The 55,499-nt window shown below is 69.6% G+C and carries 53 protein-coding genes (1 of these 53 running past the window's edge); 28 read left to right on the plus strand and 25 right to left on the minus strand.

The annotated features are described in order from the left end of the window. The first annotated feature begins 30 nt into the window (after positions 1-30). Positions 31-606, plus strand: coding sequence for an NUDIX domain-containing protein (locus AC1RAD_RS30355; RefSeq protein WP_056572274.1), 576 nt, complete (start codon positions 31-33; stop codon positions 604-606). Beyond that, complete coding sequence (locus AC1RAD_RS30360) at positions 596-823, plus strand: sulfurtransferase TusA family protein (protein ID WP_056572272.1); 228 nt, start codon at positions 596-598, stop codon at positions 821-823. The genes AC1RAD_RS30355 and AC1RAD_RS30360 overlap by 11 nt, the downstream gene beginning before the upstream one ends. A 67-nt stretch (positions 824-890) precedes the next feature. On the opposite strand, the gene galU is transcribed toward AC1RAD_RS30360, so the two are convergent. Both galU and AC1RAD_RS30370 read right to left on the minus strand, forming a co-directional pair. Then, complete coding sequence (gene galU, locus AC1RAD_RS30365; RefSeq protein WP_070062154.1) at positions 891-1,784, minus strand: UTP--glucose-1-phosphate uridylyltransferase GalU; 894 nt, start codon at positions 1,782-1,784, stop codon at positions 891-893. A 103-nt stretch (positions 1,785-1,887) separates the two neighbouring features. Continuing rightward, positions 1,888-4,758, minus strand: a complete 2,871-nt coding sequence (locus tag AC1RAD_RS30370; protein WP_095948708.1) for a valine--tRNA ligase — start codon at positions 4,756-4,758, stop codon at positions 1,888-1,890. A 105-nt stretch (positions 4,759-4,863) separates the two neighbouring features. Here AC1RAD_RS30370 and yaaA point away from each other — a divergent pair, with 105 nt between their 5' ends. From yaaA to AC1RAD_RS30420, 10 genes are all read left to right on the plus strand, one after another. After that, positions 4,864-5,649, plus strand: coding sequence for a peroxide stress protein YaaA (yaaA, locus tag AC1RAD_RS30375; RefSeq protein WP_492738834.1), 786 nt, complete (start codon positions 4,864-4,866; stop codon positions 5,647-5,649). A gap of 153 nt (positions 5,650-5,802) precedes the next feature. Further along, positions 5,803-6,645, plus strand: a complete 843-nt coding sequence (locus tag AC1RAD_RS30380; RefSeq protein ID WP_492738836.1) for a 2OG-Fe(II) oxygenase — start codon at positions 5,803-5,805, stop codon at positions 6,643-6,645. A 19-nt stretch (positions 6,646-6,664) separates the two neighbouring features. Next, entirely contained in the window at positions 6,665-7,564 is a 900-nt protein-coding gene (locus tag AC1RAD_RS30385; RefSeq protein ID WP_492738837.1) for an alpha/beta fold hydrolase, read from the plus strand. Then, positions 7,561-8,442 carry an NADPH-dependent 7-cyano-7-deazaguanine reductase QueF gene (queF, locus tag AC1RAD_RS30390; protein WP_492738839.1) on the plus strand — a complete coding sequence of 294 codons (882 nt, stop codon included), beginning with the start codon at positions 7,561-7,563 and terminating at the stop codon, positions 8,440-8,442. The genes AC1RAD_RS30385 and queF overlap by 4 nt, the downstream gene beginning before the upstream one ends. Positions 8,443-8,584: 142 nt before the next feature. Further along, on the plus strand, positions 8,585-9,490 hold the full coding sequence (locus tag AC1RAD_RS30395) for an SDR family NAD(P)-dependent oxidoreductase (protein ID WP_062479791.1): 906 nt from the start codon (positions 8,585-8,587) through the stop codon (positions 9,488-9,490). Between the two features lie 95 nt (positions 9,491-9,585). Continuing rightward, on the plus strand, positions 9,586-10,476 hold the full coding sequence (locus AC1RAD_RS30400) for a LysR family transcriptional regulator (protein WP_307586510.1): 891 nt from the start codon (positions 9,586-9,588) through the stop codon (positions 10,474-10,476). 13 nt (positions 10,477-10,489) lie between these two features. After that, positions 10,490-11,377: a LysR family transcriptional regulator gene (locus tag AC1RAD_RS30405; protein WP_056572254.1), complete on the plus strand. Its 888-nt coding sequence runs from the start codon at positions 10,490-10,492 to the stop codon at positions 11,375-11,377. 115 nt (positions 11,378-11,492) lie between these two features. Beyond that, complete coding sequence (locus tag AC1RAD_RS30410) at positions 11,493-12,647, plus strand: mandelate racemase/muconate lactonizing enzyme family protein (RefSeq protein WP_159275556.1); 1,155 nt, start codon at positions 11,493-11,495, stop codon at positions 12,645-12,647. Positions 12,648-12,747: 100 nt separating this feature from the next. Continuing rightward, on the plus strand, positions 12,748-13,731 hold the full coding sequence (locus AC1RAD_RS30415; protein WP_492738842.1) for a Bug family tripartite tricarboxylate transporter substrate binding protein: 984 nt from the start codon (positions 12,748-12,750) through the stop codon (positions 13,729-13,731). 1 nt (position 13,732) lies between these two features. After that, positions 13,733-14,440 (plus strand): arylmalonate decarboxylase, encoded by a 708-nt coding sequence (locus AC1RAD_RS30420; protein ID WP_492738843.1) that lies wholly within the window; start codon positions 13,733-13,735, stop codon positions 14,438-14,440. A 6-nt stretch (positions 14,441-14,446) separates the two neighbouring features. On the opposite strand, the gene AC1RAD_RS30425 is transcribed toward AC1RAD_RS30420, so the two are convergent. From AC1RAD_RS30425 to AC1RAD_RS30435, 3 genes are read right to left on the minus strand one after another with little or no spacing between them, the layout of a single operon-like run. After that, positions 14,447-15,808 (minus strand): MmgE/PrpD family protein, encoded by a 1,362-nt coding sequence (locus AC1RAD_RS30425; RefSeq protein WP_492738845.1) that lies wholly within the window; start codon positions 15,806-15,808, stop codon positions 14,447-14,449. Between the two features lie 10 nt (positions 15,809-15,818). Continuing rightward, positions 15,819-16,979: an acyl-CoA dehydrogenase family protein gene (locus AC1RAD_RS30430; RefSeq protein ID WP_492738847.1), complete on the minus strand. Its 1,161-nt coding sequence runs from the start codon at positions 16,977-16,979 to the stop codon at positions 15,819-15,821. A gap of 5 nt (positions 16,980-16,984) precedes the next feature. Continuing rightward, the gene (locus AC1RAD_RS30435; protein WP_159275562.1) at positions 16,985-17,767 is read right to left on the minus strand and encodes a citryl-CoA lyase; all 783 of its coding nucleotides are present in this window, start codon (positions 17,765-17,767) and stop codon (positions 16,985-16,987) included. Between the two features lie 144 nt (positions 17,768-17,911). On the opposite strand from AC1RAD_RS30435, the gene AC1RAD_RS30440 reads away from it, so the two are divergent. The 3 genes from AC1RAD_RS30440 to AC1RAD_RS30450 are packed head-to-tail and all read left to right on the plus strand — an operon-like array spanning position 17,912 to position 22,785. After that, a complete protein-coding gene (locus AC1RAD_RS30440; protein ID WP_492738848.1) occupies positions 17,912-20,248 on the plus strand; it encodes an acyl-CoA dehydrogenase family protein in 2,337 nt (778 codons plus the stop codon). A 44-nt stretch (positions 20,249-20,292) separates the two neighbouring features. Continuing rightward, positions 20,293-21,282 carry a Bug family tripartite tricarboxylate transporter substrate binding protein gene (locus AC1RAD_RS30445; RefSeq protein ID WP_062477974.1) on the plus strand — a complete coding sequence of 330 codons (990 nt, stop codon included), beginning with the start codon at positions 20,293-20,295 and terminating at the stop codon, positions 21,280-21,282. Between the two features lie 3 nt (positions 21,283-21,285). Continuing rightward, complete coding sequence (locus AC1RAD_RS30450) at positions 21,286-22,785, plus strand: class I adenylate-forming enzyme family protein (RefSeq protein WP_492738850.1); 1,500 nt, start codon at positions 21,286-21,288, stop codon at positions 22,783-22,785. Here the strand turns inward: AC1RAD_RS30450 and AC1RAD_RS30455 are convergent. Continuing rightward, positions 22,748-23,215, minus strand: a complete 468-nt coding sequence (locus tag AC1RAD_RS30455; protein ID WP_492738851.1) for a nuclear transport factor 2 family protein — start codon at positions 23,213-23,215, stop codon at positions 22,748-22,750. The two genes, AC1RAD_RS30450 and AC1RAD_RS30455, sit on opposite strands and share 38 nt — an antisense overlap. A 182-nt stretch (positions 23,216-23,397) precedes the next feature. Between AC1RAD_RS30455 and AC1RAD_RS30460 the strand changes: the two genes are divergently transcribed. Then, positions 23,398-23,577 (plus strand): DUF3606 domain-containing protein, encoded by a 180-nt coding sequence (locus AC1RAD_RS30460; RefSeq protein WP_062477985.1) that lies wholly within the window; start codon positions 23,398-23,400, stop codon positions 23,575-23,577. Between the two features lie 180 nt (positions 23,578-23,757). Next, complete coding sequence (locus tag AC1RAD_RS30465; protein ID WP_492738853.1) at positions 23,758-24,438, plus strand: hypothetical protein; 681 nt, start codon at positions 23,758-23,760, stop codon at positions 24,436-24,438. On the opposite strand, the gene AC1RAD_RS30470 is transcribed toward AC1RAD_RS30465, so the two are convergent. After that, the gene (locus AC1RAD_RS30470) at positions 24,384-25,532 is read right to left on the minus strand and encodes a DNA topoisomerase IB (protein ID WP_492738854.1); all 1,149 of its coding nucleotides are present in this window, start codon (positions 25,530-25,532) and stop codon (positions 24,384-24,386) included. The two genes, AC1RAD_RS30465 and AC1RAD_RS30470, sit on opposite strands and share 55 nt — an antisense overlap. A gap of 111 nt (positions 25,533-25,643) precedes the next feature. On the opposite strand from AC1RAD_RS30470, the gene AC1RAD_RS30475 reads away from it, so the two are divergent. Next, on the plus strand, positions 25,644-26,711 hold the full coding sequence (locus tag AC1RAD_RS30475) for a purine-nucleoside phosphorylase (protein WP_369646029.1): 1,068 nt from the start codon (positions 25,644-25,646) through the stop codon (positions 26,709-26,711). A gap of 6 nt (positions 26,712-26,717) precedes the next feature. Here AC1RAD_RS30475 and AC1RAD_RS30480 read toward each other — a convergent pair whose 3' ends face one another. Together AC1RAD_RS30480 and dinB are read right to left on the minus strand one after the other, a co-directional pair. Further along, positions 26,718-27,401, minus strand: coding sequence for a TIGR02117 family protein (locus AC1RAD_RS30480; protein ID WP_492738856.1), 684 nt, complete (start codon positions 27,399-27,401; stop codon positions 26,718-26,720). A 7-nt stretch (positions 27,402-27,408) separates the two neighbouring features. After that, complete coding sequence (gene dinB / locus AC1RAD_RS30485; protein ID WP_159273409.1) at positions 27,409-28,593, minus strand: DNA polymerase IV; 1,185 nt, start codon at positions 28,591-28,593, stop codon at positions 27,409-27,411. Between the two features lie 169 nt (positions 28,594-28,762). Between dinB and AC1RAD_RS30490 the strand changes: the two genes are divergently transcribed. Both AC1RAD_RS30490 and AC1RAD_RS30495 read left to right on the plus strand, forming a co-directional pair. After that, positions 28,763-29,614 carry an RNase A-like domain-containing protein gene (locus tag AC1RAD_RS30490; protein WP_307694881.1) on the plus strand — a complete coding sequence of 284 codons (852 nt, stop codon included), beginning with the start codon at positions 28,763-28,765 and terminating at the stop codon, positions 29,612-29,614. A 20-nt stretch (positions 29,615-29,634) separates the two neighbouring features. Then, positions 29,635-29,913 carry a contact-dependent growth inhibition system immunity protein gene (locus AC1RAD_RS30495; protein WP_492731921.1) on the plus strand — a complete coding sequence of 93 codons (279 nt, stop codon included), beginning with the start codon at positions 29,635-29,637 and terminating at the stop codon, positions 29,911-29,913. Positions 29,914-29,919: 6 nt separating this feature from the next. Here AC1RAD_RS30495 and AC1RAD_RS30500 read toward each other — a convergent pair whose 3' ends face one another. Continuing rightward, positions 29,920-30,513 carry a YiiX family permuted papain-like enzyme gene (locus AC1RAD_RS30500; RefSeq protein ID WP_492738857.1) on the minus strand — a complete coding sequence of 198 codons (594 nt, stop codon included), beginning with the start codon at positions 30,511-30,513 and terminating at the stop codon, positions 29,920-29,922. Between the two features lie 87 nt (positions 30,514-30,600). Here AC1RAD_RS30500 and AC1RAD_RS30505 point away from each other — a divergent pair, with 87 nt between their 5' ends. Beyond that, a complete protein-coding gene (locus AC1RAD_RS30505; RefSeq protein ID WP_492738858.1) occupies positions 30,601-31,161 on the plus strand; it encodes a putative glycolipid-binding domain-containing protein in 561 nt (186 codons plus the stop codon). 3 nt (positions 31,162-31,164) lie between these two features. On the opposite strand, the gene AC1RAD_RS30510 is transcribed toward AC1RAD_RS30505, so the two are convergent. Both AC1RAD_RS30510 and AC1RAD_RS30515 read right to left on the minus strand, forming a co-directional pair. Continuing rightward, positions 31,165-32,154 carry a Bug family tripartite tricarboxylate transporter substrate binding protein gene (locus tag AC1RAD_RS30510; protein ID WP_492738859.1) on the minus strand — a complete coding sequence of 330 codons (990 nt, stop codon included), beginning with the start codon at positions 32,152-32,154 and terminating at the stop codon, positions 31,165-31,167. Further along, positions 32,151-33,077, minus strand: a complete 927-nt coding sequence (locus AC1RAD_RS30515) for a LysR family transcriptional regulator (RefSeq protein ID WP_492731928.1) — start codon at positions 33,075-33,077, stop codon at positions 32,151-32,153. Before AC1RAD_RS30515 ends, AC1RAD_RS30510 begins: the two co-directional genes overlap by 4 nt. 119 nt (positions 33,078-33,196) lie before the next feature. Here AC1RAD_RS30515 and AC1RAD_RS30520 point away from each other — a divergent pair, with 119 nt between their 5' ends. The 3 genes from AC1RAD_RS30520 to AC1RAD_RS30530 are packed head-to-tail and all read left to right on the plus strand — an operon-like array spanning position 33,197 to position 38,328. Next, the gene (locus AC1RAD_RS30520; protein WP_492738860.1) at positions 33,197-35,974 is read left to right on the plus strand and encodes a tannase/feruloyl esterase family alpha/beta hydrolase; all 2,778 of its coding nucleotides are present in this window, start codon (positions 33,197-33,199) and stop codon (positions 35,972-35,974) included. Then, positions 35,971-37,323: an alpha/beta hydrolase family protein gene (locus AC1RAD_RS30525; protein ID WP_492738862.1), complete on the plus strand. Its 1,353-nt coding sequence runs from the start codon at positions 35,971-35,973 to the stop codon at positions 37,321-37,323. Before AC1RAD_RS30520 ends, AC1RAD_RS30525 begins: the two co-directional genes overlap by 4 nt. A 30-nt stretch (positions 37,324-37,353) precedes the next feature. Further along, positions 37,354-38,328, plus strand: a complete 975-nt coding sequence (locus AC1RAD_RS30530) for a tripartite tricarboxylate transporter substrate-binding protein (protein ID WP_139702377.1) — start codon at positions 37,354-37,356, stop codon at positions 38,326-38,328. Positions 38,329-38,352: 24 nt separating this feature from the next. Here the strand turns inward: AC1RAD_RS30530 and AC1RAD_RS30535 are convergent, their stop codons facing one another. Beyond that, positions 38,353-38,700, minus strand: coding sequence for a hypothetical protein (locus AC1RAD_RS30535; protein WP_492738863.1), 348 nt, complete (start codon positions 38,698-38,700; stop codon positions 38,353-38,355). A gap of 229 nt (positions 38,701-38,929) precedes the next feature. Here AC1RAD_RS30535 and AC1RAD_RS30540 point away from each other — a divergent pair, with 229 nt between their 5' ends. Further along, positions 38,930-39,370 (plus strand): hypothetical protein, encoded by a 441-nt coding sequence (locus AC1RAD_RS30540; protein ID WP_070062185.1) that lies wholly within the window; start codon positions 38,930-38,932, stop codon positions 39,368-39,370. 36 nt (positions 39,371-39,406) lie between these two features. On the opposite strand, the gene AC1RAD_RS30545 is transcribed toward AC1RAD_RS30540, so the two are convergent. The 3 genes from AC1RAD_RS30545 to AC1RAD_RS30555 form a co-directional block, all read right to left on the minus strand. Further along, positions 39,407-40,564, minus strand: coding sequence for an alpha-hydroxy acid oxidase (locus tag AC1RAD_RS30545; RefSeq protein ID WP_307694872.1), 1,158 nt, complete (start codon positions 40,562-40,564; stop codon positions 39,407-39,409). A gap of 135 nt (positions 40,565-40,699) precedes the next feature. Next, complete coding sequence (locus AC1RAD_RS30550) at positions 40,700-41,593, minus strand: LysR substrate-binding domain-containing protein (RefSeq protein WP_307694871.1); 894 nt, start codon at positions 41,591-41,593, stop codon at positions 40,700-40,702. Between the two features lie 30 nt (positions 41,594-41,623). Next, entirely contained in the window at positions 41,624-42,205 is a 582-nt protein-coding gene (locus AC1RAD_RS30555) for a TetR/AcrR family transcriptional regulator (protein ID WP_390341813.1), read from the minus strand. 87 nt (positions 42,206-42,292) lie between these two features. Between AC1RAD_RS30555 and AC1RAD_RS30560 the strand changes: the two genes are divergently transcribed. Then, entirely contained in the window at positions 42,293-42,715 is a 423-nt protein-coding gene (locus tag AC1RAD_RS30560; RefSeq protein WP_492738864.1) for a nuclear transport factor 2 family protein, read from the plus strand. A gap of 73 nt (positions 42,716-42,788) precedes the next feature. Then, positions 42,789-43,232, plus strand: coding sequence for a cyanase (gene cynS, locus AC1RAD_RS30565; protein ID WP_095949618.1), 444 nt, complete (start codon positions 42,789-42,791; stop codon positions 43,230-43,232). A 14-nt stretch (positions 43,233-43,246) separates the two neighbouring features. Here cynS and AC1RAD_RS30570 read toward each other — a convergent pair whose 3' ends face one another. The 4 genes from AC1RAD_RS30570 to AC1RAD_RS30585 form a co-directional block, all read right to left on the minus strand. After that, a complete protein-coding gene (locus AC1RAD_RS30570; protein WP_062478031.1) occupies positions 43,247-44,011 on the minus strand; it encodes an SDR family oxidoreductase in 765 nt (254 codons plus the stop codon). 161 nt (positions 44,012-44,172) lie between these two features. Then, positions 44,173-44,775, minus strand: coding sequence for a Pr6Pr family membrane protein (locus tag AC1RAD_RS30575; RefSeq protein WP_492738866.1), 603 nt, complete (start codon positions 44,773-44,775; stop codon positions 44,173-44,175). Positions 44,776-44,793: 18 nt separating this feature from the next. Next, positions 44,794-45,156, minus strand: a complete 363-nt coding sequence (locus AC1RAD_RS30580; protein WP_492738867.1) for a DUF1161 domain-containing protein — start codon at positions 45,154-45,156, stop codon at positions 44,794-44,796. A 153-nt stretch (positions 45,157-45,309) separates the two neighbouring features. After that, positions 45,310-47,544: an NADP-dependent isocitrate dehydrogenase gene (locus AC1RAD_RS30585; protein ID WP_095949616.1), complete on the minus strand. Its 2,235-nt coding sequence runs from the start codon at positions 47,542-47,544 to the stop codon at positions 45,310-45,312. Positions 47,545-47,711: 167 nt separating this feature from the next. Here AC1RAD_RS30585 and AC1RAD_RS30590 point away from each other — a divergent pair, with 167 nt between their 5' ends. Then, positions 47,712-48,518: a hypothetical protein gene (locus AC1RAD_RS30590; RefSeq protein WP_492738868.1), complete on the plus strand. Its 807-nt coding sequence runs from the start codon at positions 47,712-47,714 to the stop codon at positions 48,516-48,518. Positions 48,519-48,531: 13 nt separating this feature from the next. On the opposite strand, the gene AC1RAD_RS30595 is transcribed toward AC1RAD_RS30590, so the two are convergent. From AC1RAD_RS30595 to AC1RAD_RS30615, 5 genes are all read right to left on the minus strand, one after another. Continuing rightward, complete coding sequence (locus AC1RAD_RS30595) at positions 48,532-49,848, minus strand: CynX/NimT family MFS transporter (RefSeq protein WP_095746504.1); 1,317 nt, start codon at positions 49,846-49,848, stop codon at positions 48,532-48,534. Further along, positions 49,845-50,525: a FadR/GntR family transcriptional regulator gene (locus tag AC1RAD_RS30600; protein ID WP_095949614.1), complete on the minus strand. Its 681-nt coding sequence runs from the start codon at positions 50,523-50,525 to the stop codon at positions 49,845-49,847. The genes AC1RAD_RS30595 and AC1RAD_RS30600 overlap by 4 nt, the downstream gene beginning before the upstream one ends. 113 nt (positions 50,526-50,638) lie before the next feature. Further along, positions 50,639-52,114 (minus strand): TPM domain-containing protein, encoded by a 1,476-nt coding sequence (locus tag AC1RAD_RS30605; protein WP_492738870.1) that lies wholly within the window; start codon positions 52,112-52,114, stop codon positions 50,639-50,641. Next, positions 52,111-54,339 carry a penicillin-binding protein 1C gene (gene pbpC / locus AC1RAD_RS30610; protein ID WP_492738871.1) on the minus strand — a complete coding sequence of 743 codons (2,229 nt, stop codon included), beginning with the start codon at positions 54,337-54,339 and terminating at the stop codon, positions 52,111-52,113. Before pbpC ends, AC1RAD_RS30605 begins: the two co-directional genes overlap by 4 nt. A gap of 85 nt (positions 54,340-54,424) precedes the next feature. Further along, a protein-coding gene (locus AC1RAD_RS30615; RefSeq protein ID WP_492738872.1) for an ATP-binding cassette domain-containing protein crosses the window boundary here: on the minus strand, positions 54,425-55,499 show its final stretch. 1,337 nt of this gene lie beyond the right edge of the window; the window shows 1,075 of its 2,412 coding nt (coding positions 1,338-2,412); the start codon falls outside the window, past its right edge — the gene reads right to left on this strand; its stop codon occupies positions 54,425-54,427.

Below are 55,499 nucleotides of genomic sequence, written 5' to 3' on the forward strand. Positions count from 1 at the left end.
CACGCCCGAGAAAAAGAACAGAGACTTCCCATGCCCCACCCCAAGTTCTGCCAGGCCTGCGCCACCCCGCTCGAATGGATCGCGTTGATGGAAGACGGCGGTCCCAAGGAGCGCCTGCGCTGCCCCAACTGCGGCCACACGCACTGGAACAACCCCACGCCCGTGCTGGCGGCCATCGTCGAGTACCGCGGCCAGGTGCTGCTGGCGCGCAATGCGGCCTGGCCGGGCAAGATGTTCGCGCTCATCACCGGCTTCATGGAGGCCGGCGAGACGCCCGAGGAGGGCATCGCGCGCGAGGTCAAGGAAGAAACCAACCTGGACGTCAGCGCCGCCAAGCTCGTCGGGGCCTACGACTTCCAGCGCATGAACCAGATCATCATCGCGTACCACGTGGTGGCCGACGGCGAGGTGAAGCTCTCGCCCGAGCTGGTGGACTACCGCCTCTACGACCTGCCCGACCTGCGTTGCTGGCCCGCCGGCACCGGCTATGCGCTGGCCGACTGGCTGCGCACGCGCGGCCACGAGCCGGTGTTCTTCACTGCGGCCGAGAACGAAGAGCGTCGCCGCGGCCTGAACCTGCCGCCGGAGCCTGGCAATGCAAGTTGACCGCGAAATCGACACGCGCGGCCTCAACTGCCCGCTGCCGATCCTGAAGGCGAAAAAATCGCTCAACGACATGGCGAGCGGCCAGCTGCTGAAGGTGGTGTCGACCGACCCGGGCTCGGTGCGCGACTTTCAGGCCTTTGCGCGCCAGACCGGCAACGAACTGGTGGCGCAGGAGACCGTGGGCAGCGACTTCATCCACGTGCTGAAGCGGCGCTAGCGTCGGCAACCGGCAAAAGAAAAAGGGGCCTCGCGGCCCCTTTTGTTTTCAGCGCTTTGCAGCGCCCTCAGAGCTTCAGGCTCTTGAGGTACTCGCGGAACTGCGCGCCCACTTCAGGGTGCGCCAGCGCCAGCTCCACCGAGGCCTGCAGGAAGCCTTCCTTGCTGCCGCAGTCGTAGCGGATGCCCTTGTACGAGTAGGCGTAGACCGATTCCTTCTTCATCAGCGCGGCGATGCCGTCGGTCAGCTGGATCTCGCCGCCCGCGCCCTTGGGCTGGTTGCGGATCTCGTCGAACACGCCGGGCGTGAGGATGTAGCGGCCGGCCACGCCCAGGCGCGAGGGCGCGTCTTCGGGCTTGGGCTTCTCGACCATGCGGTTGACTTTCACGAGGCCGTCTTCCACGTTCTCGCCGGCCACGATGCCGTAGCGCTTGACGTGCTCCAGAGGCACCTCTTGCACGGCCAGCACCGAGGCGCCCAGGCGCGCGAAGACTTCGGTCATCTGCGCCAGCACCGGCTGGCCACCGACAGGGCCGACCATCAGGTCGTCCGCCAGCAGCACGGCGAAGGGCTCGTTGCCCACGAGGTGCTCGGCACACAGCACGGCGTGGCCCAGGCCCAGCATGCGCGGCTGGCGCACGTACGAGCAGGTCATGTCGTCGGGCGACACCGAACGGGCGATTTCAAGCAGCGCGTCCTTGCCGCTGGCTTCGAGCTGGCTTTCGAGCTCGTAGGCGGTGTCGTAGTGGTCTTCGATCGCGCGCTTGTTGCGCCCGGTCACAAAAATCATGTCGCGGATGCCCGCGGCATAGGCTTCTTCGACGGCGTACTGGATCAGCGGCTTGTCGACGACTGGCAGCATTTCCTTCGGCTGGGCCTTGGTGGCCGGCAGAAAGCGGGTGCCGAAGCCTGCAACAGGGAATACGGCCTTGCGGATGCGCGTCGGGGAAGAAGTGGACATGGGCAGTTCAGTGTCGTTGGATGCAGGAAAAAGGAGAGGGATGAGGATGGTGACAGCGCGAAGCCGATGACCAAATCCTAGTCCCCCACCCGGGCCGCGTCTGTCAGCCGAGGCGCACAAGCTGGTCGCGCAGGCGCTCCAGCGTGGCGGTGAAATCGACCAGGCGCGTGCGCTCCTGTTCGATCACGGCGGGCGGCGCCTTGGCCACGAAGGCCTCGTTGCCGAGCTTGCCGTGCACCTTGGCGATCTCGCCCTCGATGCGTGCAATTTCCTTGCCGATGCGCAGCTTCTCGGCCGCCTTGTCGATCTCCATGTGCAGGCACAGGCGCGCCGCGCCCACCACCGCCACGGGCGCCGCTTCGGCGGCAGCCTGCCACGAGGCCTCGTCGTCGAACACCTTCACTTCCTTGAGCTTGGCCAGCGCCTGCAGCACCGGGGCCGCGTCGCGCAGGAAGGCCGCGCCCTCGGCGTCGTCGGCCACCGCGTACAGCGGCAGGCGCGTGGCGGGCGACACGTTCATCTCGCCGCGCAGCGTGCGGCAGGCGTCGACCAGCGCCTTCAGGCGCGCCACATGCGCCTCGGCGGCTTCGTCGATCTTCTCCGGCTGGCTCTGCGGGTAGGCCGCGATCATGATCGACGCGCCTTCGCGGCCCGCGACCTTCGACACCTTCTGCCACAGCTCTTCGGTGATGAACGGAATGATCGGGTGCGCCAGGCGCAGCAGCGCCTCGAGCACGCGGATCAGCGTGCGGCGCGTGGCGCGCTTTTGCGCGTCGTCGCCGGTCTGGATCTGCACCTTGGCGATCTCGAGGTACCAGTCGCAGAACTCGTCCCAGGCGAACTGGTAGATCGCGTTGGCCACGTTGTCCAGGCGGTATTCCTCGAAGCCCTTGGCCACTTCGGCCTCGACGCGCTGCAGCTGCGAGACGATCCAGAAGTCGGCGCGGCTGAACTTCAGGTAGCCGTGCGCCTTGCCGCCGACCTGGCAGTCTTCCTTGGTGTGCTCCAGCAGGCCGCAGTCCTGGCCTTCGCAGTTCATCAGCACGAAGCGCGTGGCGTTCCACAGCTTGTTGCAGAAGTTGCGATAGCCCTCGCAGCGCTTCGAGTCGAAGTTGATGCTGCGGCCGAGCGAAGCCAGCGAAGCGAAGGTGAAGCGCAGCGCATCGGCGCCGAAGGCCGGAATGCCCTCCGGGAATTCCTTCTGCGTGTTCTTGCGCACCGCCGGTGCGGTCTCGGGCTTGCGCAGGCCTTGGGTGCGCTTGTCGAGCAGCGCGGGCAGCTCGATGCCGTCGATCAGGTCGACCGGGTCGAGCACGTTGCCTTCCGACTTGCTCATCTTCTTGCCCTGGGCGTCGCGCACCAGGCCGTGGATGTACACGTCCTTGAACGGCACAGTGCCCATGAAGTGCTTGGTCATCATGATCATCCGGGCGACCCAGAAGAAGATGATGTCGTAGCCCGTCACGAGCACGGTCGAAGGCAGGTACAGCGCCAGGTCCTGCGTCTTCTCGGGCCAGCCCAGCGACGAGAAGGGCACCAGCGCCGACGAGTACCAGGTGTCGAGCACGTCTTCGTCGCGCGTGAGCGTCTTGCCCGGTGCCTTGGCCTGCGCCTCGGCTTCGGTCTCGGCCACGTACACCTTGCCGTCTTCGTCGTACCAGGCGGGAATCTGGTGGCCCCACCAGAGCTGGCGCGAAATCGTCCAGTCCTGGATGTTCTCCATCCAGTGGTTGTAGGTGTTGACCCAGTTCTCGGGCACGAAGCGCACTTCGCCCGACTTCACGACGTCGATGGCCTTCTGCGCGATCGACTGGCCGTCGGCACCGGGGCGCGTCATGGCCACGTACCACTGGTCGGTGAGCATGGGCTCGACGACGGCGCCCGAGCGCGCGCAGCGCGGCACCATGAGGCGGTGCTTCTTCACCTCGACCAGCAGGCCGAGCGCCTCCAGGTCGGCCACGATGGCCTTGCGCGCCACGAAGCGGTCCATGCCGCGGTATTTTTCAGGCGCGTTGTCGTTGATGGTCGCGTCCAGCGTCAGGATGCCGATCACCTCGAGCTTGTGACGCTGGCCCACGGCATAGTCGTTGTAGTCGTGCGCGGGCGTCACCTTGACCACGCCGGTGCCGAATTCCTTGTCGACGTAGTCGTCGGCAATGATGGGAATCAGCCGGTCCACCAGCGGCAGCTTCACGCGCTGGCCGATCAGGTGCTTGTAGCGCTCGTCTTCGGGGTGGACCATCACGGCCGTGTCGCCGAGCATGGTCTCGGGGCGCGTGGTGGCCACCGTGAGCGTGCCGCTGCCGTCTTCCAGCGGGTAGGCGATGTGCCAGAGCGAGCCGTCTTCTTCCTCGCTCTCGACTTCCAGGTCGCTCACCGAGGTCTTGAGCACCGGGTCCCAGTTGCCCAGGCGCTTGCCGCGGTAGATCAGGCCCTCCTCATACAGCTTCACGAAGGTGTGCGTGACCACCTTCGAGAGGTCGTCGTCCATCGTGAAGTACTCGCGGCTCCAGTCGACCGTGTCGCCCATGCGGCGCATCTGCTCGGTGATGGTGCTGCCCGACTTTTCCTTCCACTCCCACACGCGCGCCACGAAATTCTTGCGGCCCAGGTCGTGGCGGCTGACCTTCTGTTCCTGCAGCTGGCGCTCCACCACGATCTGGGTGGCGATGCCCGCGTGGTCGGTGCCCGGCACCCACAGCGTGTTGGCGCCCTTCATGCGGTGGTAGCGCGTGAGGCTGTCCATGATCGTCTGGTTGAACGCATGGCCCATGTGCAGCGTGCCCGTGACGTTGGGCGGCGGCAGCTGGATCGCGAACGACTCGGCGCCTTCCTTGGGCTGCTGCGTGCCGCGGAAGCCCGCCTTGGCGTAGCCGCGCTGCTCCCATTCCGGGCCCCAGTGCGCCTCGATGGCGGCGGGTTCGAACGATTTGGACAGGCTCTCGAGGCCGGGCTGGGAGGTAGGTTCGCTCATGGGGAATGCAAAACGGCACCCTCGGGTGCCGTTGGTGACAGGGTGGGATTGCCCGGGATTTTACCGGGGCGGCCCGGGGAAACCCCAGCCCCACATAATCGACTGATGCTGTTCCTGCTTTCCCCCGCGAAGTCGCTCGACTACGACACCCCCGTCCCCTCCGAAACCCCCGCCACCCAACCCCATTTCGAAGCCCCGCGCGGCCCCTCGGTCGAACTCATCAAGCTCTTGCGCGAGAAGTCGCCCCAGGACATCGCCGAGCTGATGCACCTGTCGGACAAGCTCTCGGCCCTCAACGTGGCCCGCTACGCCGCCTGGTCGTCCAAGAGCACCGACAAGAACGCCCGCCAGGCCGCCTTCGCCTTCGACGGCGACGTCTACGGCGGTTTCGACGCCCGCAGCCTCACGCCCGCCCAGCTTGCCTGGGCCCAGGACCATGTGGGCATCCTGAGCGGCCTGTACGGCCTGCTGCGCCCGCTGGACCGCCTGCAGCCCTACCGGCTCGAAATGGGCACCGCGCTGGCCAACCGCCACGGCAAGGACCTGTACGCCTTCTGGGGCTCGCGCATCGCCGAGCACCTGAACGAGCGCCTGGCGGCCGACCGCACGCCGGTCGTCATCAACGTCGCCTCGCAGGAGTACTTCAAGTCGGTCGACCAGAAGGTGCTCAAGGCGCGCGTGGTCGAATGCGTGTTCCAGGAGTGGAAGGGCGACAAGTACAAGATCGTGAGCTTCTTCGCCAAGCGCGCCCGCGGCCTGCTGGCGCGCTGGGCCGTGCTGCACCAGGCGGCCACGCCCAAGGCGCTGGAAAAATTCGACCTCGAGGGTTATGGTTTCGACGCCGATGTGTCGACAGCCGAAAGGCTGGTGTTCAGAAGAAAGCTAGCATGACCCCCAGGCTGCGCGCACTTCGTGTCGCTTCGCCAACCCCCTTCCAGGGGGCAACACCAGCGGCCCGGCAAAGCCGGTTCCGCGGTGTTTCTGGCGAAGAACTGCGTGGAGTCATGTGTTGCGGGTCTCATTGCAGAGTGGAGGAGCACTGACATGTCCCAAGCGATCAGTCCGGAACTGCGCGAATGGCTGGTGGCCCAGCTCGCGGCCGGCCATTCGGTGCCCGCGTTGCGCATGTCGATGCGGGCGGCCGGCTGGCAGGATGCCGCCACCGACCTCGCGTTGGCCCAGCTGGAGGCCGGTTTCCCCGATGTCGAGGCGGCCCTGGCGCCGACCCGCACCGAGATGCCCGGCCCCGACCTGGACGGCGCGCCGCTGTACCTCGACGCCGGCGACCGCCGCGTGCAGGTGCTGCAGACCGTGCGGCATCCGCGCGTCGTGGTGTTCGGCAACCTGCTGTCGGTCGAGGAATGCGAAGGCCTGATCGCCGCCGCGCGCGTGCGGCTGGCGCGATCGCTCACCGTCGAGACCCGCACCGGCGGCGAGGTGCTCAACGTCGACCGCACCAGCGACGGCATGTTCTTCGAGCGCGGCGAGAACGAGATCGTCGCGCGCCTCGAACAGCGCCTGGCCATGCTGCTGCGCTGGCCGCTCGAGTACGGCGAGGGCCTGCAGATCCTGCGCTACGCGCCCGGCGCGCAGTACCGCCCGCACTACGACTACTTCGACCCGCACGAGCCCGGCACGCCCACCATCCTCAAGCGCGGCGGCCAGCGCGTGGCCACGCTCGTGATGTACCTGCAGGAGCCCGAGCAGGGCGGCGCCACCACCTTCCCCGACATCGGGCTCGAAGTGGCCCCGGTGCGTGGCACCGGCGTCTTCTTCAGCTACGACCGGCCCGACCCCGCCACCCGCACGCTGCACGGCGGCGCGCCGGTGCTCGCGGGCGAGAAATGGGTCGCCACCAAGTGGCTGCGCGAGCGCGAGTTCAAGTAAAAAGAAAAACAAGGACCCGATGAAAGTCACCGCCAACGGCCTGCAGATCGAAGTCGACGACACCGGCGGCGAAGGGCGCCCCGTCATCCTGCTGATCATGGGGCTGGGCATGCAGCTGGTCGCGTGGCCCGACGGCTTCGTGCAGCAGCTGGTCGATGCGGGCTTTCGCGTGGTGCGCCACGACAACCGCGACATCGGCCTGAGCCAGGGCTTTGACCACCTCGGCATCGGCAACCTCGTGTGGGAAACCATCCGCCACCGCATCGGACTGAAGGTGCGCAGCGCCTACACGCTGCAGGACATGGCGCTCGATTCGCTCGGCGTGCTCGACGCGCTGGGCATTGCCCGCGCCCACATCGTCGGCGCCTCGATGGGCGGCATGATCGCCCAGCGCATCGCCGCCACCGCGCCCGAGCGCACTGCCAGCCTCGTGAGCATCATGAGCTCCAGCGGCGCGCGCGGCCTGCCGGGCCCGCGCCGCGAGGTCGGGGCCATGCTCATGCGGCGCCCGCGCAGCCACGACGAGGCCGCGCTGGTCGCGCACAGCATCAAGCTGCTGCGGCTCATCCAGAGCCCGGCCTACCCGCAGACCGACGAGCAACTGGCCACGCGCCTCACCTTCAGCATGCGCCGCGCCTACCACCCGGCCGGCCTGATGCGCCAGATGCTCGCCATCGGCGCCGACGACGACCGCCCGCAGGTGCTGGCGCGCATCCAGCGCCCGACGCTGGTGCTGCACGGCGACGCCGACGCGCTCGTGCCCATCGCCTGCGGCCGCGATTCGGCGCAGCGCATTCCTGGGGCGACCTTCATCGCCGTGCCCGGCATGGGCCACGACCTGCCGCCCGAGGTCTGCACGATCCTCGCCCACCACATCGCTCCGTTCGCACACGCGGCGGATGCCGGAACCGCCCCATGAGCCACGACCCGACCAACCCCAACACGAACCCCAACACCCCCGAACAGTCGCAGCTCGGCCGCGCCTCGGCCTACGCCGACACCTACGACCCGTCGCTGCTGTTCCCCATCGCACGCACCACGCAGCGCGAAGCCATGGGCATCCAGGCCGGCGCCTTGCCTTTCTTCGGCGCCGACCTCTGGACCGCGTTCGAGCTGAGCTGGCTGAACCCGCGCGGCAAGCCGCAGGTGGCCATCGCGCACTTCACCATTCCCTGCGAAACGCCCAACATCATCGAGAGCAAGTCGTTCAAGCTGTACCTCAACAGCTTCAACAACAGCACCTTCGCCAGCATCGATGCCGTGCGCGAGCACCTGCGCACCGACCTCTCCGAAGCCGCATGGCGCGGCAGCGACCAGTCGGCCGGCATCGGCGTGAAGCTGCTCACGCCCGACCTGTTCGACCGCGAGCCCGTGCACGAGATCGACGGCCTGGACCTCGACCGCCTCGACATCGAATGCACCCACTACCAGCCCGCGCCCGAGCTGCTGAGCAGCGACACGACGCAGGTGCACGTGAACGAGACCCTCACCAGCCGGCTTCTGAAGAGCAACTGCCTCGTCACCGGCCAGCCCGACTGGGGCAGCGTGCAGATCCGCTACAGCGGCCCGCCCATCGACCAGGCCGGCCTGCTGGCGTACATCGTGAGCTTTCGCAACCACAACGAATTCCACGAGCCCTGCGCCGAACGCATGTTCACGGACATCTGGCGCCAGTGCCAGCCGACCAAGCTCGCGGTGTATGCGCGCTACACGCGGCGCGGCGGGCTGGACATCAACCCGTTCCGCACGAGCTGGCCGCAGGCGCTGCCGGCGAACATCCGTACGGCGCGGCAGTAACGGCCACCCGCGGGCGGTCGCGCGCTGCCGCCGCTTAAGCCCCTCTTCGGAATTCCTGAACTCGCAGGCGGCCCCCTGTGGCATTCTGAAATTCCCCCGCGAACTCGCGGGCGAACGAACATCCGAAGCAGAGGCAAGACACATGGTTGAAGGCAAAGTGATCGTCGTCACCGGCGCGGGCGGCGGCATCGGGCGCGACATTGCGCTCGCGATGGCGCGGCATGGCGCGAAGGTGGTGGTCAACGACATCGGCGCGGGGCTCGATGGGGCGGGCGGCAGTGCCGGGCCGGCGCAGCAGGTGGTCGAGGAAATCCGCGCGGCAGGTGGCGAGGCGGTGCCCAACACCGACAGCGTGGCCGATGCCGCGAGCGCCGGGCGCATCGTGGAATGTGCGGTCGACAGCTTCGGGCGCATCGATGCGGTGGTGAACAACGCGGGCATCCTGCGCGACCGGTTCTTCCACAAGATGTCGGTCGACGAGTGGGACGCGGTGATCAAGGTGCACCTGTACGGCGCCTACTTCGTGAGCCGCGCGGCCGCGACGCACTTCAAGGAACAGAATTCGGGCGCGCTGGTGCACATGACCTCCACCTCGGGCCTGATCGGCAACTTCGGCCAGGCCAACTACGCGGCGGCCAAGCTCGGCATCGCGGCGCTGTCGAAGTCCATCGCGCTGGACATGCTCAAGTTCAACGTGCGCTCCAACTGCATCGCGCCCTTCGCCTGGAGCCGCATGATCGGCGCCATTCCCACCGACACCGACGAGCAGCGCGCCCGCGTCGACAAGATCAAGCAGATGACGCCCGCCAAGGTGGCGCCGCTCGCGGTGTACCTGGCGAGCGATGCGGCGGCGGCCGTGAACGGGCAGATCTTCTCGGTGCGCAACAACGAGATCTCGCTCATCAGCCAGCCGCGCCCGGTGCGCTCCATACACCGCTCCGAAGGCTGGACGCCCGAGAGCATCGCCGAGCACGCCATGCCCGCGATGCGCGCCAGTTTCTTCCCGCTGGACCGCTCGGCCGACGTGTTCAGCTGGGACCCGGTCTGAAGACATGAGGGCATGAGGACAAACCCGCAAGCGGCTGCAGGCGACGCCGTTCGCCGGACAATGCGCGTTCCTCCCGCTTCCTTCGTGCCTGCCCGGTGAACCTGCACTTCGACCTGTTCGACCTGAAACTGTTCGTCTACGTGGCGGACGCGCGCAGCCTCACGCGCGGCGCCGAGAAGGCCTGCATCTCGCTGGCCGCCGCGTCCACGCGCATCAAGCAGATGGAAGAGGCGGTGGGCGGCAAGCTGCTGCACCGCAGTGCGCAGGGTGTGAGCCTCACAGCGGCAGGGCAGGCGGTGCTGTACCACGCCAAGCGCGTGATGCAGCAGATGGAGCACCTGCGCTGCGACATGCAGGACTTCGGCAAGGGCATCAAGGGCCATGTGCGCGTGTTCGCCAACACCACCTCGATCACCGAGTACCTGCCGCAGAAGCTCGCGGGTTTTCTCACGCAGCATCCAGCCGTGCAGGTCGACCTGCGCGAATACCTGAGCGAAGAAATCGTGCGCGCCGTGGCCGACGGCGAGGCCGACATCGGCATCCTCGCGGGCGACGTGCACACCGGCGAGTTCGATGCGCGCCCGTTCGGGCGCAACCAACTCGTGCTGGTGGTGCCGCCCACGCACCCGCTGGCGGGCGCGTCGTCGGTGGCCTTTGCCGACACGCTCGATGAGCAGCACGTGGGCCTGCACCACGGCAGCGCGATCCACCGCTTTCTGCAGCGCCGCGCCGAACTCGCGGGGCGTGGCTTCAACCCGCGCATCCAGGTGAGCAGCTTCGAGGCCATCTGCCTGATGATCGAAGCGGGCGTGGGCGTCGGCGTGCTGCCGTCGTCGTCGGCGCACCGGCTGTCGATGGCCATGCGCATCTCGACCGTGGCGCTCAGCGACGCATGGGCCGAACGCGAGCTCAAGCTCATCGCGCGCAACCGCGAGCAGTTGCCGGCCTCCGCGCGCGAGCTGTTCGACCACCTCACCCTGGTCTGAGGCACGACGGGCCATGTCCGCCGACCTGAAATCGCTGCGCCTGTTCGTGGCCGTGTCCGACCACGGCAGCATCAGCGAAGGCGCCAAGCGCTGCCACATCGCGCTGGCCGCCGCCAGCAAGCGCATCTCCGACCTCGAAGCCCGCGCCCGGCTGCCGCTGCTGGTGCGCCATGCGCGCGGCGTCACGCTCACCTCGGCCGGCCATGGGCTTCTCCTGCATGCGCGCGCCGTGCTCTCGGCCATGGACCGGCTCGGCGCCGAGCTCGACGATTTCCAGAACGGCGTGGCGGGCGTGGTCAGCATCACGGCCAATGCCTCGACCATCGCGCAGTTCTTGCCGGCGCAGATCGGTTCGTTCCTGCGCCTGCATCCGGTGCTCAAGATCGACCTGCAGGAGCGCGCCAGCACCGAGGTGGTGAAGGCCGTGCAGGCCGGCCTCGCCGACATCGGCGTGATCGAGGGCCAGACGCCCGCCGACGGCCTCGAATGCCTGCCCTACCGCACCGACGAGCTGGCCGTGGTGGTCGCGCGCGACCACCCGCTGGCGCGCCGCAAGCGCATCGACGTGCAGGAGGTGCTGCGTCACGACCATATCGTGGTGCGCGAAGGCACGGCGCTGCACCGCGTGCTGCTGGCCGCCGCGCTCGAGGCCCAGGTGCCGCTCAAGGTGCGCATGCAGGTGGGCAGCTTCGACATGGTCTGCCGCATGGTGGAGCAGGGCGTGGGCATCGGCGTGCTGCCCTATGCGGCCATCCTGCCGCAGCTGCAGATCCTCAAGCTGCGCTGCCTCAAGCTCGATGCGCCCTGGGCGCTACGCCGCCACCTGCTGTGCGTGCGCCGCCAGCAGGAGCTCACGGCCGCCGCGCGCTCGGTGCTCGAACACCTCGGCCGTCCCGACTGAGCTGAGGCCATCGGGCGGCGAGCCTTCGCGTCGCGCGAAGGCTCGAACTCGCCAAAAACGAATTGTTCTCCTGCGGCCCTCGCGCAAAGATGCGGGCACACCAAAGGAGACACCCTTGAAGATCATCCGCGTCAGCGCCACGCCGCTGAACATTCCCGTGACCATCGACGTGGTCGGCCTGAACAAGCAGACCTCGCTGTCGCTGTGCCTCACCGAGATCGAAACCGACACCGGCCTCGTCGGCCACGGCATGACGGCCATCACTGAAGAAGAGATCATTGCCGCCGCCGTGCGCGAAGTGGCCGGCCCCGCGCTGATCGGCGAAGACCCGATGGCCACCGAGCGCCTGTGGGAGAAGCTCTACTGGCTGCTCTCGCCGCGCGGCCAGACCGGCTACGCGAGCCACGCCATCGCCGCGCTCGACATCGCGCTGTGGGACTTGAAGGGCAAGGCATTGGGCCAGCCGCTGTGGCGCCTGTTCGGCGGCGCGCGCGCCAAGGTGCCGGTGTACGCCACCTTCGGCTTCGGCTTCTTCGAGCGCGACCAGCTCGCCGCCGCCGCCAAGCTGTGGGTGTCGCAGGGCTTCCAGCGCCTGAAGATGACCGTGGGCAACCACGCGCTGGCGCGCCGCGACGAGCCGCGCCCGCTCGACGAGGTCATTGCCGAAGACGTGCGCCGCGTGGCCGCCGTGCGCGAGGCCGTGGGCCCCGACGTCAAGCTGTACGTCGACGCCAACTGCGGCCTCGACCTGTTCCATGCCACCGAACTCGCGCACCGCATCGAGCCCTACGGCATCAGCTTTTTCGAGGAGCCGCTCACGCAGAACGACGTGCGCCAGATGGCCCAGCTGCGCGCACGCACGCGCATTCCGCTGGCCTGCGGGCAGAACGAGGGCCTGGCCTTCCGCTTTCGCGACCTGCTGGTGAACCAGGCGGCCGACGTGCTGCAGCCCAACGTGACCATCTCGGGCGGCTATTCGCAGTGCCTGAAGATCGCGGGCATGGCCGCGGCCTTCAACGTGCCCATCGACAACGGCGGCGCCTGGCCCTTCCACAACATGCACCTGCACGCGGGCGTGTCCAACGGCGGGCTGGTCGAGTACCACTACGTCGCGGTGCAGATGCTCAAGCAGATCTTCGACGGCCTGCCCGTGCCCGACCAGGGCTGGCTCACGCTGCCCGAAGCGCCGGGGCTGGGCTTCACGCCCAATGCCGAGCGCGTGCGCGAGCTCGCGAAGCTGCCGACCTCGCACGGGAAAGGCAAGGCCTGAGCGCCACCCGACGACACTTCCGACCACGCCCAGGCCGCGCAGACGGCCGGCGCATCCCGACCACCACGGAGACAAAATGAACGACAGAAGAACAGACGCCATGCGGCCATCGCGCCGGCATGCCCTGCAGGCCGCCCTGGCCCTGGCCGGCCTGCTGGCCGCCGCACCCGCCGCGTGGGCGCAGAAGTTTCCCGACAAGCCCATCCGCATCGTCGTCGGCTACTCGGCCGGCGGCGGTGTCGACGCGGTGGCGCGCATGCTCAGCGCGCGCCTGCCCGCGGTGCTGGGCCAGCAGGTGCTGGTCGAGAACCGCACCGGCGCCACCGGCCTCATCGCGGCCGACCTCGTCGCCAAGGCACCGCCCGACGGCTACACGCTGATGATGGGCGACAGCGCCTTGCTCATCGCCAAGCTGCTGCAGCCGAAGATCGCGATCGATCCGCTGACCAGCTTCAAGCCCGTGGCCGGCGCCTTCGTGTCGCCGCTGATGATCGTCGCGGGTAACGACTTTCCCGCCAAGACGCCCGCCGAGCTCGTCAAGGAACTCAAGGCGCATCCGGGCCGCTATTCCTACGCGTCGTCGGGCGTGGGCACCGTGCAGCACCTGGGCTTCGAGATGCTCAAGCAATCCACCAGCGCGTTCGTGGTGCATGTGCCGTACCGGGGTGCGGCGCAGATCGTGCCCGACGTGGTCGGCGGCCAGGTGCCACTGGGCGTGGTGAGCGCCACCGCCGCGATGGCGCAGTCGAAGGCCGGCAAGCTGCGCGCGCTCGCGCTGTTGAACAACGCCAAGCTCGAAGGCGCCGAAGGCGTGGCGCCGCTGGCCGAGGCGCTGCCCGGCTTCGACGTCGCGCCGCGCATCTTCCTGCTCGCACCGGCGGGCACGCCCAACGACGTGGTCGACAAGCTCTCGGCCGCCGTGAAGACCGTGCTCGATATGCCCGAGACGGGCACGGCCGCCGCCGCCCAAGGCACGCTGCGCGCCTACGCCACGCCGGCCCAGCTGGGCAAGGACATGGCGGAGGAAACGACGCGATGGAAACGCATCATCACGGACCAGCGCATCGTGGCGGAGGGGAACTGAGGTGACACAGCCCCATCTCGGCCTCATCGTTCCGCCCGCAGCCGGCGCCGTGCCGGTCGACGGCCCGCTGCTCTACGGCGACCGCATCCGCTTCAGTGCCAAGGGCCTGGGCCTCGGCGAAATCTCCACGCGCGGCTACACCGAGGTGATCGACTCGGTCATCGGCAAGGCGCTGGCGCTGAAGGAAGAGGGCGCGAGCGCCGTCTCCCTCATGGGCACCTCGCTGAGCTTCTTTCGCGGCGTTGCCTTCACCCGCCAATTGAAGCGCGAGATGGCGCAGGCCACGGGCCTGCCCTGCACGACGATGAGCGACGCCATCCTCGCGGGCCTGCGCCACCTGAAGGTGCGGCGCGTGGCCGTCGCCACCGCCTACATCGACGAGGTCAACACGCAGCTGCGCACCTACCTCGAACAGAGCGACTTCGAACCGCTCGCGCTCGAAGGCCTGGCCATCTCCGACGTGCAGGCCGTGGGCCAGGTGTCGACCGAGGTGCTGGTCGACCTGTGCCTGAAGGTGTTCGAAGACCAGCCCGGCGCCGACGGCCTCCTGATCTCGTGCGGCGGCCTCGTCACGCTCGATGCCGTGCGCGAGGTCGAGGCGCGCCTGCGGGTGCCCGTGGTGTCCAGTTCGCCCGCGGGCTTCTGGGACCTCGTGCGCACCGCCGGGCTCGATGCGCGCTCGCCGGGGCAGGGCCGGCTGTTCGCCTGAACGGCCTCAGCCGAGCCAGCGCCCCACGCGGGCCGTGCCGGCCAGCTGCCAGACGCGCTCGCACAGCGCCTTCGCTTCGTCGGCCGTCGCGCCTTCGCCGTAGTGCGCCAGGCGCTGCATCTTGTCCTCGATCTCGGCGCGGCTCAGGCTGTTGCCGGGGTCGCCCTTGGGCTCGTCGACGCGGCCGGCCAGCGTGCGGCCGTCGGCCGTGTGCACACTGACCTTGCCGATCCAGCGCGCGGGGTAGGCGGTGTCGACTTCGTCGTCCAGCGCCATCGTCACCTTCTCGCGGAAGGCCGAGACCTCGGGCGAGAGAAAGTCGCGGTCGAACTCGCCCAGGCCCGCGCGACCGTGCACCGCGATGAGGCCCAGCACCGTGCCCATCGAGAACTTGCCCTGGTGCACCGTGGCGGGCACCGTCACGCGGCCCAGCACGTCGATGGCGCCCTGGTGCACGTGGGTCGTGACCCGGGACACGTCCGCCGGTTGGAGCTTGTTCTGTTCCATCACCTGCAGCAGCGCGTCGGCGGCCGGGTGCGTGTGGCGGCAGGAGGCGTGGTACTTGAACGAGGTCTCGGCCAGCGTCCAGCGCGTGCCCAGGCCGTCGGTGAGCTTGGCCGGATCGGCGTCGCTCGACATGCCCACGCCCAGCCCCTGCGCACCTTCGAGGATCTTCGCCGCGCCCGTGAAGCCGTCCTGCGCGAGGTAGGCCGACATCAACCCGCTGGCCGCCGCGTGCGCGCAGTGCAGCTGCTTCGAGTCGGCCGCGTCGCGCAGGAACTCCCACACACCGGCCGACTGCGTGCCGGCCGAGCCGAAGGCATGCAGCATCTGGTGCGGCGACAGTTCGAGCAGGCGGCCCACCGCCGCGGCCGCCGCGAGCGTGCCCGCCGTCGCCGTGGTGTGGAAGGTGCGGTAGTGCGACCGGCCCAGGAACTCGCCGACGCGGATGCCCACCTCGTAGCCCGCGACCACGGCCGTCAGCAGCTGCGCGCCGCTGGCGCCGAGGCTCTGTGCCACTGCGAGTGCGGGTGCGATGACCACGGCGGCCGGGTGGAACACCGAGCCGTTGTGCACGTCGTCCTGCTCCACGTAGTGCGAGGCCGCCGCGTTGACCAGCGCTGCGAACAGCGGGGAGCTGGTGCGCCGCGAAGTGAGGATTTCGCTCGGGCCGTCGGCGGGGCCCATCATCTGCGCGAAGCGCTCGATGCTGCGTATCGGCCGTGCCGTGCGGGCCGCGAGCACCGAGCCGAGCCAGTCGAGCATCAGGTCTTCGGTGCGGCGCAGCACGGGCGCGGGAATGTCGGCGAACTTCAGCTCGGCCGCGAAGGTCGCGAGCACCTTGCTGGGGTGGTCGATGGCGTTCATGTGAAGTCCTTCAGAACGAACGGGGCAGGCCGAGCATGTGTTCGGCGACGTAGCTCAGGATGAGGTTGGTCGAGATCGGCGCCACCTGGTACAGCCGCGTCTCGCGGAACTTGCGTTCGATGTCGTATTCGCACGCAAAGCCGAAGCCGCCGTGGAACTGCAGGCAGGCGTTGGCCGCCTCCCAGCTCGCCTTGGCCGCGAGGTACTTCGCCATGTTGGCCTGCGCGCCGCAGGGCTGGCGCGCGTCGAACAGGCGGCAGGCCTCGTAGCGCATCAGGTTCGCGGCCTCGGTCTCGATGAAGGCTTCGGCAATCGGGAACTGCACGCCCTGGTTCTGCCCGATGGGGCGGCCGAACACCACGCGGTCCTTCGTGTAGGCCGTGACCTTGTCGATGAACCAGTAGCCGTCGCCGATGCACTCGGCCGCGATCAGCGTGCGCTCGGCGTTCAGGCCGTCGAGGATGTACTTGAAGCCCTGGCCTTCCTCGCCGATGAGGTTCTCCGCCGGGATCTCGAGGTTCTCGAAGAACAGCTCGTTGGTCTCGTGGTTCACCATGTTGAGGATGGGGCGCACCGTCATGCCCTTGCCGATGGCTTCGCGCAGGTCGACGATGAAGATCGACATGCCTTCCGACTTCTTCTTCACGTCCGCCAGCGGCGTGGTGCGCGCCAGCAAAATCATCAGGTCCGAATGCTGGATGCGCGAGATCCACACCTTCTGCCCGTTGACCACATAGCGGTCGCCCTTCTTCACGGCGGTGGTCTTGATCTTCGTGGTGTCGGTGCCGGTGGTCGGCTCGGTCACGCCCATCGATTGCAGGCGCAGTTCGCCGCTGGCGATCTTCGGCAGGTACTGGCGCTTTTGCGCCTCGCTGCCGTGGCGCAGCAGCGTGCCCATGTTGTACATCTGGCCGTGGCAGGCGCCCGAGTTGCCGCCGCAGCGGTTGATCTCTTCCATGATCACCGAGGCTTCGGTCAGGCCCAGGCCCGAGCCGCCGTATTCCTGCGGAATCAGCGCGGCCATCCAGCCGGCTTGGGTGAGTGCGTCGACGAATTCGGCGGGGTAGGCGCGCGCCTCGTCGACCTTGCGGAAGTACTCGTTGGGAAACTGCGCGCACAGGTCGCGCACGGCGTCGCGGATGTCGGGGAAACGGTTGTCGGTAGCGATCATCGTGTTCAGTCCTGGCGGGGGCCGCCCGCTTCCTTTTCGACGCGTTGCCAGATCTCGATGGCCATCGGGTCGTCGATCTCCTCGAGGATGTGGCCCACGAGGCCGATGGCGCGCGCCATCACGCCGAAGCCGCGGATGATCTTCCACGGAAAGCCGAATTCGGCCGCAATCGCGCCGATGGCGCCCGTGGCATTGATCGGCAGCGACTTGCCCGACACGCGCTCGGCCTCTTCCTGCACGGCCTGCATCAGCGCGACGTAGTGACTCGACAGGCCGTTCTCGGCCGCGATCTGGAACAGGCGCGGCGTGCGCGGATCGATCGGCTTGTGCAGCGGATGGCCCAGCCCCGGCACGATGATCTTGCGCGCGCGGTGGTCGGCCACGATGTCCTTCGCCATGTCGGCCAGCGGACGCGTCGGCTTTTCGCCGAAGGGAATGGCCTCGTACAGCATCTTCGCGGCGCCCTCGGTGCTGCCTACGAACACGGTGCCCAGCCCGCACAGGCCGGCGGCCACGGCGGCCTGCAGGGCTTCGGGTGCGCCAGCGTAGGTGAGCCGCGCGGCCAGCGCGCTCGGCGTGACGCCGTGCTCCACCAGCGTGACGACGATGGCGTTGAAGGTCACGGACTCCTGCGGCGTGGGAATGCGGCCCGTCAGCTCCAGGAAGGCCATGTCGCCCAGGTTGAGGTGGCCGAGGATTTCCGAGGGCAGGTCGCGCCCGCGCACGGTGATCTTGTCGGGCGTGCTGTGGCCGAGGTCGGTGTGCAGGGATTTCTTGATCTTTGTCATGGCCGCAAATCTATCCCCGCGCGCGCCCGCAGGCGCTCAGTGATTGCGAAACCCTCCCTTCCGCAATCGCGAATGCCCGCCGGCGAGGTCTTCGGGCACGCTGCGACTCGTCATTGCAACGGAAAAGAAAAGGCAGACAGCGCGATGGATTCCGACTCACTCCTGGCCGTGCGAGAAGCGGCGCTCGACTACTTCACCCGCAGCGGCGCCACCGCGCGACGCCGCGCCCGCACCGAGCAGCCGGAGGCCGACGAGGCCAACGGCTGGGGCGAGATCGCCGCGCTCGGCTGGCCCGGCATGCTGGCGCCCGAAGCGGCCGGCGGCCTCGCACTGGGGCTCGACGGCGCTGCGGAAATCCTGCGCGCGGCCGGCGAGCACGCGACGCCCGAGCCGCTGCTGGCGGTGGCGGGCCTGAGCGCGCTACTGCTGGCGCGGCTCGACACGCCCGCGGCGCGTGCCCTGCTGGCCGAGCTGGTGGCGGGCCGCAGCCTGCCCGCGCTGGCGTGGCAGGAAAGCGCGGGCGACCTCAGCGCCGTGCCGCTGGCCTGCGGCTGCGAGGCGCGGTCCGGTCATGGGGGCGGCGTGCTGCTGCAAGGCGACAAGCTCATGGTGCTGCCCGGCGGCGCCGCCAGCGGCTGGCTGGTGTCGGCGCGCGGCGAGGACGACGCCGTGTTGCTGTGGGTGCCGCGCGGCACAGAGGGCGTGAGCGAGACGATCGTGCCGCTGGTCGACGGCAGCCAGGCCGCCAACCTTCGCTTCGAAGAGGTCGTGCTGCCGGCCGACGCCGTGCTGGCCAGCGGGCCCGCCGCGCAGGAGGCGCTGCGCCAGGCGCTCGCAGCGGGGCAAATCTTGCAGGCGGCCGAACTGCTGGGCGCGGGGCAGGCGATGCTCGCGCAGACGCTGGCCTACCTGCGCACGCGTTCGCAGTTCGGCAAGGCCATCGGCAGCTTCCAGGCGCTGCAACACCGCAGCGTCGACATGTTCATCCACCTCGAGGTGGCGCAGGCCACGCTCAACGAGGTGCTCGCGCTGGCAAGCGACGGCACCTTGCCTTCTGACCGGCTCGAAGCCGAGGCCAGCCGCGTCAACGCGCGTTGCACCGCTGCTGCGCTGCAGGCGTCGCGCGCGGCGGTGCAGCTGCATGGGGCCATCGGCTACACGCAGGAGTGCGACCTGAGCCTGTTCTACAAGCGCGTGCTGTGCCTGTCGGCGTGGCTGGGCAATGCCACGGCGCACCAGCGCCGCCATGCCGCGCTGACCGGCGAGGCCGAGGCTGCTTCAAGCAGTGCTGTAGCCTGGAATGGCGAGTTCCTGGCACGCACCACCGACTGGTCCACGGTGCCCGAGGCCGAGTTCCGCCGCATGGTGCGCGGCTTTTTGCAGCAGCGCTATCCGGCGCACCTGCGCTACCTGTCGCACCGCGCGCGCTGGAGCGAGGTGCGCGAGTGGTACCTCACGCTCTCGGCGCAGGGCTGGATCGCGCCGGCCTGGCCGCAGTCGCACGGCGGCATGGGCCTGCCGGCGGAAAAGCTCATCGCGTGGATCGAGGAGCTGGAGCAGCACGGCGTGGCGCGCGCGCCCGACCAGGGCATCGTGATGATCGGCCCGCTGCTGATCCAGCACGGCACGCCCGAACAGCAGCAGCGCTTCCTGCCGCGCATCCTCAGCGGCGAGCACGTGTGGTGCCAGGGCTACTCGGAGCCCAATGCCGGCTCCGACCTGGCCGGCCTGCGCACGGAGGCGGTGGCGGGGCGCGACGCGCAGGGCGATCACTTCGTCGTCAACGGCCAGAAGATCTGGACCACGCTCGCACAGGACGCCAACCACATCTTCATGCTCGTGCGCACCGACAAGGGCGCGCGCAAGCAGGAGGGCATCAGCTTCCTGCTGTGTGACCTGCGCACGCCGGGCGTCACCGTGCGGCCCATCCACACGCTGGCGGGCGAGCCCGAGTTCTGCGAGGTGTTCTTCGACAACGTGCGCGTGCCGGCCGACAACCTCGTGGGCCGGCTGCACGGCGGCTGGACGATCGCGAAGGCGCTGCTGGGCTTCGAGCGCATCTTCCTGGGCAGCCCCAAGCAGTCGCAGTACGCGCTGGGCCAGCTGGCACGGCTCGGGCAGGCACGGCGGCTGTTCGCCGACCCGGTGTTCGCGCAGCGCTTCGCGGCGCTGCGGCTCGATGTGCTCGACCTGTCGGCCGCCTACACGGGCTTTGCCGACATCGTGCGCGCGGGCAAGCCCTTGCCGGCCTCGGTGTCGCTGCTGAAGATCTGGGCCAGCGAGACCTACCACCGCATCGGTGCGCTGCTGGTCGAGGCCGGCGAAGAGCAGGGCGCGGTCGCGGGCGACCAGGTGCTCGACGGCCAGAGCTTCAACGTGCTCTCGCCGCTCATTGGTTCGACGGCCGCCATGATCTACGGCGGCACGAACGAGATCCAGCGCAACATCCTCGCGCGGCAAGTTTTGGACTTGCCGGCCTGAGCGATGTGAGCCGCCAAAGACATACACAACTGGAGACAACGCTCATGCAATCCCTCGACCTCTTTTCGCGTCGCCAACTCATGGCCGCGCTGGCGGGCGGCGCGGCGCTGGCCGCACTGCCGCACCGCGCCTTCGCGCAGCAGCCGCTGCCGCCGCTCATCAAGCTGGTGGTCGGCTATTCGGCCGGCGGGCCGGTCGACGGCGCCGCGCGCCTGCTCGCGCCCGCGCTGGGCCAGGAGCTGGGCACGCAGGTGATCGTGGACAACCGGCCCGGCGCCGCCGGCTCGCTCGGCGGCAACGCCGTGGCCAAGGCGCCACCCGACGGCGCGATGCTGTTCTTCGGCGCGAGCCCGACCATCACCATCAACCCGAACGTGCAGCGCAGCATGCCCTTCGACCCGATGAAGGACCTCACGCCGCTGGCGCCGCTGGTCGACTACACCAACGTGCTGGTGGTCAACAACGACCTGCCGGTGCGCAACGTGGGCGAGCTGCTGGCCTATGCCAAGGCCAAGCCCGGCAAGCTGTTCTACGGCTCGGCGGGCGTGGGCGCGTCCAATCACCTGAGCGGCGCACTGCTCGAGAAGATGAGCGGCGTGCAGCTCACGCACGTGCCCTACAAGGGCAGCGCCCCGGCACTGGCCGACGTGATGGCCGGCACCGTGCCGATGATGTTCGACATCATCGCCACCTCGCGGCCCTTCATCCAGTCGGGCAAGCTGCGCGCATTGGCCGTCACCTCGCGCCAGCGCAACCGCATGCTGCCCGACGTGCCGACCATGATCGAGTCGGGCGTGCCCGGCTACGACGTGGGCGGCTGGTTCGGTCTGTACGGCCCGGCGCGCATGGACCCGGCGCTGGTGGCGCGCGTGAACGCCGCGGCGCAGAAGATGCTGGCGCGCGAAGACATCGCGCACCGCCTGCGCGAGCAGGGCTACGAGGTCTGGGCGGGCGCGCCAGAGGTGCTGGCGACCAAGGGCGTGTCGGACCGCAAGCTGTGGGCCAGCGCCTCCAAGGGCATCGAGGCGGAATAGCCGATGCCCCCCCGCATTCATCACCTGCTCGAAGACCGCGCCGCCCGCACGCCGGACGCGGTGTTCCTCCACGAACTGGATGGCACCACCACCTATGGCGCACTGCAGGCCATGGTCGAGACCGCCGCGAACGACCTGCTCGCCGCCGGCGTGCGGCCGACCGACCGCGTGCTGCTGGTGGCCGAGAACTGCGCCGCCCACATCGCGCTGCTGCTGGCCTGCAGCCGCGTGGGCGCGTGGTCGTGCGGCGTCAACGCGCGCATGTCGCCGGGCGAGATCGCGGCCATTGCCGAGCGCGCGGATGCGCGGCTGTGCTGCTTCACCACCGATGCGTCCGACGCGGCGCGCACGCACGCGCAGCGCGCGTCGGCCGTGCCGGCCACGCTGCCCGGCGTGATGTTCACCGCCGCGCGCGCCGAGGCCCGCACCGAGCCCGACCCGGCGCTGGCCGATGCCGCCGCGATCATCTTCACCTCGGGCACCTCGGGCACGCCCAAGGGCGTGATGGTGTCGCACCGCGGGCTGCTGCACTTCGGCCGCGTGTCGGCGGCGGTGCGCGCGCTCGACGCGCGCGACCGCGTCTACGCCTTCCTGCCGATGACCCACATCTTCGGCATCGGCACCGTGCTGATGGCCGCGCTCACGGGCGGGGCCGCGCTGGTGCTGCGCGGCAGCTTCTCGCTGGCCGACATGCTCGAGGCGCTGGCGCACGGGCAGGTGTCGAACCTGCTCGGGCCGCCGACCATGTACGCGCGGCTGCTGGCGCACATCGAGGCGCAGCAGCTGGCGCCGCGCTTTCCAAACCTGCGCTACGTGTACACCGGCTCCGCGCCGCTCGATCCGGCGCTCAAGCAGCGCGTGGAGCGGCTGTTCGGCCAGCCGCTGCACTACGGCTACGGCCTGTCGGAGTACGCGGGCTCGGTGTTCCTCACGCGCACCGAGGCGCCGCGCGCCGACACCTCGGCCGGCTACGTGGTCGAGGGCGGCGAGGGGCGCATCGTGACGCCCGAGGGCACCGAGGCCGCCGTCGGCGACACCGGCGAGATCTGGCTGCGCGGCCCGGGCCTGATGCTGGGCTACTTCCGTGACGCGGCCGCCACCGCGCAGGTGATGCGCCCCGGCGGCTGGTACGCCACCGGCGACCTCGGCCGTTTCGACGTCGACGGCGCGCTGTTCGTGGTGGGGCGGCTGAAGGAAATGATCATCCGCTCGGGCTTCAACGTGTACCCGGCCGAGGTCGAGGCGGTGATCGGCCGCTTCGCCGGCGTGCACCTGTGCGCCGTGGTCGGCGTGCCCGAGGCCGACGGCAACGAGCAGATCGTCGCCTTCGTCGAGCTGAACCCGGGCGCGATGCTCGACGAGGCGGCGCTGCGCGCCCACCTGGCCGAGCACCTGTCGCCCTACAAGCGGCCGGCGCGCATCGAGGTGATCGACGCGATGCCGACCACTGCCAACGGCAAGCTGCTCAAGCGGGAACTGCAAGCGAGGGCCCGGCAGCCCTGAGGTCGGCCGGAAGGTCGCCGATGACGCTGCGGCGCCCCTTTTGCGTGTCCATGTACTCGCGCATGCGGGCGATGCGGCCCTCGCGCAATTCGAGGATGAAGCAGTAGTCGTTGTCGTAGGGCCGGCCGTTGGCGAGCGTGGCCTGCAGGCGCATCTCCAGCACCACGGTGTCGCCGTCGCAGAGCAGGTGGGTGAAGTCCACCGACACGTCGGCCACGAACAGCTTCGGAAACTCTTCGACGAGAAAGCGCACGATCGTCTGCGGCCCGATCATGTGGTCGGTGAAGCCCAGGGCCACGCCGGTGGCGTTGTCCTTGGGCGCCAGCCATTCGGCGTCGTCGGTGAAGGCGGCGCGCACGCGCTGCGGGTCGCGGCTGGCGAAGGCCTTCCAGGCGTCGACGACGGCGCGCTTGTTCTGCTCGGGGGTCATGGGATGTGCGGGGATGAAGTGAAGGAGCGGCGACGATAGGTGCGCCGCGTTGCGCCGGCCCGCTGCTTCCGGACATCTGCAACGCGCTCTCGGACTTATCCTGCAAGGAGCCGCGCTGCTGTCCGCCAGCCGATCCTCCGTGCAGGCCGCATCGTGGGAGCCTTCAACAAGGAATCCACGCCATGGCCGATGACCTGAGCAAGCGCGGACCGCAGGATGCGGCCCGCATCAATGTCAACGAACTCCACGAGGTTCGCTACTGGACCCAGACGCTGGGCGTGACCGAGGCGCAGTTGCGCTCGGCCGTGGCGGCCGCCGGGGTCGAGGTGAAGGACGTGCGCACCTACCTCGGCAAACCCTGAGCGCGCGCTGAAGGTGCGGCCCGGCGGGCAGGGCGCGCGTAGGCAGGCTCCTACAGCCGCGGCGCGGAGCGGGGCCGATACTCGTGGCCTTGTTCCCGCCTTCAGGAATCCTGCCTTGACCGTGCTCCCTGCCGCCTCTCGTCCCACGGGCCGCGCGCCCTTGCGGGCCGCTGTGCCGCGATGAAGTCGTCTCCCAGCGCCCGCAGCTGGATTGCGGCCGGCGTGCGCCACGAGCTGCTCACGCGCGCCCTGCCGGCGCTGCGGCACGACATGACGGCGCCCGTCTCGGTGATCCGCATGGCGGTGCTGATGCTCAAGCGCCAGGTGGCGGCCGACCCCGTCGACCCCGCGGCCTGCGAGGAGCGGGTGAACCTCATCGACAGCCAGGTGTCGGAGCTGGTGGCCGCGATCCGCTCGCTGCGCGACTGGGAACTGGCCACCACCGACGACGGCATCACGCGCAGCGCGCTGGTGGCGCAGTGCATGACGCTGATGCGCTCGGCCTTCGACCTGCACGGCGTGGCGCTCGAGGTCGACGAGGCGCTCGCCGCCCCGCAGGACGACGAGCCGCGCTGGCCCAATGCCGCCGCGCTGCGCTACCTGTTCCTGGGCGCGCTGGGCTACCTGCACGACGGCGTGGACGAGGCCGGCACCATCCGCATCGAGCCCGACGGTACCGACGCGCTGCGCCTGAGCGCCCGGGTGCGCGAGGCTGGTGGCGCGAACGCGGTGCTCGACGCCCACCGCGCGCCGCGCGCCCTGGCCATCGACACCGTGGCGCTGCAGAACCTGGCCGAAGACCTCGGCTACGCCGTGCTGCTCGACGCCGACACCGTGCGCTTCGCCCTCGCCGCAGGCTGAGTCGTCCGCAGGAAGGCGAGCAATCGCCGCTCCGCCGCCACCAGACCGCGCGCCGGGCCGGCCGTGGCGGCACGGGCCGCGATCTTCTCCAGCAAGGTGCCCGTCGCCGCCGTGTCGTCCTCGCGCGCCAGCGCCTCACCCAGCGCCAGCACGGCCGGGTGCACGTAGGCCTTCTTGCAGACCGCCGGCGTGTTGCCGAGCTGCCGCGCCACGGCCGCGAGGATGTCCCTGGCGCCGGGCCGGCGCTCGCCCTCCCAGGCACAGGCCTGCCGCGTGAGCTCCAGCGCCTGCACCGTGCCGTGCCAGGTGCGGAAGTCCTTGGCGGTGAAGCGCTCGCCTTCGCCCTTGCCTGTGTCGGTGGCGTCGGCGATGTAGTCGTTCACGTCGTTGGACGACACGCCGCGCACCTCGCCCGCTTCGTCCGTGTACTGGAACAGCGCCTGCCCCGGCAGCTGCTGGCACTGGCGCACCACGCGGGCCACGCGCGGGTCGTCGACGCGCGCCTCGTGCGCCACGCCGCTCTTGCCGCGAAAGCGCAGCCGCAGCGCCGAGCCCTGCACCGCCGCGTGGCGGTTGCGCAGCGTGGTGAGGCCGAACGAGCCGTTGCTGCTCGCGTAGGCCTCGTTGCCCACGCGCAGCAGCGTGGTGTCGAGCAGGCGCACCAGCGTGGCGATCACCTGCGCGCGACCGGGCGTGCGGGTGCCGGCGCGCAGGTCGCGCGCCACGCGGGCGCGCAAACGGGGCAGGGCGCGCCCGAAGGCCGCGAGGCGCTCGAACTTGGTGCCGTCCTGCAGCGCGCGCCAGTCGGGGTGGTAGCGGTACTGCGTGCGGCCGCGCGCGTCCAGGCCCGTGGCCTGCAGGTGGCCCTGCGGCAGCGGGCAGATCCACACCTCGGTGTAGGCCGGCGGAATCGCCAGGCTGCGGATGCGCGCGAGCGCGTCGGCATCGCGCAGCCAGCGGCCGTGCGCGTCGCGGTAGCGAAAGCCGTCGCCCCACTTCAGCCGGCGGATGCCCGGCATGCCGGGGTTCACGTAGACCAGCCCGGCGGCCAGCGCTGAGGTGGCAGCCGGCGCGGGCCGGCATGGGGTTTGCATCGAAGGCATGTCATCGCGCTTGTGCCAGCATCGACAATCGTGCGGTGTAGGACGCCGCACGCTGTTGCCGAGGCGCGCTTTCCTTTCCTTCCTTCTCTTCGGATTCCACCCATGTCCCTCCTGAACTCCCGTCGCTTCTCCCTGGGCAGCCGCGGCCTGGCGCTGTGCGGCGCCGTGCTGCTCGCCACGGCCTGTGCCTCCACCTCGCCCACGGCCGACACCCGCGCTGCTGCTGCCGCCCCCACCGGCGCCCCGGTCAAGGTGAAGGTGTTCGTGGCCGCCATGTTCGAGATCGGCCAGAACACCGGCGACCGCGCCGGCGAGTTCCAGCACTGGTACGAGCGCTACTGGAAGGGCGCGACGCCCGTGGCCGTGCCCGGTGCGCTGCAGCCCGTGTACTGCAACGCCGACGGCGTGTGCGGCGCGGTGCTGGGCATGGGCAAGGTCAACTCGTCGTCGTCGATGCAGGCCATCCTGCTGAACCCGAAGTTCGACTTCTCGCAGGCCTACTACGTGATCTCCGGCGTGGCCGGCACACCGCCCCAGCGCGGCACCATCGGCGAGGTGAGCTGGGCCACCTGGCTGGTCGACTACGACCTCGGCCACCGCTGGGCCCCCGAAGAGAACAAGCCCGGCGAACCCACCTTCATGCCGCGCAAGGGCTACGAGGAGTACCGCCGCTTCAAGCTCAACCCCGACCTCGTCGGCTGGGCCATGAAGCTGTCGGCCGACACGCCGCTCAAGGACGCGGAATCGGCGCGCAAGTACCGCCTGCGCTACCCCGACGCCGCCGCGCGCCGCGCCCCCTTCGTGGGCACCGGCACGCACATGACGGGCGACACCTTCTTCCACGGCCCCGGCATGTCGAAGCAGGCGCAGTACATCGCCAAGCTCTACGGCGCCGACGACTACGTGATCACCGAAATGGAAGCCGCTGCCATCACCCTCGTGATCAAGCGCACCCACGGCACCGACCGCGTGATGAGCCTGCGCGGCGCGGTCAACTTCGACCAGGGCCACCCGAAGGAAAGCACGCTGCAGCACCTGGACCCGGCACCGGGCGAGACGGCGGGCGGCTTTGCCGAGACGGTGGAGAACATCGCGCTGGTGGGCACGCGCGTGGTCGACCACATCGTGAAGAACTGGCCCACCTGGTCGGCGGGCGTGCCCAAGCCATGAACAGGGTCAGGGTTGCAGCACCGGCTGCAGGTGCCATGTCACGTTGAAGTCGAAGGGCGTCCAGCGGCTCACCGTGACGCCCGCCTGGCGCAGGCCGCGGCCGGTCCAGGTGTTGCAGGTCTCGAACAGGTGGTAGCTGCCCTGGGCTTCGTAGAAGGCATCGTCGTTCGCGTAGTGCGCGCCCGCGATCGGCACTGCGCGGCCTGAGGGCAGCGTGGCGCGCACGTAGGCCACGAGCTGCGCGTACTGCGCCTGCGAGAGCGGCAACTTGTACGCCCCGCGCCGCAGCTGCGCGCGCTGCAGGTAGGTCACGTGCAGCAGCGAGCGATTGCCACCCGACAGCGCCCCGAAGGCGCGCGCGGCCGTCAGGTCGCCCCAGGTCGGCGTGTGCAGGTAGAACTCGCGGTCGCCCCAGCCGATGGCGACGAACTCGGCATCGGGCGGCGGCGCCTTGAAGTCGGACAGCGGAAAGAGCTGCAACCAGTCGATGGCGGCCGAGCGGACCGGAAACACCAGGTCGGTGTGCACGCCGTTGCTCAGCACCCAGGCCTCGACGGTCGCAGGCTCGGCCGGCGGTTTCGCGTTGGCCGGCAGGAAGACCAGCGCGCAAGCCACGGCCACATACAGCGTGATGGCGAGCAGCAATCCCAGCAGGGTGAGGGCGATGCGTCTCAGCCAGCGTCGGATCATGGTGGTGTCAGAAGAGCGAGGCCGTGGTCGCCACTGGCGCCGCGCTGCGAGCGTTGCCAGCGGGCGCCAACGCCTCGGGGCTGCCGGCCTTGGCCAGCGCGCCCACGCGCACGCCCAAGAGGCGCAGCGGCCGCTCCAGCGGCACGCGCTTCAAGCACTGGCCGCCGACCTGGCGAATGGTCTTGCCGTCGTCGGTGAAGCGGTCGATGGTCTGGTCGCGCGTGGCGATCTTGAAGTCGTCGTAGCGCAGCTTGATGCCGATGGTCTTGCCCACGTAGCCCTTGCGCTGCAGGTCTTCGGCCAGCTTCTCGCACAGGTGCGTGAAGATCGCGCCCAGCTCGGCGCGGTCGCGCACCGCGTGCAGGTCGCGCTCGAAGGTGGTCTCGCGGCTCATCGACACGGGCTCGCTCTCGGTCACCACGGGGCGGTTGTCGCGGCCCCAGGCCACCTCGTGCATCCACGCGCCGGTGGCCTTGCCGAAGGTGTCGATGAGCCAGCCGCGCTCGCGCGCCGCCAGCTGGCCCACGGTCTCGATGCCGAAGCGCTTGAGCTTCTCGTCGGCCTTCGGGCCGATGCCGTTCACCTTGCGGCAGGGCAGGGGCCAGATGCGGCTTTCGAGGTCGTGTTCGTAGACCACCGAGATGCCGTTGGGTTTCTCGAACTCGCTGGCCATCTTGGCGATGAGCTTGTTGGGCGCCACGCCGATGGAGCAGGTGAGGCCCGTGGCGTCGAAGATCGATTTCTGGATCAGCCGTGCCAGCGAGCGCCCGCCGTCGCGCTGGCCGCCGGGCACGTCGGTGAAGTCGATGTACACCTCGTCCACGCCGCGGTCTTCCATGAGCGGTGCAATGTCCAGGATCACCTGCTTGAAGGTGCGCGAGAAGCGCCGGTACTCGTCGAAATCGACCGGCAGGATCAGCGCCTGCGGGCACAGCTTGGCGGCCTTCATGAGCCCCATCGCCGAGCCGATGCCGAACTGCCGCGCGGGGTAGGTGGCGGTGGTGATCACGCCGCGCCCCGTGTAGTCCTTCAGGCGCGGAAAGGCCTCGATGGGAATGTCGGCCAGCGTGGCGCCTTCGGGCAGTTCGCGGATCGCCTCGTCGACGCGGCGCCGACCGCCGCCGATGACCACTGGAAGCCCCTTGAGCTGCGGGTAGCGCAGCAACTCGACGGACGCGTAGAACGCGTCCATGTCGAGGTGGGCAATGCGGCGGATCGGAGGGGCCGGGGGCGGCGCGGGCTGGAAACTCACGGTGACAATTGTCTCGCTCTCCGGGCATGTTCGCCCGCCCCGGTGTCGCGTGCAAGAATGCGGCGGAATTTCAATCCCCACGCAGGTGGTGAACGGAAAGGAATGCACGATGGGTGACGACGAGGTGGAAGGCGGCCTGTCGGTCGCGCTGACGCCGGTGCAGATGGCGGCGGTGCTCGGCGGCGAAGACGTGCCCGAGTCGGCCAGCCTCAGCAACCGGCTCTGGGGCACGGCGGCGCTGATCGGCGGCGTGATCGAACTGGTCGGCGCCGGCGTGCTGTGCGTCGCGCCCGAGCCCACCATGGCCAGCAAGGTCGGCTGCGTGGTGCTGGGTGCGCACGGCAGCGACGTCACCGCCACGGCCGCGCGCCAGATCTGGACCGGCCAGACGCAGCGCACCGCCACTGCGCTCACCGCCGACGCCACCGCGCAGGCGCTGGGCGCCTCGCCCGAAACTGGCGCGCAGGTGGGGCTCGCGGTCGATGTGGCGGTGCCGCTCTTCGTGGCCGGCGGGCTGGCCGCATCGCGCGTCATCGCGGTGCGCGCGAGCCGCTTCAAGCTCGAGCCCGTGCGGCTCATCGAGCACGAGGGCATTGCAGGCTCCAAGGCCGGCGGCCACACCATCCGCGAGCACGTGGGCAAGTCGGCGCAGGAGCTGTTCGACCGCTTCGCGAAGAAGCCCAGTCTGCAGCGTTCGTCGTCGTTCTTCGACCTCGCCACGGCCGAGTCGGCCATCAGCCAGACCGTGCGCGCCAATGCCCGGGCCATTCGCGCGTGGTCGCGCTCCGCGGCGGTGGGCTCCAAGCCCGTGGCCTTCGAGCACGACATCGGCACCGTGGTCGGCATCGGCGTGCAGCGCGGCAGCACCGCCGTGAGCCAGCTCACCAAGGTGCGCGTGACGCTGAACATGCGCACGTACAACGGCAAGCCGTTCTACATCCTCACCGCCCATCCGTTCTGATTTTTCCTCACGACCCCACGATGCGATTCGAACTGATCGACCACCTCACCAAGGTCTACTTCGGCCAGGACGCCGACATCCTCTTCGGCGAAACCGGCGCCGAGATCATGGCCTCGTACCGCGAGTCGAGCACCGAGGCCGAGCTGGCCGCATTGCGCGCCGAGATCGCCGACTACCTCGGTTCGCACGACGACCTCGAAGCGGCGTTTGCACGCGACTTCTCGCGCGACTACATCCCTGAAGATTTCGGCACGCCGGCCAGGCAGTTTCTCGACAGCGTGCTGGCTGCGGTGCGCTGAAGCTGCTCAGCGCGACTCGACCGTCACCAGCAGCGGCGAGTCGAACATCGCCACGGGCGAGATCACCGGCTCGTCCATCGGCACGGCGTTGCCGTAGCGCTCGCGCATCTTGGCGCGCACGGCCGGGTCGGCAAGGTTGAAGCTGCGGATCTTCTGCAGCTCGCCGATGCGCACGCCCAGCGCGCGGTCGTAGAGCTTCCATACCAGTTCCGAGCAGTAGATGCGCGAATCCGACCATTCGAAAGTCAGGTCGTACGGGCGGCCCGCGAAGTCCGAGGTGCGCGCATGCAGGCGCGCCACGGCGCCGGGCGTGAGCCGCGTGTCGGCGTCGCGCAGCCGCTTCACCACGTAACGCCCGCCGTTGCCGCGCGCCGTCCATTGCGCCAGCGGCGTGTAGCGCACCGTCGAGACCGCCTCGAACACGTAGGGTTTGCCCTCTCGCAGCAGCACGATGCCCATGTGGCTGTAGCGCGAGCCGGTGGCGCGCTGCACGGCCAGGCTTTGCGCCGAGCGCGAGGTGTGGAAGATGATGTCGCCGTCTTTCAGTGCGGTGGCCGCATGGCCTGCGCTGGCTGTCAGGAGGGTGAAAAGGGCAGACAACGACGCGGAAAGGGCTTTCGACATGCAGGGCATTTTGCGGGATGCCGCTTGCGCCCCGCGGCATGCCGGTGCCATGATCCGCGCCATATGCAAACCGTCGCCTCCATCCTCTGGCGCAGGCTCGATGCACCGGGCCACGATGCCTGCCGCCTCGAACGCAATGCCTCGGCCTGGCAGCTCGACGGCGCCGCGGTGTTCCGCACCGAGGGCGGACGCATCGCCCAGTTGCACTACCGCGTGCGCTGCGACCTGCTCTGGCACACGCAATGGGGCACCGTGCGCGGCTGGCTCGGCGAGTCGGCCATCGACCTGTCGATCACGCGCGACGCGCGCGGCCACTGGAAGCTCAACGACGAAGCCGTGTCCGACATGTCGCACTGCGTCGACCTCGACCTGGGCTTCACCCCCGCCACCAACCTGCTGCAGCTGCGCCGCCTGAACCTCGCCCCCGGCGAAAGCGCCGACGCGCCGGCGGCCTGGGTCGACATCGAAGACGGCGGGCTCAGCGAGCTGATGCAGCGCTACGAGCGGCGCAGCGACAGCACGTACGCGTACGAGGCCAAGCGCTTCGATTACGCGGAGGTGCTGGGCGTCACGGCGGATGGGTTCGTGAGCGACTATCCGCGGCTGTGGGCCGCGCAAGGCTGACCGTCAGTCGAACTGCGCCCGCGCCCCCGCCACCAGCGCGCGGTTGCGCCGCCGGTCTGCCGCAATCTCCTGCGCGAAGTCCTCGATGCTCCCGCCGGCCGGCAGGTTGTAGGCCTCGCGCAGGCGCGCGCGCAGCGGGTCGCCTTGCAGCAGCCGGTTGATCTCGGCGTTGAGGCGCTGCACCACCGCCGCCGGCGTGCGCGCGGGCGCGAAGATGCCGAAGAGCGAATCGCGGTTCGCCTTCTCGTAGCCCAGCTCCGCGAGCGTGGGCACCGCAGGCAAGGCTTCGATGCGTGCGGGCGCGCCGACCGCCAGCGCCTGCAGCCGGCCGCTCTCGATGTACTGCAGCTGCTGCGCCGCGACGTTGGTCGACAGCACCTCGAACTGCCCGCCGAGCGCATCGTTGAGCTGCGGGCCGCCGCCCTGGTAGGGGATGTGGGTGATGTCGGTGCGGCTTTGCAGGCGCACCTGCGCGAGCACCATGTGGCCGATGGTCGCCACGCCCGAGGTGGCCCAGCGCACCGCGCCGGGCTGGCGGCGCGCCAGCGCGATCAGTTCTGCAAAGCCGCGACCCGCGAAGGCCGGCGTGCCCACGACCAGCACCGGCGTGCGCATCACGCTGGCCACGGGCGCGAAGGCGCGCAGCGGGTCGTAGGGTGCGCGCGCGAGCAGCGGGTGCAGGGTGAGCGGGCTGATGGCCGAAAAGGCCAGCGTGTGGCCGTCGGGCGTGGCGCGTGCGAGCGCATCCATGCCCAGGCTGCCGCCCGCGCCGGCGCGGTGTTCGATGAGCACCGGCACGCCCAGCGACTGCGCCAGCGGCTCGGCCAGCGCGCGCGCCATGCCGTCGCTCACGCCGCCCGGCGGGTAGACGACGATCAGGCGCACGGGCCGGCTAGGCCAGGTCGAAGCCGCGTGCGACAGATGCGGCAACGCGCACGCAGCCGCGAAGCCGATGCGTTGCAGGAAATGGCGGCGCAACAGCGGCACGGTCATGCGGCAGGCTTCCCCTCGGCCAGCCCGCGCAGCAGCGCCGCGAAGTGCCGCGCCGGCAGGTTGTCTTCGTCGGCGCGCGACACCAGCGTGAGCGGCGCGTCGAGCTGGCCGCCGTCGGCCAGCCGCGTGTAGGCGATGGCGTGCGCGTGCACGCCGGTCATCGAGGTCGGCACCACCGACAGGCCGACGCCCGCGGCCACGAGGTTCAGGTTGGTCATCATGCGATCGACTTCGGCCACCACGCGCGGGCGCAGGCCCTGCGCGTGGCACAGCGCGAGCAGCTCGGCATAAAGGCCGGGCGCGCCCGGGCGGCGCACGAGGATGATGCCTTCTTCGCAGAGTTTCGACAGCGGCAGCGGCTTCGCGGGCTTCTTGCCATTTGCGGCAGGCGCGAAGCGGTGGTCGCTCGGCATCGCGACCCACACGGGCTCGCGCAGCAGCGTCTCGAACACCAGGCCCTCGGGCCGCGCCACGGGCACGCGCAGCAGGCCGCAGTGCAACCGGCCCGCGGCCAGCGCCTCGGTGAGCTCGGCGGCGTTGTCCTCGCGCAGCTGCAGCTCCACGCCGGGGTGTGCGCGGCGAAAGGCACGCAGCGCCTCGGGCATGAAGCGGTGCGCGGCGGCCGAGCTGGTGAAGCCGACCGCGAGCGTGCCGGTCTGGCCCTGGGCCACGCGCGCCATGCGCTGCTTCATGGCCTCCATGTCCTGCAGCATGCGCAGCGCCTCGGCCTGGAACAGCCGGCCGGCATCGGTGAGCGCCACGCCGCGCGGATGGCGCTTGAACAGCAGCACGCCCAGCTCGCGCTCCAGCGCCTTGATCTGCAGGCTCAGCGGCGGCTGCTGGATGCCCAGCTGCTCGGCGGCGCGCGTCATGTGGCCGGTGCCGGCCACGGCCACGAAGTACCTCAGGGCGCGTATGTCCATATGTTTTTTGTATTGAATAGGCCTTGTTATTTTATTTGACCCTAGGTCACACGGAATCTATCGTCCGGCCGCCCCTTCAAACAAGCCGCCCGCCGAGGCGGCATGCCGGAGACAAATCCATGCGCACATCGCGCCCTGCCTCGAAGTTTCGTGTCGTCGTTGCGCTGATCGGCGCGTCGTTGGTCCTGGCCGCCTGTGGTGGCGGCAGCGGGGGAGGAGGAAGCCCCGGCTTCTTCCTGCCGACCGTGCCGCCCGCTAGCGGCAACACCCCGCCGGCCGAGGAGCCGCCCGGCACGGCCCCCCCGCCCGTGCTGCCCGTCGTGGCCTGCGCCGACCTCGCCGGCAAGAGCCTGCCCGCCGCGCTCATCAGCCTGCCCACGCAGGGCGCCACCGTCACCAGCGCCACGCCCGTGGCCGCGGGCGACGCGGGCAGCACCCTGGGCGATTACTGCCGCGTGCGCGGCACCATCGCGCCGGTGGACCCGGCCTCGCAGCTCATCCACTTCGCGGTCAACCTGCCCGAGCAGTGGAACCAGAAGACCATCCACTTCGGCGGCGGCGGCTTCGACGGCGTGCTCATCGACGGCACCGAGGTCATCCGCTTCGGCCCCGCCGGCAAGCCCGCGCCGCTGGCGCTGGGCTACGCCACCTATGGCGACGATTCGGGCCACCAGTCGAGCAGCATCACCGACGGCAAGTTCGCGGCCAACGACGAGCAGCTGGCCAACTACGGCGGCCAGTCGCTCAAGAAGACGCGCGACGTGGCGCAAGCGCTGGTGTTCGCGCGCTATGCCGTGAAGCCCAAACACGCCTACTTCCTCGGCACCTCGACCGGCGGGCGCGACGCGCTGAGCTACATCCAGCGCTGGCCGCAGGACTACGACGGCGTGATCGCCAACGAGCCGGCGCTCAACTACACCGGCACGCGCCTGTCGAACGTGGCGGTGGGCCGCGCGCTGTACAACGACGGCGGCAAGGGCTGGCTCAACCTGACGGAGACGCTGCTGGTGCAGAAGGCCGCGATGCAGGCCTGCGACAAGCTCGACGGCGCGATCGACAACATCGTGAGCAACGTGGAGAGCTGCCGCCAGCTCAACACGCAGATCCTCGCGTCGCTGCGCTGCCCCAACGGCGCGGACACGGCGGACACCTGCCTGTCGGACGCTCAGATCGACACGGTGCACGCCATCGAATCGCCGCTGGAGTTCACGACGTACTCGCTCGCCAACGGCGTGAAGCGCGCGGGCGGCTATAACCTGCTCGAAGGTGCGCTGGTGGCCGGCCCGTACACCACGCGCGACCTCGGCACGCGCAAGGCGCCGGGCAACCCCGCCACCTCGGCCGACGCCAACATGTACGTCACGGGCGACCAGTGGGTGAAGTTCTTCGTCACGCGCGATGCCGGTTTCAACACGCTGAGCTTCGATCCGCAGAACCCCGGCACGTATGCGGCGCGCGTGGCCGAGGTGTCGAAGCTCACCGACGCGACCGATCCGAACCTCGCGCCCTTCTTCGCGCGCGGCGGCAAGCTGATCATGCTGCACGGCCTGGCCGACGAGGTGATCAGCCCCAACTCGACCATCGACTACTACCGGCAGCTCGTCGCCACGCTGGGCCAGGCTGCGGTCACGCAGAACGTGCGCTTCTACACCGTGCCCGGCATGGGCCACGGCACCGGCAGCTTCATTCCCAACTGGGACTCGCTCGCGGCGCTCGAAGGTTGGGTCGAGAGCGGCCTCGCGCCCGCCACGCCCGTAGCCGTGGACGCCGTGGCCGGCAGCTACGGCCGCACGCGCCCGCTGTGCCAGTTTCCGTCGTGGCCCAGGTACCGCGGCAGCGGCAGCCTCGATGCGGCCGTCAACTTCAGCTGCGTGACCGAGGTCGGCGACCCGCTCGCCTGCCCGAACCTGCCCGCGAGCGCGACGCGCTACAAAGGCGGCAACAGCTTCGGCGAGGAACTGCAGGTGCAGATCGATCCGGCCACCATGGCCTACACCGTGACCATCGATGCCAGCCACGAACCCGCGCGGGTCGGCACGCAGCGCAGCGGCTCGCTCGTGTCGCAGGGCAGCTGCAGCTACACGAGCGGCGAGAGCGGGGCGGTGTTCAGCTTCGGCGCCGGCGGCGTGCTGCTGGGCGGCGTGAATCCGCCGAGCGGCACCGGCTTCTCGCCGCTGGTGGCATTCCAGAACACCTTCCAGAATGTGTCGCCGTCGACGGACTTCCGCTCGGTGTCGCTGATCTTCAATGCGGCCGGCGTGGAGCAGCTCGGCGCGGGCACCACGGCGGCGTTCTCGTCGGCGGGGCGGCTGCGCAACGCGGGCACCTTCCAGTTCTGCCGCAGCCTGGCGTCGAACAGCTTCATGACCTACGACCAGACCTGCAAGAACACGGAGAAGGGCTACCTGAGTTACAGCACGGCGCGCGGTGCCTTCGACATGTACACGACCTCGACCTCGTCGAGCGGCACCGCCGAGACCGAGGGCGGCACGCTCACCGGCTCGGTGGTGATCGGGCTGGTCAACGGCGTATCGACACCGTTGTACCTGCGGCGCGTGGCCACCGCCGTGCCGGCGGGCGACACCAGCAGCGGCGTGGCCACCGTCATCCAGCCGGGCCTGCGCCTGCTGGCGGTGCAGCAGACGCTGATGCCCGGCGCGGCCGACGGCAGCTATGCCATGGCCAGCGTGAAGGGCGAGAGCCGCGAAGCCACCGTGGTCGGCACTGCCTTCAACCTCGGCGGCGCGGCCACCACGCTGGGCTACGACACGCCGGTGCTCGGCGTGGCGCAGGCCGGTGCCGGCCGGCCGGGCCATCTCATCTTCAACAGCGGTGTCGTGGCCTTCGTCTCCACCGACGGAGCGAACGCGACGCTGGACCTCGGAGTACGCCATTGAAAAAATACCTCTCGCAACTTGCCGCCTTCGCTTGGCTGGGTGCCGCGCCACTGCTGCCCGCGCACGCGGCACCCGCCACCGCGCCGAAGCCCACGGCCTGCCCGTCGCCCGTGCCGGAGAGCGCGCGCTGCTACACCGGTGAAGACGGTGCAGGGTCGTTCTACTGGATCGCCATGCCCAAAGACTGGCAGCGCGGCGTGCTCGTGATGCACGCGCACGGCGGCCCCGAGACCGGCGCGCCCAAGCTCGCGCGCAGCGAGGAAGACCTCAAGCGCTGGGCCATCACCGTGAAGGCCGGCTATGCCTGGGCGGGCTCCACCTACCGGCGCGGCGGCTACGGCGTGACCATGGCGGCGCAAGACACCGAGCGGCTGCGCCAGATCGTCGTGCGCCACTTCGGCCAGCCCCAGCGCACGCTGCTGCACGGGCAGAGCTACGGCGCGGGCGTGGCGGCGAAGGCGGCAGAGCTGTATGCGCCCGTGGGCGATGCGAAGTCGCCCTACGACGGCCTGCTGCTCACCAGCGGCGTGCTCGGCGGCGGCAACAGTGCGTACGACTTCCGGCTCGACCTGCGCGTGGTGTACCAGTACGTCTGCCGCAACCATCCCAAGTCCGACGAGCCCCAGTACCCGCTGTGGATGGGTCTGCCGATAGACGCGAAGCTCACGCGCGCGGACCTCGCGGCGCGCGTCAAGGACTGCACCGGCGTCGGCACACCCGCCGCGCAGCGCACGCCCGAGCAGGCGGCGCGGCTGAAGACCATCCTGTCGGTCGTGAAGATCCCCGAACGCTCGCTCGTCGGCCACCTCAACTGGGCGACGTGGCTGTTCCAGGACCTCGTGCAGCAGCGCCTGCAGGGCCGCAACCCCTTCGGCAACATCGGCGTGGTCTACAGCGGCTCGGCCGACGATGCGGCGCTCAACGCCGGCGTGCTGCGCTACGCGGCCGACCCGCAGGCCCAGGGCGCGCTCGCGGCCGACAGCCAGCCCACCGGCCGCACCTCGCTGCCCACCGTGGGCCTGCATGCCATCGACGACCCCACGGCCTTCGTCGAACTCGAGAACGCCTACCGCCGCATCCGCGACGCGGCCGGCACCGGCGGCAACTTGGTGCAGAGCTTCAGCGCCGAGCGCGAGCACAGCTACCTCAGCGATTCGGAATACCCCGCGCTCTTCGGCGCATTGCTCGACTGGATCGACAAGGGCGAGAAGCCCACGCCCCAGAGCCTGGCGCAGCGCTGCGTGGCGCTCATGCCGCGCTACGACACCGACGGCAAGAACGGCTGCCACATCCAGCCCGAGTGGCAACCCCCGACGCTCGAAAGCCGCGTGCCTTCACGCGCGCCCTGATTTTTCTTTTTGACCTTGACGGAGACTTCCATGAAAAAACTGTTCGCCCTCGCGGCGGTGGCCCTTGCCGTGTGCGCCCACGCGCAAGACTTCCCCGCGGGCAAGCCCGTGACCATCGTCGTGCCCTTCGCGGCCGGCGGCCCGACCGACCGCGTGGCGCGGGACCTCGCCGAGGCGCTGCGCAAGCCGCTGGGCGGCGCCAGCGTCATCATCGACAACGTGCCCGGCGCGGGCAGTTCCATCGGCGCGGCCAAGGTCGCGCGCGCCAACCCCGACGGCTACACGCTGCTGCTCAACCACATCGCGATGGCGACCGTGCCGACGCTGGTGCGCAACGTGCCGTTCAAGGTCGAGACCGACTTCGAGTACCTGGGCATCGTCAACGACGTGCCCATGACGCTCATCGCCAAACCCAGCCTTCCGGCCACCAACTACAAGGAACTGACCGCCTGGATCGCCGCCAACAAGGGCAAGATCAACCTGGGCAACGCGGGCATCGGCTCGGCCTCGCACCTGTGCGGTTTGCTCTACCAGAGCGCCACGAAGACCGAGATGACGCCCGTGCCCTACAAGGGCACGGCACCCGCCATCACCGACCTCATCGGCGGCCAGATCGACCTGCTGTGTGACCAGAGCACCAACACCTCGCCGCAGATCGAAGCGAAGAAGGTCAAGGCCTATGCCGTGACCACGCCCAAGCGCCTGACCACGCCGCTCTTGAAAGACCTGCCCACGCTCGACGAGGCCGGTCTGAAGAACTTCCAGGTGACGATCTGGCACGGCTTGTACGCGCCCAAGGGCACGCCCGCGCCGGTGCTCAAGAAGATCAGCGACGCGCTGAAGGCTGCACTGAAGGACGCCGACTTCATCAAGCGCGAGGAAGCACTCGGCGCCGTGGTCGCCACCGACGGCCGCATCGAGCCCGAGGGGCACAAGAAGTTCGTGGCGGCGGAGATTGCGAAGTGGAGCCCGATCATCAAGGCGGCGGGGGTGTACGCGGACTGAGGTTGTCGGCCGCGCGCATCGCGCTCAGAGCCCGTGGATGGCAACGGTGGCCCAGAAGGCGGCCCACACGCCGATCAGCCCCAGCAGTGCCATGACGGCGACGTAGGCAATGAAGTACGTCGCTCGCCTTGCGATGCTGGGAGTGGCTGGAACCTGCCACCAGTAGATCAACCCTGCCCACAAGAGCAGGGCGCAGGCGACGAGGGCTACACCGGTCCCCGTCAATGTCAGGGCCTGGCGTCGCGCCAGGCCAGTGAGCAGGACGTTGAGGACCGGGATCGATACGGCCCACATCAGCGCGCTCAGCACCAGCCGCAGGCCGGCATTCATCGCATCGCGTCGCGCGGTGCTGCGTGAGTTCTGTACTGTCATTTCTCTCTCCCTGTCGGACCGTTGTGGCCTCCTCAAAATCTTAGGGAGAGCTGTCTCATGCACATGCAGCAGAGCGCGCTGGAATCAGCAATGACCGTGACGCAAGTAGTTTGCTTGCCGTGGCAATCGCAAACCGATCGTGAACGAGTTAGCCCCACCGCATCGAATGCACCAGGGCGCAGCTCAGAGCCATTACCCTCGTCGATCCTGTTCATCAGAAATCGGCTCCATGAGCTTCAGCATCTACTACGACGCAAGACGAGACAGTCCCCTGACCCGCGAGGAAGCGCAGCGCCTGGACGCGATCGTGGCTGCCTTTGACAAAGTCGACGAAGCCGACCGCCATGCGCATTCAGGTAAGGGCCTCAACTGGGAGACCTTCACGCTCTACGAGGCGTCCGGACTCACCGGGGGAAAGGTACTGGAAGGCGCCACGAAACTCCCCGACAACAAGGCGTTCGCCATGCACAAGGGGGCCAGCCACTGGGTGGCCTGCCTCAACCGGATTCGCCGCGAAGTGCTGCCGGATGCCAGGTGGAGCGTGAGCATCGATGACAGGATGCTGCTCTGGAACGACAAGAGCGGCTGGCACGACGAGGCATCGGACGGGCTGGCGACGCTCTGGCTGGGCTGCCTGTTGAGCGCGCCGTTCCGACGGTTCACGAAGTGAGCGGGTAACCGTCGGGCGTGGCCCTGCCAGACCGCGTCAGAACGTCCCCGGCAACAGGATGTCCGACTTCACATCGTCGATCTGCGTGCGACCGCAGAAGGCCATCGTGATGTCCAGTTCCTTGTGGATGATCTGCAGCGCGCGCGTCACGCCTTCCTGGCCGTAGGCGCCCAGGCCGTACAAAAAGCTGCGACCGATCAGCGTGCCGCGCGCGCCAAGTGCGCGGGCCTTGAGCACGTCCTGCCCGCTGCGCACGCCGCCGTCCATCCACACCTCGATCTGGCTGCCCACGGCGTCGGCAATGGCCGGCAGGGCGGCGATGGAGGAGGGGGCGCCGTCGAGCTGGCGCCCGCCGTGGTTGGAGACGATGAGCGCGTCGGCGCCGCTGGCCACGGCCAGGCGTGCGTCTTCCGTGTCCATGATGCCCTTGAGGATCAGCTTGCCGCCCCAGCGCTTCTTGATCCATTCGACGTCGGCCCAGCTCAGGGCCGGGTCGAACTGCTCGGCGGTCCACGACGACAGCGACGACAGGTCTTTCACGCCCTTGGCATGGCCCGCGATGTTGCCGAAGGTGCGGCGCTTGGTGCCCAGCATGCCCATGCACCAGCGCGGCTTGGTCGCCAGGTTGATGAGGTTCTTGATCGTGGGCTTGGGTGGCGTGGACAGACCGTTCTTGATGTCCTTGTGGCGCTGGCCGAGGATCTGCAGGTCGAGCGTGAGCTGCAGCGCCGACACGTTGGCGGCCTTGGCGCGGTCGATCAGGCGCTCGATGAAGTCGCGGTCCTTCATCACGTAGAGCTGGAACCAGAAGGGGTGGCGGTCGGTGTTCTCGGCGATGTCTTCCAGTGAGCAGATGCTCATGGTCGAGAGCGTGAACGGAATGCCGAAGGCCTTGGCCGCGCGCGCGCCCAGGATTTCGCCGTCGGCGTGCTGCATGCCGGTCAGGCCCGTGGGCGCGATGGCCACGGGCATGGCGACCTCCTGGCCGATCATGGTGGTGCGGGTGGAGCGGCCTTCCATGTTCACGGCCACGCGCTGGCGCAGCTTGATCTTTTGAAAATCGCTCTCGTTGGCGCGGTAGGTGCCCTCGGTCCAGGCGCCGGAGTCGGCGTAGTCGTAGAACATCTTCGGCACGCGCCGCTGGGCGATCGCCCGCAGGTCTTCGATGCAGGTGATCTTGGAAAGGTCGGGCACGGGGGAGGTCTCCTGGCTGGTGTTATTGAGGTCAAGGCGGGCCGGCTACGCAGGCCACGGCAGCGCCGGGGGTCGAGTCTGCAGGGGAAACGCGCCGGCGACCTGAAAAAAGCCCAGACCCCGGCTGAAAATTATTCAGCCCGGCTCGCGCAGCGCCTGGCGCAGCCATTCGACGAAGGTGGCGCATTCCCAGCGCTCCATGGTGCCGGGGCGCCAGCACAGGAAGTAGGCGTTGGGCGAGGGCGCGCTGTGCGGCGACAGGCGAACCAGCCGGCCGTTGTCCAGCCAGGCGCGGCCCAGCCGCAGGTGCATGAGCACCACGCCGAAGTCTTCGGCGGCGGCATCGAGCGCCAGGCCCAGGTCGTTGAACTGGTGGCCCACGGCCGGCTCGGGCAGGCCGATGCCGCAGGCCTTGAACCAGATGCGCCACGACTCCAGCGGCGTGCGCAGCATCTGCACGCGCGCCACCTCGGCATCGGTCGAGAAGTGCTGCTCGAAGGGGCCGTGGCGTTCCAGGTAGGCCGGGCTGCACACCGGCGAGACGTCGTCGGCCAGCAGCTGGCAGAACTCGCGGTCGTGGAACGGGCCGGTGCCGAAGCGCAGCTCGATGTCGGCGTCTTCGGCCGTGAAGTTGCGCACCGGCATGGTCACCTGCAGCATCAGCTCGATGGTCGGGTAGGCGTCGCGGAACTCGGCCAGCCGGGGCAGCAGCATCTGGCGCGAGAAGGTGGGCGTGACCGCCACGCGCAGCCGCCGCACCTGCGACGCGGGCTCGCGCCCCGGCACCTGCTGCAGCGCCGCGATGGCCTCGCGCACGCGCGCCAGGTAGGCCACGCCGTCGGCGCTCAGGCCGAAGTCGTTGCCCGTGAAGAGCTTGAGCTCAAGCTGCGTCTCGAGCTGGCGGATGCGGTGGCTGACCGCGCTGGGCGTCACGCTGAGCTCTTCGGCCGCCACGTTCACGCTGCGCAGCCGCGCGACGGCCTCGAAGGCCTGCAGGCCCTGGGTCGAGGGGAGTCGCGTCGATGCCATGTGTTTTGGGAAGGAGTGAGCGATGCGATGTTATCGAAGGGCGACCAGCGCATCGAGCAGCCGCCGCAGGTCGTCGACCGCCTCGCGCGCCAGCGCCGCATCGCCCATCTGCGCCTTGACGATGGCGCCGTCGACGCCCAGGGCGGCCGCCTGTGCAATGGCCATGCGCTGCGGGCCGTCGGGCAACAGGCCGGCGATCACCTCGACCATCTCGCGCTTGTGCTCGCGCGCGATGTCGGCGGCACCGGCCACGCTGGCCCCCACTTCCACCACCGAGTTGATGAAGGCACAGCCCCGAAACAGCGGGTCGGCGAACCACTCGGCCATCACGTCGGCCAGCACCGGCAGCGCCTGCCCCTGCGCGATGTGCTGCTGCGCGTCGCGCCGGCCCAGCGCATCGACGAACCAGGCCATCCACACGCCATGCCGATGGTCGAGAAAGGCGCGCACCAGGTCGTCCTTCGAGGGGAAGTGCCGGTAGAAGGTGACCTTGGTGACGCCCGACGCGGCGATCACGCGGTCGATGCCGGTGGCGCGGATGCCGTCGGCATAGAAGAGCTCGTGCGCCGTGAGCAGGATGCGCTCGCGCGCGGGCAGTGCAGAGATGTCCATGCGGCGATTGTAGGCATGTAGACAGGTCTGTCTACTCATGGCACATTGCGGGCCTTCATCACTTCATTTCTTGACTGAAAGACCGCCATGGAATCCCGCCCGCCGCTGCCGCCCTTCACCCTCGAATCCGCCCTCCAGAAAGTCCAGGCCGCCGAAGACGCCTGGAACTCGCGCGACCCCGCGCGCGTGAGCCTGGCCTACACGCCCGACACCGAATGGCGCAACCGCGCCGACTTCGTCAACGGCCGCGCGCAGGTGGTGGAGTTCCTGTCGCGCAAGTGGGAGCGCGAGCACGACTACCGCCTGAAGAAGCAGCTGTGGGCCTTCATGGACAACCGCATCGCGGTGCGCTTCGAATACGAATGGCACGACGCCGCGGGCCAGTGGTTTCGCAGTCACGGCAACGAGAACTGGGAGTTTGCGCAGAACGGGTTGATGCAAAGGCGCTACGCGAGCATCAACGACCAGCCCATCGCGGAATCGGAGCGCAAGTTCCGCTGGGAGCGCTGAGGCGCAGGGTGCGGCAACGGGCATGCCTGTTGCTTGCCCTGTCGCATCCCTTCATACCCAGGAGCCAAGCCGCATGAACCGCAACGACGTCACCGAGAAGATCATCACCGTGAAGGTGTCCAAGGGCATCCAGTGGGCCGACGTGGCCAAAAAGGTCGGCCTGTCGAAGGAGTGGACCACCGCCGCCTGCCTCGGCCAGATGACGCTCGATGACAAGCAGGCCAAGGTCATCGGCAAGATCTTCGGCCTCACGCCCGAGGAGCAGAAGTGGCTCCAGGTCGTGCCCTACAAGGGCTCGCTGCCCACGCCCGTGCCCACCGACCCGCTGATCTACCGCTGGTACGAGGTGGTGAGCGTGTACGGCACGACCATCAAGGAACTGATCCACGAGGAGTTCGGCGACGGCATCATGAGCGCCATCGACTTCAGCATGGACATCCAGCGCCAGCCCGACCCGAAGGGCGACCGCGTCAACGTGGTGCTGTCGGGCAAGTTCCTGCCGTACAAGAGCTACTGACGTTCGGCGTTCAGTCAGTACACCGGCGCCGCGGGCTTCGGCCGCGGCGTCGGGGCCGGGCGCCAGCCGGGGCCGGCCATGCCGTAGCGTGCGCCCTCGATCGCACCCGCAATGGCACGCGCCACGCCGTCGACCGGCGTCGTCAGCCGCCGCCGCGTGCGCATGCGCTCGAAGGCGTAGCTGTCGGCGATGCGCTCGGCCAGCGGGTCGGCGGCCTCGGCCACGTCGGGGCTCACCAGCGAGACGTGCACGCGCCCCGCGTGTTCCCGCCGCAGCCCTTCGGAGATCGCCTGCACCGCGTACTGCGTGCCGTGGTACACGGCCGAGTCGGGCGTGGCGCCGCCCATGGCCACCGGCGCGACGTTGACGATGTGGCCCCAGCCCTGCTCCTGCATCGTGGGCAGCACGGCCGCCACGCCCAGCAGCATGCCGCGCAGGTTGACGTCGATCATCAGCTCCCACTCCTCGATCTTGCGCTGCCACAGCGGCGACAGCGGCATCACGCCGGCGGCGTTCACCAGCACGTCGATGCGGTCGTGCGTGTCGAGGGCGAACTCGGCAAAGGCCTCCATGTCGGGCCGGTGTGTCACATCGAGTCGCCGGAAGCTCGCCGAGCCGCCGGTGGCGTTGATCTCGGCAGCGAGCGCCGCGAGCCGTTCGGTGCGGCGCGCGCCGAGCACCACATGGGCGCCGCGCCGCGCGAGCCGCCGCGCCGTCGCCTCGCCGATGCCGCTGCTGGCGCCGGTGACGAGAACCACTGTGTCCTGGATTGCACTCATACAAAACTCCTCATGCGGGTCGATGCGCCACGGCGCGAAGGGTGCGCCGGGCATGCAGAGGAGTCTCGGGGCGAAGGGGCCGGAGGCGGTATCCGGATCGAACGAGGTTTTTGCCTGATCCTGCGAAATGCAGAAACAGGCGGGTCGTGCGCGGGGCCGCGTCAGGCGCGCCGGCCCAGCCGGTTCCCCAACGCCAGCAGCCCCCATCCCGCCAGCCCGAAGGTCAGCGCGATGCCTGCTGCATAGACGGCCACGCCGCCATAGCCGCCGACGTGGGCAGGGTTGAGGAAAGGGTAGGGGTACCAGCCCGTGCGGCTGCCGCGCACCAGCGTGTAGACCAGGTAGGCCATCGGGAAGACCAGCGTCCACAGCAGTTGCCGGCCGCCGAGGCGCGTGCGCGGCGGTTGCAGCAACCAGTCGAGCAGCACGACGCACGGCATCACGTGGTGCAGCAGCGTGTTGATCCACGGCCGCAGCGCGCCGAGGTCGACGTCGCGCAGCAGCAGCGAGAAGACGATGCCGACCACCACCATGTTCACGGCCGACAGGGCGCGCAGCCTTTCGTCGGGCCCCGTGGACGTTGGCTGCCACAGGCGGCGCGCGCCCAGCACCAGCACGATGGCCGCGAGCAGGTTCGAGAGGATGGTGAAGAAGCTGAAGAAGTTGACGACGTCGAAGCCCATGCGCACATGGATCGCCAGCTGCCAGCCGATCGCCACCAGGGTCAGCAGGCCGAAGAAGAGGCGCAGCGCGGACCAGGTCATGGGATGCCGTGTCGGTCCTCAGGGCCTGCAGTTGCCGCCCATGGACACCGAGCCGTCCTTGCATTCGGTGAGGATGGGCTCGCCGCGCGATGCGGGCGCCGAGGTGGCGCTCGGGGCCGGCGAGGCCGCGCCGCCTTCGCGCTGGTAGACGATCTTCTTCGTGCCCAGCTCGCAGCTGCCCACCACCTGGCCGCTCGCCGTGGCGGCGGCATCGACGGTGACGACGCTGAAGTTGGTCACGCCCGAGGCGGCGATCTTCGCTTCGATCTGGGCGCGCAGCGTTTCGCAGTTGCTCTGAGTGGGGCTCTGGGCATGGGCGCTGCCGGCGGCCATGAGCAGGGGCCAGGCGGCGGCGGCAACAGCAAGCCAATGGCGTTTCATGAGGGGCCTGCCTTTCTTTCTTGCGTGCAGTGGGGGCGGGAGAAATCGGAGTCTAGTCGTGCACAAAGACCAACGGCCCGCCGCGCGAGCGACAGGCCGTTGGTGTGGGCACTTCCGGGCCTGGTCAGGCCCGGGAGGCGCAACGCAGCGGAATCAGACCGCCGGTGCCAGCACCGCGTTCAGCGTGGCGCTCGGGCGCATCACGGCTTCGTACTTCTTCGGGTCGGCCAGGTAGTAGCCGCCGATGTCCACGGCCTTGCCCTGCACGGCCGCGAGTTCGTCGACGATCTTCTTCTCGTTGGCGGTGAGCGCTTCGGCCAGCTTCTTGAACTTGGCCTGCAGCTCCTTGTCCTCGGTCTGCGCGGCGAGTTCCTGGGCCCAGTACATGGCCAGGTAGAACTGGCTGCCGCGGTTGTCGAGCTGGCCGGTCTTGGGCGACGGGTTCTTGTTGTTGTCCAGCAGCTGGCCTGTGGCGGCGTCGAGCGTCTTGGCCAGGATCTTGGCCTGCGCGTTGCCGGTCTTCAGGCCCAGGTCTTCCAGGCTCACGGCCAGCGCGAGGAATTCACCGAGCGAGTCCCAGCGCAGGTGGTTTTCTTCCACCAGCTGCTGCACGTGCTTGGGGGCCGAGCCGCCCGCGCCGGTCTCGTACATGCCACCGCCGGCCATGAGCGGCACGATCGACAGCATCTTGGCCGAGGTGCCCAGTTCCATGATGGGGAACAGGTCGGTGAGGTAGTCGCGCAGGATGTTGCCGGTGGCGCTGATGGTGTCCAGGCCGCGCACGACGCGCTCCAGCGTGTAGCGCATGGCGCGCACCTGGCTCATGATCTGGATGTCCAGGCCCGTGGTGTCGTGCTCGTGCAGGTACATCTTGACCTTGGTGATCAGCTGCGCCTCGTGCGGGCGGTAGGCGTCGAGCCAGAACACCACCGGCATGCCGGAGTTGCGCGCGCGGTTCACGGCCAGCTTCACCCAGTCGCGGATCGCGGCGTCCTTGACCTGGCACATGCGCCAGATGTCGCCCTTCTCCACGTCTTCGCTCATCAGCACTTCGCCGGTGTCCAGGTCGGTGATGTTGGCCACGCCGTCTTCGGGGATCTCGAAGGTCTTGTCGTGCGAGCCGTACTCTTCGGCCTTCTGGGCCATGAGGCCGACGTTGGGCACGGTGCCCATGGTCTTGGGGTCGAAGGCGCCGTGCCACTTGCAGAAGTTGATGATCTCCTGGTAGATGCGGGCGAAGGTCGATTCGGGCATCACGGCCTTCACGTCCTTCAGGCGGCCGTCGGCGCCCCACATCTTGCCGCCGTTGCGGATCATGGCGGGCATCGAGGCGTCCACGATCACGTCGTTGGGCGAGTGGAAGTTGGTGATGCCCTTGGCCGAGTCGACCATGGCCAGCTCGGGGCGGCCTTCGTGGCAGGCGTGCAGGTCGCGCTTGATCTCGTCCTGCGTGCTCTGGGGCAGCGTGGCGATCTTGTTGTACAGGTCGACCATGCCGTTGTTGACATTGATGCCCAGCTCGTCGAACAGCTTGCCGTGTTTCTCGAAGGCTTCCTTGTAGAAGATCTTCACGCAGTGGCCGAACACGATGGGGTGCGAGACCTTCATCATGGTGGCCTTCACGTGCAGCGAGAACATCACGCCGGTCTTGTGCGCGTCCTCGATTTCCTTTTCATAGAAGGCCAGCAGCGCCTTCTTGCTCATGAACATGGAGTCGATGATCTCGCGGTCGAGCAGCGCGACCTTGGGCTTGAGCACGATGGTCTTGCCGCTCTTGGTGAGCAGTTCCATCTTGACGTTGCGGGCGCGGTCCAGCGTCATGGACTTTTCGCCGTGATAGAAGTCGCCGCCGTGCATGTGCGAGACGTGCGAGCGCGAGGCCTGGCTCCACTCGGCCATGCTGTGCGGGTTCTTGCGGGCGTATTCCTTCACGGCGCGGGGCGCGCGGCGGTCGGAGTTGCCTTCGCGCAGCACGGGGTTCACGGCGCTGCCGGTGCACTTGTTGTAGCGCGTGCGGATGTCCTTGTCCTCGTCCGAGGTCGGGTTCTCCGGGTAGTCGGGGATCTTGTAGCCCTTGCCCTGCAGTTCCTTGATGGCCGACTTGAGCTGCGACACCGACGCGCTGATGTTGGGCAGCTTGATGATGTTGGCTTCAGGCTTGAGCGTGAGCTTGCCCAGTTCGGCCAGGTTGTCGGGCACCTTCTGGTCGTCGCTCAGGAACTCGGGGAACTCGCCCAGGATGCGGGCGGCCACCGAGATGTCGCTCGTCGTCACGTTGATGCCGGCCGGAGCCGTGAAGGCGCGCACGATGGGCAGGAAGGCGTAGGTCGCCAGCAGGGGCGCCTCGTCGGTGAGGGTGTAGACGATGGTGGGTTGCTTCGTGCTCATGCGCTTGCTTCCGTAGGTTCTGGGTTGTCGAGAGGGCTGAAATTTCATTGGGCGAAATGGACTTTCGCCGGAGCCCCCCATTGTCGCCCGGTCGGGCCGGGGCGCGGCCGGAGAAACCCCGATGACCCCTCTGCCAGGGCTTCCCGCGATGGCTACCATTGCGCCCCATGAAAAAGCTGCCTCTTGCCGGGATCGTCGGTCTTCTCGCGTCGCTGCCGGCCGGCCCCGTGCTCGCCGCGCCTGCCGCGCAGGTCTTCGTGGCCGTCAAGACGCCCGAGGCCGTCGACGCCATGTGGCGCGCCCACCTGTGCGCCTTGCTGCCCCAGCCCTGTGATGCGCAGGCGCTGAAGCTGCACCGCCCGCGCGACGGCGGCGCACCCGACGACTACCTGCTCACCTCGGAAAAGCCCCTGGCCATGGCGCGCCTGAAGCGCGACGCCGGCACCGGCGGCTGGCAGCTCGCGCAGCTGCACGATTTCTCGACCTACGTGGCCTCGCAGCAGCGCGACCGCCCCAGCACCGACCCCGAGCTGCACCTGGCCCTCGCGCCGGTGCTCTACCCGCTGGCCGAAGGCCGCTGGGCCGTGGCCGTGACCCAGCACGAATCGGAAAGCTATTCGGGCGGCGGCGCGTCCTATGTGACGGCCGACTTCGTGCCGCTGGACACGCCGCCCGGGCAGCGCGCCAAGGCCGCGCGCGAGGGCATCCCGTACTGGTGCTCGCGGTCGATCCGCGCCTGCTTCAGCGAGAAGGAATACAAGACCTCGAAGCACTGCCACGACGAAAGCCGCGGCAGCCTGCGCATCGCCTACGACGCGCCGGCGAAGGCCGGCGGTCCCTATGTGTGGCGCTACACCTGGCTGCAGAGCGAGTGGCCGGCGCACACGGGGCCGGCCGGCAACAAGCGCACCAGCGTGGACTTTACGGACGACAGCGCCCGGAAACCGACCGCCTGCGACGGCGGGCTGCAGTAAGCAAAACGGCGGATCAGTGCCGCGGCACCGTTACCGCGCCCACGTGCAGCGTGCGCCCCGCGCCCAGCCCCGCCATGACCAGCACCACGCCCAGGCCGACGAACAGCCACGCCGAGGCGCGGAAGCTGCCGGTCCAGCCGTGCAGCAGCCCGGCCAGCAGCGGGCCGAAGGCCGCCACCATGTAGCCCACGCCCTGCGCCATGCCCGACAGGTGCGCGGCAATGTGCGAATCGGGCGAGCGCAGCACGATCATCGTGAGCGCGAGCGCGAAGGTGCCGCCCTGCGAGATGCCCAGCACCACGGCCCAGGTCCACATGCCGCCGGGGGCGTCCAGCGGCGCGAACAGCATGGCCAGCATGGCCGCCACCGTCATCGCCGACAGCACCACCGCCAGCGCGCGCTGGTTGCGCAGCTTCACGGCCAGCGCCGGCACCACGAGGCAGGTCACGACCTGCGTCATGACCGACAGCGACACCACGTAGCCGGCCATTTCGCCGCTGAGCCCGCGCTCGCGCAGGATCGGCGCCAGCCAGCCCATCACGATGTACGCCAGGGCCGACTGCAGCCCCATGAAGAAGGTCACCTGCCAGGCCAGCCGGTCGCGCCACAGGCCGCGCACGGTGAAGCCCGATTCGCTCGCCACCGGCTTGAGCGGCAGCGCCTGCGGCGCCCAGATGAACGTGACCAGCGCGGCCGGCACGGCCCACATGGCGAGCGCCAGCGTCCAGCCGCCGCCCAGCGCGTGCTCCAGCGGCACCGTCAGGCCCGCGGCGCTGGCGGCGCCGCCGCACACGGCCATGGTGTACAGGCCCATCATCAGCGCGGCCTGCTTGGCGAAGTCGCGCTTCACCAGGCCCGAGAGCAGCACGTTCGACACCGCGATGCCGCTGCCCGCGATGGCCGAGGCCAGGAACAGCAGCGGGATGTTGCCGGTGCCGCGCAGCACCGTGCCCACGCCGATCAACACCATGCAGCCCAGCAGCGTGCGCTCGGTGCCGAAGCGGCGCCCGAGCCAGGGCGCCATGGGCGCGAACACGCCCAGGCAGACGATGGGCAGCGTGGTCAGCAGGCTGGCGGCGGTGGCCGACAGGCCGGTGGCACGGATGATTTCCGGCAGCACCACCGACAGGCTGGCGAACACCGGCCGCAGGTTGAAGGCGATGAGCACCACCGTCAGGCCCAGCAGCAGCCGGCGGCCCCGGCTGGGCGTCGGCGTGGGGCGCGGCGCGGGCAGGCTGTCGACTTCGGCGTCGATCAGCAGTTCTTCGGCGCCCGATGGCGCCGCCTGGGTGCGCGCAGCAACACCCGTGGGCAAGGTCATGGAGTTCATGCGGTGCCCAGTGCGAGCGCGTTGAGCGTCGGCGCCATCAGCTCGCGCACGGCGGCGGCGGCGCGCTCGGGGTCGCGGCTGGCAATGCCTTCGACGATGGCGCGGTGCGCCGCCTCGTCGGGCTCGGGCAGGCTGGCGCTCAGCGTGCTGGCGATGGTTTCCTTGATGTAGCCGGTGATGAAGCGGCAGGTCTCCACCAGCGCCAGGTTGCCCGACACATCGACGATGGCCAGGTGAAAGGCCAGGTCGCGCTCGATGAAGGCCGCGCCGCCGTCGGCCAGGTCGGGCTGGCCGCGCTTGTCGAGCAGGGCGTTCAGCCGGCGCAGGTCTTTCGCGGTGTGGCGCACGGCGGCGAGCCGGGCGGCCTCGACCTCGAGCGCGCGGCGCACCTCGAACTGGTCGCGCAGGCTGGCCAGGCGCAGCTTCTGCAGGCTGGCCGAGGGGTCGAAGCCCGAGCGCACGTACGTGCCCGAACCCTGCCGCACCTCGAGCAGGCCGCGCGACACCAGCGTCTTCACCGCCTCGCGCACCGTGCCGCGGCTCACGCCCAGCAGCTGCGCCAGCTGGGGCTCGATCGGAATGCGCGAGCCGATGGGCCAGCGGCCCGCCGCAATTTCAGTGCGGATGCTGTTCGCGGCGGCGTCGGCCAGGGAGGTGCGGGGCGGTTGGACGAGCATGGGATCAGGGTGGCTTATTCATTCAATGATTGGATGAATTTAACCATTGTCAAAAAGACGCGGTCGGCGGGAGGGGCATGAGGCGGCGCGGCGGGGGTGCCTGGCCGCCCGCTTTACCAGCTGCCCGAGGCGCCGCCGCCGCTGCTCGAACCGCCGCTGTCCGAGGAGGACGAAGACGACGAGGAAGAAGAGGAGGAGGACGACGAACTGCTGCTGCTCCAGCCGCTGTCCCCGTCGTCGTCGCCCGATTCCATGACACCCGGCGGCAGGAAGCCGATCAGCATCGAGAAGAACGCCGCCAGCGCGATCGGAATCCACGAGGTGTCCGGCACCGGGCCGGGCGAGGTGATGTGGAACACGTAGCCGCAGATGCCCGCCACGATGGTCAGCCGGACGAGGAAGCTGACCACGCTGCGCTGGAAGGTGTTGACCATGCAGCGCACGATGATCACCGCGAACAGCGTCACGCCGCCGATGCACAGCGCCCACAAAAAGCCCCACCAGAAGCGGTCGGCGCCGACCGTCCACGCGACGGCGACCAGCGACGCGATCGCGAGCACGAAGCCGCCCATGAAGATGGCGGCCGTGCGCGACATGCCGCAGAGAAAGCCCAGGCCGTAGCCGAAGATCGCCGGCATCGCCAGCACCAGCGCGATGGCCGGGTTCAGCAGCGCCGCGCCGGCCGCCAGCGGGCCGGCCCCGAGCAGGCCGAGCACCAGGCGCAGGTCGCGCGGGGCAGGGCGCGCACGCGCCGGTGCGGGCTCGATCGCCGCCAGGGCGTCGGCCCAGGGCTCGGGGCGCGCGCTGCCCTTGCGCTGGCCCTTGCGTTTTTTCTCCTCGGCACGCCGCGAGGCCGAGGTGCCGCGCGGCGGGTCGCGCTCGATGCCGCGGCCGTGGTAGATGCCCAGGCCCAGGCCCCACAGCACCACGCCCAGCAGGCCCCAGCCTTCGGGCGTGACGCGGCCGCCGCTCGTCAGGCTGGTGACCTTCTCGTCGTCGGGTGCGGGTGCGGCGGCGTGGTCCACGACGATCTGCTGCGACTCGGGCACGACGACGCCCACCTCGCCGTCGAGCAGCCGCGCGAGCGCGCCCACGGCCGCCTGCACGCCGCCGGCGAAGTCGCCCTCGCGAAAGCGCGGCGCCATCTCGCGGTCGATGATGCGGGCCGCCTGGATGTCGGTCACCGTGCCTTCGAGCCCGGTGCCGACCTCGATGCGCATGCGGCGGTCTTTCTGCGCCACGAGCAGCAGGATGCCGTCGTCGGCGTCGCTGCGGCCCAGCCGCCACTTCGCGAAGACGCGCGTGGCGTAGCTCTCGATGGTGTCCTCGCCCGTGGTCGGCACGATGAGCACCGCGAGCTGGGCCTGGGTGCGGCTCTGGATGTCGGCGATCTGCGCGCGCAGCGCCTCGGCCTCGCCGGGCGGCAGCGCCTGCGCGAGGTCGACCACGCGCGAACTCATCGGCGGCACCGGCACGGGCTTGGCCTGGGCGGCGCGCGGGCCGGCCAGGCACAGCACCAACAGCAGCAGGCCCAGGCACAGCGACAGCCAGCGGGGCAGCGACAACAGTGCGCGCATCGGCGCGTTCATCGGCGCGCGCCCTTGGCCGCCACCACGCCCGCGCCACGCACCTCCACCCGGCGCTGGTCGACCACCTTGCCGCTGGCGTCCACCAGCTCGATCAGGTGCCGCCCCGGCCACGGCAGCCACTGCGCGCTGTTGCCGCGCGCGTGGAACTTGCCGTCGATGCGCCACTGCACGCCGCGCCCCTCGGATTCGAAGCGCACGCGCTGGCGCTGCGGCGGAATGTCGGGGTCGAGCGCCAGGATCGTGCCGTCGGCTGGCGCCGTGATGCGCGCCGAGGCGGCGTCGCTCGCCATGCCGGTGTCGAGCGTGAACAGCGGCTGCTCGGTGCCCTGCAGGAACCATTCGCTGCGCGCCGCTTCGAGTGGGCTGCCGTCGGCGCCCGGGCCGAAGCTCACGCGCGCCTCGACCAGCCCGGCGGGCGGTGCGGGCGCGCGGCTGGGTTCGCGCGCGTGCAGGAAGCGCATCACCTCGGCCCACACGGGCGCGGCGCCGCTGGTGCCGCTCACGTCCCACATCGAGGCGCCGCTGGCGTTGCCGACCCACACGCCGACCGTGTAGCGCTGCGACCAGCCCACGGCCCAGTTGTCGCGCATGTCCTTGCTGGTGCCGGTCTTCACGGCGGTCCAGAAGCGGGTGGACAGGATGCTGTCCAGGCCGAAGGTGCGCGTGCGCGCGTTCGGGTCCGAAAGGATGTCGCTGACGATGAAGGCGGCGCGTGGATCGAGCAATGGCGCGGCTTCAACGGGCTTCGCCTTGGTGGCCGGGGCAGGGCGTGGCGTGAGCGTCGTCGCCCCGAAGCGCCCGCCGTTGGCCATCATGCGGTAGGCATTGGCCAGCGACAGCAGCGACACCTCGGCGCTGCCCAGCGCCAGGCTGTAGCCGTAGTAGTCGCCGCTCTCGCGCAGCGGCAGGCCGGCGGCGCGCAGCTCGCGTGCAAAGGCTTCGGGCGACACCATCACCAGCGTGCGCACGGCCGGCACGTTGAGCGAGGCGGCCAGCGCGGTGCGCGCCGACACCGGGCCCTTGAAGCGGCGGTCGTAGTTCTGCGGAATGTAGAGGCCGCTGGCGGTGCTGATCTGCGCCGACGAGTCCTCGATCAGAGAGGCCGCCGTGATGCGCTTCTCGGCCAGGGCCTGCGCGTACAGCAGCGGCTTGAGCGTGGAGCCGGGCTGGCGCAGCGCGGTCACGCCGTCGACCTCGGCGGCCTGGCTCAGCGGGCCCGAGGAGCCGACCCAGGCCAGCACCTCGCCGCTCGCGTTGTCGAGCACCACGAGCGCGCCGTCTTCGACGTGGCGGTCGCGCAGTTCGCGCAGGTGGCGCTGCAGGCTGTCGAGCGCGTAGCGCTGCAGCGGCGCGCGCAGCGTGGTGCGCACGCTGGTGGGCGTGGTGGCCTTGTCGTTCCCTGCATCACGCAACTCGCGCAGCACCCGCCGCGCGGCATGCGGTGCGATGCCTTCGTTGGGCTCGAACGCGCGCCGCTGCACCACGGCGCTGGTGAACATGTCGAGCGCCTCGCAGTCGGTCTTGGCGCCGGGCTCCATCACGCGCAGCACCTCGCAGGCGCGCTGCGCCACCAGCGCGGGGCGGGCGTTGGGCGCGCGCACCAGCGCGGCGGCCACGGCGGCCTCGCGCGCGTCGAGCCCGCTCGGGGCCTTGCTGAAGAGCGTGCGCGAGAGCGCGTCGATGCCGACGATCTCGCCGCGGAAAGGCACCGTGTTCAGGTAGGCCTCGAGGATCTGGTCCTTGCGCCAGCGGCGCTCCAGCTGCGTGGCGGCTACGGTCTGGCCGATCTTCTGCGTGAAGCTGCGCCCGCCCGCCGCGCGGCGCAGGTCGTCGTCGAGCAGGCCCGCCAGCTGCATGGTGATGGTCGAGGCGCCGCGCGTGCGCGTGTTCCACAGGTTGCCCCAGGCGGCGGCCGAGGCGGCGCGCCAGTCGACGCCGCTGTGTTCGTAGAAGCGCTTGTCCTCGCTCAGCACCATGGCCGCGCGCAGCGCGGGCGACACGTCGGCCAGCGCGGTCCACTGGCCGCGCCGCACCGTGGGGTCGGTGCGCACGCGCTGCAGCAGCTCTCCCTGGCGGTCGAGCACGGCGGTCTCGGAGGAACGGAAGTCGCGCTTCACCTCCTCGAAGCTGGCCAGCGCCCAGGCGGAGGGTGCGGCGGCTGCCGTCAGCAGGACCACGGCCAGGGTGTGCCGGGCGGTGGAAGAAAACGAGAACGCAAGAGGCATCGCAGCAGACGGGGCCGCGGGGCGGCAGGCAAAGCGGAGACGGCCCATTCTCCGCCATGCCTTGCGGGGCTCGCCCACGGGCGCGTCAGGTGCCGACGTACGCCGCGAGATGCTGTCCTGTGAGCGTGGCGCGCTTGGCGACCAGCTCGGCCGGCGTGCCCTCGAAGACCACGCGCCCGCCGTCGTGGCCGGCGCCGGGGCCCAGGTCGATGATCCAGTCGGCGTGCGCCATCACCGCCTGGTGATGCTCGATGACGATGACCGACTTGCCCGCATCCACCAGCCGGTCGAGCAGGGCCAGCAGCTGCGCCACGTCGGCCAGGTGCAGGCCGGTGGTCGGCTCGTCGAGCACGTACACGCCGCCCTTCTCGGCCATGTGCGTGGCCAGCTTGAGCCGCTGGCGCTCGCCGCCCGACAGTGTGGTGAGCGGCTGGCCCAGGCTCAGGTAGCCCAGGCCCACGTCGGCCAGCCGTTGCAGGATGGCGTGCGCGGCCGGCGTGCGCGCCGGGCCCTCGCCGAAGAAGGCCGCGGCCTCGGTCACCGGCATCGCGAGCACCTCGCTGATGTCGCGCCCGCCGAAGCGGTGCTCGAGCACCGAGGCGTGGAAGCGCTTGCCCTCGCACTCTTCGCAAATGGTGGCCACGCCGGCCATCATCGCTAGGTCGGTGTAGATCACGCCCGCGCCGTTGCAGGTGGGGCAGGCGCCCTCGGAGTTGGCGCTGAACAGGGCTGGCTTCACGCCGTTGGCCTTGGCGAAGGCGTTGCGGATCGGGTCGAGCAGGCCGGTGTAGGTGGCCGGGTTGCTGCGCCGCGAGCCGCGGATGGCCCCCTGGTCGACCGCCACCACGCCCGCGCCGGCCGGGATCGATCCGTGCACCAGCGAGCTCTTGCCCGAGCCCGCCACGCCGGTCACCACCACCAGCACGCCCAGTGGAATGTCGACGTCGACATTGCGCAGGTTGTGCGCCTTGGCGCCGCGGATCGGCAGCGCGCCGGTGGGCTGGCGCAGCTTCTTCTTGAGCGCGGCCCGGTCGTCCAGGTGCCGGCCCGTGAGCGTGCCGCTGGTGCGCAGCGCTGCCACGCTGCCCTCGAAGCAGACCGTGCCGCCCGCCGCGCCCGCGCCGGGGCCGAGGTCGACGACGTGGTCGGCGATGGCGATG

It is taken from the genome of Variovorax sp. GW823-FHT04B03, assembly GCF_058796495.1.

Coding starts and splice junctions, on each gene's coding strand:
- AC1RAD_RS30355 (WP_056572274.1), top strand. CDS start 31: ATGCCCCACCCCAAGTTCTGCCAGGCCTGCGCCACCCCGCTCGAATGG.
- AC1RAD_RS30360 (WP_056572272.1), top strand. CDS start 596: ATGCAAGTTGACCGCGAAATCGACACGCGCGGCCTCAACTGCCCGCTG.
- galU (WP_070062154.1), bottom strand. CDS start 1,784: ATGTCCACTTCTTCCCCGACGCGCATCCGCAAGGCCGTATTCCCTGTT.
- AC1RAD_RS30370 (WP_095948708.1), bottom strand. CDS start 4,758: ATGAGCGAACCTACCTCCCAGCCCGGCCTCGAGAGCCTGTCCAAATCG.
- yaaA (WP_492738834.1), top strand. CDS start 4,864: ATGCTGTTCCTGCTTTCCCCCGCGAAGTCGCTCGACTACGACACCCCC.
- AC1RAD_RS30380 (WP_492738836.1), top strand. CDS start 5,803: ATGTCCCAAGCGATCAGTCCGGAACTGCGCGAATGGCTGGTGGCCCAG.
- AC1RAD_RS30385 (WP_492738837.1), top strand. CDS start 6,665: ATGAAAGTCACCGCCAACGGCCTGCAGATCGAAGTCGACGACACCGGC.
- queF (WP_492738839.1), top strand. CDS start 7,561: ATGAGCCACGACCCGACCAACCCCAACACGAACCCCAACACCCCCGAA.
- AC1RAD_RS30395 (WP_062479791.1), top strand. CDS start 8,585: ATGGTTGAAGGCAAAGTGATCGTCGTCACCGGCGCGGGCGGCGGCATC.
- AC1RAD_RS30405 (WP_056572254.1), top strand. CDS start 10,490: ATGTCCGCCGACCTGAAATCGCTGCGCCTGTTCGTGGCCGTGTCCGAC.
- AC1RAD_RS30415 (WP_492738842.1), top strand. CDS start 12,748: ATGCGGCCATCGCGCCGGCATGCCCTGCAGGCCGCCCTGGCCCTGGCC.
- AC1RAD_RS30425 (WP_492738845.1), bottom strand. CDS start 15,808: ATGAACGCCATCGACCACCCCAGCAAGGTGCTCGCGACCTTCGCGGCC.
- AC1RAD_RS30430 (WP_492738847.1), bottom strand. CDS start 16,979: ATGATCGCTACCGACAACCGTTTCCCCGACATCCGCGACGCCGTGCGC.
- AC1RAD_RS30435 (WP_159275562.1), bottom strand. CDS start 17,767: ATGACAAAGATCAAGAAATCCCTGCACACCGACCTCGGCCACAGCACG.
- AC1RAD_RS30440 (WP_492738848.1), top strand. CDS start 17,912: ATGGATTCCGACTCACTCCTGGCCGTGCGAGAAGCGGCGCTCGACTAC.
- AC1RAD_RS30445 (WP_062477974.1), top strand. CDS start 20,293: ATGCAATCCCTCGACCTCTTTTCGCGTCGCCAACTCATGGCCGCGCTG.
- AC1RAD_RS30450 (WP_492738850.1), top strand. CDS start 21,286: ATGCCCCCCCGCATTCATCACCTGCTCGAAGACCGCGCCGCCCGCACG.
- AC1RAD_RS30455 (WP_492738851.1), bottom strand. CDS start 23,215: ATGACCCCCGAGCAGAACAAGCGCGCCGTCGTCGACGCCTGGAAGGCC.
- AC1RAD_RS30460 (WP_062477985.1), top strand. CDS start 23,398: ATGGCCGATGACCTGAGCAAGCGCGGACCGCAGGATGCGGCCCGCATC.
- AC1RAD_RS30465 (WP_492738853.1), top strand. CDS start 23,758: ATGAAGTCGTCTCCCAGCGCCCGCAGCTGGATTGCGGCCGGCGTGCGC.
- AC1RAD_RS30470 (WP_492738854.1), bottom strand. CDS start 25,532: ATGCAAACCCCATGCCGGCCCGCGCCGGCTGCCACCTCAGCGCTGGCC.
- AC1RAD_RS30475 (WP_369646029.1), top strand. CDS start 25,644: ATGTCCCTCCTGAACTCCCGTCGCTTCTCCCTGGGCAGCCGCGGCCTG.
- AC1RAD_RS30480 (WP_492738856.1), bottom strand. CDS start 27,401: ATGATCCGACGCTGGCTGAGACGCATCGCCCTCACCCTGCTGGGATTG.
- dinB (WP_159273409.1), bottom strand. CDS start 28,593: ATGGACGCGTTCTACGCGTCCGTCGAGTTGCTGCGCTACCCGCAGCTC.
- AC1RAD_RS30490 (WP_307694881.1), top strand. CDS start 28,763: ATGGGTGACGACGAGGTGGAAGGCGGCCTGTCGGTCGCGCTGACGCCG.
- AC1RAD_RS30495 (WP_492731921.1), top strand. CDS start 29,635: ATGCGATTCGAACTGATCGACCACCTCACCAAGGTCTACTTCGGCCAG.
- AC1RAD_RS30505 (WP_492738858.1), top strand. CDS start 30,601: ATGCAAACCGTCGCCTCCATCCTCTGGCGCAGGCTCGATGCACCGGGC.
- AC1RAD_RS30510 (WP_492738859.1), bottom strand. CDS start 32,154: ATGACCGTGCCGCTGTTGCGCCGCCATTTCCTGCAACGCATCGGCTTC.
- AC1RAD_RS30515 (WP_492731928.1), bottom strand. CDS start 33,077: ATGGACATACGCGCCCTGAGGTACTTCGTGGCCGTGGCCGGCACCGGC.
- AC1RAD_RS30520 (WP_492738860.1), top strand. CDS start 33,197: ATGCGCACATCGCGCCCTGCCTCGAAGTTTCGTGTCGTCGTTGCGCTG.
- AC1RAD_RS30530 (WP_139702377.1), top strand. CDS start 37,354: ATGAAAAAACTGTTCGCCCTCGCGGCGGTGGCCCTTGCCGTGTGCGCC.
- AC1RAD_RS30535 (WP_492738863.1), bottom strand. CDS start 38,700: ATGACAGTACAGAACTCACGCAGCACCGCGCGACGCGATGCGATGAAT.
- AC1RAD_RS30540 (WP_070062185.1), top strand. CDS start 38,930: ATGAGCTTCAGCATCTACTACGACGCAAGACGAGACAGTCCCCTGACC.
- AC1RAD_RS30550 (WP_307694871.1), bottom strand. CDS start 41,593: ATGGCATCGACGCGACTCCCCTCGACCCAGGGCCTGCAGGCCTTCGAG.
- AC1RAD_RS30555 (WP_390341813.1), bottom strand. CDS start 42,205: ATGGACATCTCTGCACTGCCCGCGCGCGAGCGCATCCTGCTCACGGCG.
- AC1RAD_RS30560 (WP_492738864.1), top strand. CDS start 42,293: ATGGAATCCCGCCCGCCGCTGCCGCCCTTCACCCTCGAATCCGCCCTC.
- cynS (WP_095949618.1), top strand. CDS start 42,789: ATGAACCGCAACGACGTCACCGAGAAGATCATCACCGTGAAGGTGTCC.
- AC1RAD_RS30570 (WP_062478031.1), bottom strand. CDS start 44,011: ATGAGTGCAATCCAGGACACAGTGGTTCTCGTCACCGGCGCCAGCAGC.
- AC1RAD_RS30575 (WP_492738866.1), bottom strand. CDS start 44,775: ATGACCTGGTCCGCGCTGCGCCTCTTCTTCGGCCTGCTGACCCTGGTG.
- AC1RAD_RS30580 (WP_492738867.1), bottom strand. CDS start 45,156: ATGAAACGCCATTGGCTTGCTGTTGCCGCCGCCGCCTGGCCCCTGCTC.
- AC1RAD_RS30585 (WP_095949616.1), bottom strand. CDS start 47,544: ATGAGCACGAAGCAACCCACCATCGTCTACACCCTCACCGACGAGGCG.
- AC1RAD_RS30590 (WP_492738868.1), top strand. CDS start 47,712: ATGAAAAAGCTGCCTCTTGCCGGGATCGTCGGTCTTCTCGCGTCGCTG.
- AC1RAD_RS30595 (WP_095746504.1), bottom strand. CDS start 49,848: ATGAACTCCATGACCTTGCCCACGGGTGTTGCTGCGCGCACCCAGGCG.
- AC1RAD_RS30600 (WP_095949614.1), bottom strand. CDS start 50,525: ATGCTCGTCCAACCGCCCCGCACCTCCCTGGCCGACGCCGCCGCGAAC.
- AC1RAD_RS30605 (WP_492738870.1), bottom strand. CDS start 52,114: ATGAACGCGCCGATGCGCGCACTGTTGTCGCTGCCCCGCTGGCTGTCG.
- pbpC (WP_492738871.1), bottom strand. CDS start 54,339: ATGCCTCTTGCGTTCTCGTTTTCTTCCACCGCCCGGCACACCCTGGCC.